The 53,064-nt window shown below is 52.6% G+C and carries 51 protein-coding genes and 1 pseudogene; 32 read left to right on the forward strand and 20 right to left on the reverse strand.

Annotation, left to right across the window (positions count from 1 at the left end):
* On the forward strand, nt 1–331 hold a 331-nt coding region (locus M891_RS0113250; RefSeq protein ID WP_157268806.1), incomplete at its 5' end, for a helix-turn-helix domain-containing protein.
* A 148-nt stretch (nt 332–479) separates the two neighbouring features.
* Nucleotides 480–662, forward strand: coding sequence for an IS3 family transposase (locus tag M891_RS26165; protein WP_083791409.1), 183 nt, complete (start codon nt 480–482; stop codon nt 660–662).
* 35 nt (nt 663–697) lie between these two features.
* Here M891_RS26165 and M891_RS0113255 read toward each other — a convergent pair whose 3' ends face one another.
* Nucleotides 698–1,207, reverse strand: a complete 510-nt coding sequence (locus M891_RS0113255) for a hypothetical protein (protein ID WP_009223641.1) — start codon at nt 1,205–1,207, stop codon at nt 698–700.
* Between the two features lie 209 nt (nt 1,208–1,416).
* On the opposite strand from M891_RS0113255, the gene M891_RS0113260 reads away from it, so the two are divergent.
* Nucleotides 1,417–1,602, forward strand: a complete 186-nt coding sequence (locus tag M891_RS0113260) for a hypothetical protein (RefSeq protein WP_009223642.1) — start codon at nt 1,417–1,419, stop codon at nt 1,600–1,602.
* 83 nt (nt 1,603–1,685) lie between these two features.
* Here M891_RS0113260 and M891_RS24975 read toward each other — a convergent pair whose 3' ends face one another.
* On the reverse strand, nt 1,686–1,814 hold the full coding sequence (locus tag M891_RS24975; protein ID WP_016314269.1) for a DUF4023 family protein: 129 nt from the start codon (nt 1,812–1,814) through the stop codon (nt 1,686–1,688).
* Between the two features lie 173 nt (nt 1,815–1,987).
* Between M891_RS24975 and M891_RS0113270 the strand changes: the two genes are divergently transcribed.
* Entirely contained in the window at nt 1,988–3,001 is a 1,014-nt protein-coding gene (locus M891_RS0113270) for a Gfo/Idh/MocA family protein (protein WP_028539182.1), read from the forward strand.
* A gap of 78 nt (nt 3,002–3,079) precedes the next feature.
* Here M891_RS0113270 and M891_RS0113275 read toward each other — a convergent pair whose 3' ends face one another.
* Nucleotides 3,080–3,913, reverse strand: coding sequence for an aldo/keto reductase (locus M891_RS0113275; protein WP_028539183.1), 834 nt, complete (start codon nt 3,911–3,913; stop codon nt 3,080–3,082).
* A 284-nt stretch (nt 3,914–4,197) separates the two neighbouring features.
* Between M891_RS0113275 and M891_RS0113280 the strand changes: the two genes are divergently transcribed.
* The 11 genes from M891_RS0113280 to M891_RS0113330 all read left to right on the forward strand — a co-directional run bounded on the left by M891_RS0113280 (nt 4,198) and on the right by M891_RS0113330 (nt 17,913).
* Complete coding sequence (locus M891_RS0113280; RefSeq protein WP_028539184.1) at nt 4,198–5,661, forward strand: catalase; 1,464 nt, start codon at nt 4,198–4,200, stop codon at nt 5,659–5,661.
* 134 nt (nt 5,662–5,795) lie between these two features.
* Nucleotides 5,796–6,584 carry an ABC transporter ATP-binding protein gene (locus tag M891_RS0113285; RefSeq protein ID WP_028539185.1) on the forward strand — a complete coding sequence of 263 codons (789 nt, stop codon included), beginning with the start codon at nt 5,796–5,798 and terminating at the stop codon, nt 6,582–6,584.
* A 2-nt stretch (nt 6,585–6,586) separates the two neighbouring features.
* Complete coding sequence (locus M891_RS0113290; protein WP_028539186.1) at nt 6,587–8,242, forward strand: hypothetical protein; 1,656 nt, start codon at nt 6,587–6,589, stop codon at nt 8,240–8,242.
* A 1-nt stretch (nt 8,243) separates the two neighbouring features.
* On the forward strand, nt 8,244–8,624 hold the full coding sequence (locus tag M891_RS0113295; RefSeq protein WP_411835282.1) for a nitrous oxide-stimulated promoter family protein: 381 nt from the start codon (nt 8,244–8,246) through the stop codon (nt 8,622–8,624).
* 183 nt (nt 8,625–8,807) lie between these two features.
* Nucleotides 8,808–10,217, forward strand: a complete 1,410-nt coding sequence (locus M891_RS0113300) for a cytochrome ubiquinol oxidase subunit I (RefSeq protein WP_009223648.1) — start codon at nt 8,808–8,810, stop codon at nt 10,215–10,217.
* Nucleotides 10,204–11,220: a cytochrome d ubiquinol oxidase subunit II gene (gene cydB / locus M891_RS0113305; protein ID WP_028539189.1), complete on the forward strand. Its 1,017-nt coding sequence runs from the start codon at nt 10,204–10,206 to the stop codon at nt 11,218–11,220. The genes M891_RS0113300 and cydB overlap by 14 nt, the downstream gene beginning before the upstream one ends.
* Nucleotides 11,220–12,956, forward strand: coding sequence for a thiol reductant ABC exporter subunit CydD (cydD, locus tag M891_RS0113310; RefSeq protein WP_028539190.1), 1,737 nt, complete (start codon nt 11,220–11,222; stop codon nt 12,954–12,956). Before cydB ends, cydD begins: the two co-directional genes overlap by 1 nt.
* A complete protein-coding gene (gene cydC, locus M891_RS0113315) occupies nt 12,953–14,704 on the forward strand; it encodes a thiol reductant ABC exporter subunit CydC (RefSeq protein WP_028539191.1) in 1,752 nt (583 codons plus the stop codon). Before cydD ends, cydC begins: the two co-directional genes overlap by 4 nt.
* 455 nt (nt 14,705–15,159) lie before the next feature.
* Nucleotides 15,160–16,059, forward strand: a complete 900-nt coding sequence (locus M891_RS0113320; RefSeq protein WP_028539192.1) for a LysR family transcriptional regulator — start codon at nt 15,160–15,162, stop codon at nt 16,057–16,059.
* Between the two features lie 219 nt (nt 16,060–16,278).
* Nucleotides 16,279–16,719 (forward strand): DUF1641 domain-containing protein, encoded by a 441-nt coding sequence (locus M891_RS0113325; RefSeq protein ID WP_016314257.1) that lies wholly within the window; start codon nt 16,279–16,281, stop codon nt 16,717–16,719.
* Nucleotides 16,720–16,734: 15 nt separating this feature from the next.
* On the forward strand, nt 16,735–17,913 hold the full coding sequence (locus M891_RS0113330; RefSeq protein WP_028539193.1) for an NAD(P)/FAD-dependent oxidoreductase: 1,179 nt from the start codon (nt 16,735–16,737) through the stop codon (nt 17,911–17,913).
* Between the two features lie 80 nt (nt 17,914–17,993).
* On the opposite strand, the gene gdhA is transcribed toward M891_RS0113330, so the two are convergent.
* A complete protein-coding gene (gene gdhA / locus M891_RS0113335; RefSeq protein WP_028539194.1) occupies nt 17,994–19,370 on the reverse strand; it encodes an NADP-specific glutamate dehydrogenase in 1,377 nt (458 codons plus the stop codon).
* 272 nt (nt 19,371–19,642) lie between these two features.
* On the reverse strand, nt 19,643–20,293 hold the full coding sequence (locus M891_RS0113340; protein WP_028539195.1) for a nitroreductase family protein: 651 nt from the start codon (nt 20,291–20,293) through the stop codon (nt 19,643–19,645).
* Nucleotides 20,294–20,470: 177 nt separating this feature from the next.
* Between M891_RS0113340 and M891_RS0113345 the strand changes: the two genes are divergently transcribed.
* The 3 genes from M891_RS0113345 (at nt 20,471) to M891_RS23910 (ending at nt 24,643) form a co-directional block, all read left to right on the forward strand.
* The gene (locus M891_RS0113345; protein WP_028539196.1) at nt 20,471–21,448 is read left to right on the forward strand and encodes a Gfo/Idh/MocA family protein; all 978 of its coding nucleotides are present in this window, start codon (nt 20,471–20,473) and stop codon (nt 21,446–21,448) included.
* A gap of 138 nt (nt 21,449–21,586) precedes the next feature.
* Nucleotides 21,587–23,896 carry a nitric-oxide reductase large subunit gene (locus tag M891_RS0113350; RefSeq protein ID WP_028539197.1) on the forward strand — a complete coding sequence of 770 codons (2,310 nt, stop codon included), beginning with the start codon at nt 21,587–21,589 and terminating at the stop codon, nt 23,894–23,896.
* 12 nt (nt 23,897–23,908) lie between these two features.
* The gene (locus tag M891_RS23910; protein ID WP_051416987.1) at nt 23,909–24,643 is read left to right on the forward strand and encodes a Crp/Fnr family transcriptional regulator; all 735 of its coding nucleotides are present in this window, start codon (nt 23,909–23,911) and stop codon (nt 24,641–24,643) included.
* A 200-nt stretch (nt 24,644–24,843) separates the two neighbouring features.
* On the opposite strand, the gene M891_RS0113360 is transcribed toward M891_RS23910, so the two are convergent.
* Nucleotides 24,844–25,527 carry a CidB/LrgB family autolysis modulator gene (locus M891_RS0113360; RefSeq protein WP_036700438.1) on the reverse strand — a complete coding sequence of 228 codons (684 nt, stop codon included), beginning with the start codon at nt 25,525–25,527 and terminating at the stop codon, nt 24,844–24,846.
* A complete protein-coding gene (locus M891_RS0113365) occupies nt 25,524–25,895 on the reverse strand; it encodes a CidA/LrgA family protein (RefSeq protein ID WP_028539199.1) in 372 nt (123 codons plus the stop codon). The genes M891_RS0113360 and M891_RS0113365 overlap by 4 nt, the downstream gene beginning before the upstream one ends.
* Nucleotides 25,896–26,035: 140 nt before the next feature.
* Between M891_RS0113365 and cidR the strand changes: the two genes are divergently transcribed.
* The 5 genes from cidR to M891_RS0113390 all read left to right on the forward strand — a co-directional run bounded on the left by cidR (nt 26,036) and on the right by M891_RS0113390 (nt 32,143).
* The gene (gene cidR / locus M891_RS0113370; RefSeq protein ID WP_028539200.1) at nt 26,036–26,929 is read left to right on the forward strand and encodes a cidABC operon transcriptional activator CidR; all 894 of its coding nucleotides are present in this window, start codon (nt 26,036–26,038) and stop codon (nt 26,927–26,929) included.
* A gap of 75 nt (nt 26,930–27,004) precedes the next feature.
* A complete protein-coding gene (gene pdaA / locus M891_RS0113375; protein WP_374700817.1) occupies nt 27,005–27,835 on the forward strand; it encodes a delta-lactam-biosynthetic de-N-acetylase in 831 nt (276 codons plus the stop codon).
* Between the two features lie 185 nt (nt 27,836–28,020).
* On the forward strand, nt 28,021–28,491 hold the full coding sequence (locus M891_RS0113380) for a MarR family winged helix-turn-helix transcriptional regulator (protein ID WP_028539202.1): 471 nt from the start codon (nt 28,021–28,023) through the stop codon (nt 28,489–28,491).
* A gap of 29 nt (nt 28,492–28,520) precedes the next feature.
* Nucleotides 28,521–30,251 carry an ABC transporter ATP-binding protein gene (locus M891_RS0113385; RefSeq protein WP_028539203.1) on the forward strand — a complete coding sequence of 577 codons (1,731 nt, stop codon included), beginning with the start codon at nt 28,521–28,523 and terminating at the stop codon, nt 30,249–30,251.
* Nucleotides 30,248–32,143 carry an ABC transporter ATP-binding protein gene (locus M891_RS0113390; protein WP_028539204.1) on the forward strand — a complete coding sequence of 632 codons (1,896 nt, stop codon included), beginning with the start codon at nt 30,248–30,250 and terminating at the stop codon, nt 32,141–32,143. Before M891_RS0113385 ends, M891_RS0113390 begins: the two co-directional genes overlap by 4 nt.
* Before the next feature lie 663 nt (nt 32,144–32,806).
* On the opposite strand, the gene M891_RS0113400 is transcribed toward M891_RS0113390, so the two are convergent.
* Nucleotides 32,807–33,517, reverse strand: a complete 711-nt coding sequence (locus M891_RS0113400; RefSeq protein ID WP_028539206.1) for a Crp/Fnr family transcriptional regulator — start codon at nt 33,515–33,517, stop codon at nt 32,807–32,809.
* Between the two features lie 201 nt (nt 33,518–33,718).
* Between M891_RS0113400 and M891_RS0113405 the strand changes: the two genes are divergently transcribed.
* Complete coding sequence (locus M891_RS0113405; RefSeq protein WP_028539207.1) at nt 33,719–34,171, forward strand: V4R domain-containing protein; 453 nt, start codon at nt 33,719–33,721, stop codon at nt 34,169–34,171.
* A gap of 16 nt (nt 34,172–34,187) precedes the next feature.
* Here M891_RS0113405 and M891_RS0113410 read toward each other — a convergent pair whose 3' ends face one another.
* The 7 genes from M891_RS0113410 to M891_RS26080 all read right to left on the reverse strand — a co-directional run bounded on the left by M891_RS0113410 (nt 34,188) and on the right by M891_RS26080 (nt 39,959).
* Nucleotides 34,188–34,535, reverse strand: coding sequence for an EamA family transporter (locus M891_RS0113410; protein ID WP_036700441.1), 348 nt, complete (start codon nt 34,533–34,535; stop codon nt 34,188–34,190).
* A complete protein-coding gene (locus M891_RS0113415) occupies nt 34,519–34,872 on the reverse strand; it encodes a DUF2304 domain-containing protein (RefSeq protein WP_028539209.1) in 354 nt (117 codons plus the stop codon). The genes M891_RS0113410 and M891_RS0113415 overlap by 17 nt, the downstream gene beginning before the upstream one ends.
* Nucleotides 34,873–35,598, reverse strand: a complete 726-nt coding sequence (locus M891_RS0113420; RefSeq protein ID WP_028539210.1) for a glycosyltransferase family 2 protein — start codon at nt 35,596–35,598, stop codon at nt 34,873–34,875. It lies immediately after the preceding gene.
* Nucleotides 35,595–36,893, reverse strand: coding sequence for an ArnT family glycosyltransferase (locus M891_RS0113425; RefSeq protein WP_028539211.1), 1,299 nt, complete (start codon nt 36,891–36,893; stop codon nt 35,595–35,597). The genes M891_RS0113420 and M891_RS0113425 overlap by 4 nt, the downstream gene beginning before the upstream one ends.
* Before the next feature lie 93 nt (nt 36,894–36,986).
* A complete protein-coding gene (locus M891_RS23915; protein ID WP_028539212.1) occupies nt 36,987–37,673 on the reverse strand; it encodes a DNA-3-methyladenine glycosylase family protein in 687 nt (228 codons plus the stop codon).
* Between the two features lie 14 nt (nt 37,674–37,687).
* A complete protein-coding gene (abc-f, locus tag M891_RS0113435; protein ID WP_028539213.1) occupies nt 37,688–39,682 on the reverse strand; it encodes a ribosomal protection-like ABC-F family protein in 1,995 nt (664 codons plus the stop codon).
* Nucleotides 39,683–39,773: 91 nt separating this feature from the next.
* The gene (locus tag M891_RS26080; RefSeq protein ID WP_127576568.1) at nt 39,774–39,959 is read right to left on the reverse strand and encodes an RAxF-45 family protein; all 186 of its coding nucleotides are present in this window, start codon (nt 39,957–39,959) and stop codon (nt 39,774–39,776) included.
* A gap of 173 nt (nt 39,960–40,132) precedes the next feature.
* On the opposite strand from M891_RS26080, the gene M891_RS0113440 reads away from it, so the two are divergent.
* The 3 genes from M891_RS0113440 to M891_RS0113450 all read left to right on the forward strand — a co-directional run bounded on the left by M891_RS0113440 (nt 40,133) and on the right by M891_RS0113450 (nt 42,490).
* Nucleotides 40,133–40,987 carry an amino acid ABC transporter substrate-binding protein gene (locus tag M891_RS0113440; RefSeq protein ID WP_016314235.1) on the forward strand — a complete coding sequence of 285 codons (855 nt, stop codon included), beginning with the start codon at nt 40,133–40,135 and terminating at the stop codon, nt 40,985–40,987.
* A 63-nt stretch (nt 40,988–41,050) separates the two neighbouring features.
* Nucleotides 41,051–41,719 (forward strand): amino acid ABC transporter permease, encoded by a 669-nt coding sequence (locus M891_RS0113445; protein ID WP_016314234.1) that lies wholly within the window; start codon nt 41,051–41,053, stop codon nt 41,717–41,719.
* Nucleotides 41,720–41,734: 15 nt separating this feature from the next.
* The gene (locus tag M891_RS0113450; RefSeq protein WP_016314233.1) at nt 41,735–42,490 is read left to right on the forward strand and encodes an amino acid ABC transporter ATP-binding protein; all 756 of its coding nucleotides are present in this window, start codon (nt 41,735–41,737) and stop codon (nt 42,488–42,490) included.
* A 50-nt stretch (nt 42,491–42,540) separates the two neighbouring features.
* Here the strand turns inward: M891_RS0113450 and M891_RS0113455 are convergent, their stop codons facing one another.
* From M891_RS0113455 to M891_RS0113470, 4 genes are all read right to left on the reverse strand, one after another.
* Nucleotides 42,541–43,491 carry a DUF4097 family beta strand repeat-containing protein gene (locus tag M891_RS0113455; RefSeq protein WP_028539214.1) on the reverse strand — a complete coding sequence of 317 codons (951 nt, stop codon included), beginning with the start codon at nt 43,489–43,491 and terminating at the stop codon, nt 42,541–42,543.
* Nucleotides 43,488–44,117 carry an HAAS signaling domain-containing protein gene (locus M891_RS0113460; protein WP_028539215.1) on the reverse strand — a complete coding sequence of 210 codons (630 nt, stop codon included), beginning with the start codon at nt 44,115–44,117 and terminating at the stop codon, nt 43,488–43,490. Before M891_RS0113460 ends, M891_RS0113455 begins: the two co-directional genes overlap by 4 nt.
* A complete protein-coding gene (locus M891_RS0113465) occupies nt 44,114–44,440 on the reverse strand; it encodes a PadR family transcriptional regulator (RefSeq protein ID WP_016314230.1) in 327 nt (108 codons plus the stop codon). The genes M891_RS0113460 and M891_RS0113465 overlap by 4 nt, the downstream gene beginning before the upstream one ends.
* A gap of 239 nt (nt 44,441–44,679) precedes the next feature.
* Entirely contained in the window at nt 44,680–46,248 is a 1,569-nt protein-coding gene (locus tag M891_RS0113470) for an FAD-dependent oxidoreductase (RefSeq protein ID WP_028539216.1), read from the reverse strand.
* A gap of 187 nt (nt 46,249–46,435) precedes the next feature.
* On the opposite strand from M891_RS0113470, the gene M891_RS0113475 reads away from it, so the two are divergent.
* From M891_RS0113475 to M891_RS0113500, 5 genes are all read left to right on the forward strand, one after another.
* The gene (locus tag M891_RS0113475) at nt 46,436–48,190 is read left to right on the forward strand and encodes a spore germination protein (RefSeq protein ID WP_028539217.1); all 1,755 of its coding nucleotides are present in this window, start codon (nt 46,436–46,438) and stop codon (nt 48,188–48,190) included.
* Nucleotides 48,078–49,388, forward strand: coding sequence for a Ger(x)C family spore germination protein (locus M891_RS0113480; RefSeq protein WP_232228341.1), 1,311 nt, complete (start codon nt 48,078–48,080; stop codon nt 49,386–49,388). Before M891_RS0113475 ends, M891_RS0113480 begins: the two co-directional genes overlap by 113 nt.
* Before the next feature lie 15 nt (nt 49,389–49,403).
* Nucleotides 49,404–50,516 carry a GerAB/ArcD/ProY family transporter gene (locus M891_RS0113485; RefSeq protein ID WP_028539219.1) on the forward strand — a complete coding sequence of 371 codons (1,113 nt, stop codon included), beginning with the start codon at nt 49,404–49,406 and terminating at the stop codon, nt 50,514–50,516.
* A gap of 462 nt (nt 50,517–50,978) precedes the next feature.
* The gene (locus tag M891_RS0113495; RefSeq protein ID WP_016314224.1) at nt 50,979–51,368 is read left to right on the forward strand and encodes a Fur family transcriptional regulator; all 390 of its coding nucleotides are present in this window, start codon (nt 50,979–50,981) and stop codon (nt 51,366–51,368) included.
* The gene (locus M891_RS0113500; RefSeq protein WP_232228342.1) at nt 51,350–52,165 is read left to right on the forward strand and encodes a response regulator transcription factor; all 816 of its coding nucleotides are present in this window, start codon (nt 51,350–51,352) and stop codon (nt 52,163–52,165) included. The genes M891_RS0113495 and M891_RS0113500 overlap by 19 nt, the downstream gene beginning before the upstream one ends.
* A 620-nt stretch (nt 52,166–52,785) precedes the next feature.
* Here M891_RS0113500 and M891_RS25570 read toward each other — a convergent pair.
* Nucleotides 52,786–53,064 (reverse strand): annotated as a pseudogene (locus tag M891_RS25570) (transposase); the annotation flags it as partial.

Raw genomic sequence — 53,064 nt, forward strand, 5'->3', positions numbered from 1 at the left:
TTTTTTTCATTGGGAACAAGAGTTAGTTATCCCCCTAGAAGTTAAAATGAAGGCAATTGAAATGAAAATGTCTGGTACACCGGTGAAGGAAATTATGGAGCAATTAAATATCCGAAATAAGACACAAGCGGAAACTTGGATGAGATGGTATCGCAATGGCGAGCAGAACCGTTTAGAGCAGCCAGTAGGTAAACAATACAGCTATGGCAAAGGACCCGAACATACCTCGGAATTAGGGAAGGTTAAGGCGGAGAACCGGTTTTTGAAACAACAACTAGAGCTGCTAAAAAAGTACAACGAGATGGAGAGGGGGCATCGTCAAAGATTGTAATAGAGTGGATTGAGTCGATTCGAGGAGAAGTGAGTGTGCAACAAGCTTGCGCCTGGATCGGAATCCCTCGCGCCACTTACTATCGCTTGAAGGCAAGNGAGAAAATAAACTCGAGAACCACATGGTAGTGAAAATTCGCGAACTCTGAATCCGGCATAAATATCGCTATGGATACCGAAAAATCGCTGCTTTGCTCCGGATGAAGTGTCCGGTAAACCACAAATGTGTACGGAAACAACCAGTCACCGATTCATTTCCGACAACTGGCTGTTTAATCTTGAGAGGTGCTTTGATCCCTGTCTCACAAACGGGGATAGTCCCCAGTCCCTGAAGATTCACTCTGCTTTTTTTGCATGAAGGGGGGCGTTAAGACCGTCGCTTCGGCGCAATCATCAGCCCTGCACCGATAGCGATCAAGGCAATCGCTAATAACGGTTGGCCGAAGATCAGGCGGTTGTACAACGCGCCCAGCGAGAAGACGGCGAAGAACAATAACGAAAGCACGGTCAAAATGTTGATCGGGATCAGCAGGTATTTATTGCGGTTCCCGAACCAGTAAAACTCGAACAACCCCACGGCCGGAGCCAGAATGAAGCCGGGCCACAGGTACTGCCAGCTGTCAAATAATGTTGAAAGTTGACAGACGAGCCCGACGGTGAAGAGAATTCCCCCGGGGATGAGCAGCCCGGTTGCCTTGCGCCCAACGACCGAGAAATACAACCAGTGGAAGAACAGACCGAGCGGAAGGACAAATAAGGTCGGCCAGAAGGTGCCGAACAGCGTTCCCGCGCTGATCGCTTCCTTGCGGAAGAAGAAGAGATAGAGGCCTAGCAGGATGAGCACGGGCCCAATCCATGATTTTTTATTCCAATTCATACGCAAACTCCTTTGTTTATGTACTTATCTGTGATCAGCATACTACAAAAGCCGAAAGAAGACTTCAGTCTCTGGGGGAGACAAGAGCTGGACTTTAGTCCAGTTCCCCTGCCTTGGAATAAAAACAGCCCGGGGAAGAAACGCTAACCGAAGGAACAGGCAGGGCGGCCTTTCCATCCATCAGATCCTACTGAGGAGGTTAGAACAACATGGGAAATAACAAGCAGCATCGCAAGCCGGGCACCGGAAACGGCAGCAGCAACGGGCAGAATCAAACGACCGGTAACGGCGGAGAAGCGCAGAACGGACGCTTGGCGACGATCAAGAACCATAGCACTGAAGGCGGAGAGACGCTGAACGAATACATTTCCGGCCATGATAAGTACGAGGGATAAGCCGAAAGCCGAAAGCCGCTGCACAGGATTGTGAGCGGCTTTTTTCGGCGATGCCATCTTGAAGTAGCTAAGATACTTTGATGTTATTTTTGCGTGCCGTGCTGCTTGGTTGGAAGCTGGCCGGCCGGGTTGCCGTGCCCGCGCTTTTTGTTTTTGGCTTGCTTCTCCTGTTGATCGTGAACCTTCTCGACAAATTCGTGCAGATTTTCCATGAGGTTGATCGTCTCCTTGCTTGAAATAGGGTAGGTTGCAGATCTACATAGATCCGACTCTTCTGGATTACTATACCCCGTTCATGCCTTTTTCATCAGGTCGGGATGCTCTATACTTGCCTTCTTCGGACATGTACAATGAAGGGGACAACCACGGGAAGAGGGGGTAGACCATGGAAGTAAACAACAAACGTCATTTGCGATGGGGGATCGTCGGCTGCGCCGGTATCGCGATCAACGCGGTTATGCCGGCCATTGGCCAGTCCACAACGGGGAGCCTTGCCGCAGTAGCCAGCCGCAATTTGGAGAAAAGCCGGGAGGTCGCCAGCCGGTTCAACGTTCCGAAAGCGTATGGCAGCTACGAAGAACTGCTGGAGGATAACGAGGTGGATGCGGTGTATATTCCGTTGCCGAACCACTTACATAAGGAATGGGCGATTCGTGCCGCTGAAGCAGGTAAGCATGTGCTATGTGAGAAGCCGCTGGCGTTGACGGCCGCCGAGGCCGAGGAGATGGCAGCGGCCGCAGATAAAGCCGGCGTCCTGCTGGCGGAAGCATTCATGTACCGCCATCATCCGCGCTGGACTCGGATCCGCAACATTTTGGATAATGGTGAGATCGGTGAGCTCCGCGGCATCCGAGGCGCGTTTACGTTCAACAACGCGGAAGATTTGGCCAATATCCGGTTGAAGCCGGAGTGGGGCGGGGGTTCGTTGTACGATGTGGGCTGTTATCCGATCAGCGCAGCACGCTTTCTGCTCGGCCAAGAGCCGGAGGCGGTCACGGTATTAGCCCAGTTCTCTGACCGTCATGGCGGCGTCGATATGATGGCCTCCGGGCTTGTCGAGTTTCCTGGCGGCATCGGACTGACGTTCGACTGCGGGATGTGGACCGAACATCGCCAGTTGCTCGAAATTGTCGGATCGGAAGGGACGATTGAGGTGCCGATGGCGTATACCGCCGGAGGGGAGGACGCTGCGTATATCGTTACCGTTCGCGGAGAGAAACGTACAGAGGTACCGGAATCGGCCAACCCGTATGTGGCCGAGCTGGACGATTTCGCCGCTGCTGCATTTGGTGAACGTCCATTACGTTTTACACCTGCCGATGCGGTCAAAGGCATGGCTGTCCTGGAGGCATGCCTGACTTCAGCAAGAGAGAGACGGCGGGTCGAGTTATCGATTTGAAAAATTAAACGCGGGTTGGCTTCAGAGTTCTCCGTAGAGCGCTCAGGCAACCCGCGTTTTTTATTCTAACGTTAACCTTTATTCCGGCTTACCTACGTACATCTCGTTCGGATGAGAGCCTTTGCGGCGATTGAGATTCAGGCCGCTGATCTGCTCCATTTCAGCATCCGACAGCTGGAAGTCGAACACGTTAAAGTTCTCCTCAATCCGGGATGGAGTCACCGATTTCGGAATCGCAATCGTGTTGTTCTGCAGATGCCAGCGGAGAACGACCTGGGCCGGTGTCTTGCCATGGGCTTCGGCAATCGATTTCACCACCGCATCGGTCAGCACTTCACCGCCTTGCTCCAACGGGCTCCAGGCTTCGACGTAAATATCATGTTTGGCGCAGAACGCCTTCAATTCGGTCTGCGTCAGGTGCGGATGGCATTCCACCTGGTTCAACACCGGCTTAATCTCCGTTTCATTTAGCAGACGCTCCAAATGTTCGATTTCGAAATTGCACACGCCAATCGCTTTTACGCGGCCATCGCGGTACAGCTTCTCCATTGCCTTGTAGGTTTCCACGTACCGATCGACCTTCGGCATCGGCCAATGAATCAAGTACAAATCGACATAATCGAGCCCAAGTCTATCCAGGCTTTCGTCATAGGCTCGCAGCGTGCTGTCGTAACCCTGGTCGCTGTTCCATACTTTTGTGGTAATAAACAGCTTCTCACGGGGAATACCAGATTGCTTGATTGCCTTGCCGACCCCTACTTCGTTGCGGTAGATCATCGCCGTGTCGATGGAGGTATAACCTACCTCAAGCGCCTTAGCCACTGCGGCCGTAGCCCCCTCATCCGGTACCTGCCAAACTCCGAAGCCTAGCTTTGGCATCTGTAGCCCATTATTTAAAGTGACGAATTCCATGACGTGTCGCTCCTTCTTATAGTGAATGGTCCTAATTTTTCAGGGTGAGTATAGCATCCTTTGGTACATTTTTCAAATTACCTGAGACGACAAATGTCACAGAATTGACATACTCATGATGGTTCTCCCATATTCTCATTAATGGAGGTATTTCAGAAGGCAACTGAACAATCTTCATCAACCCCTCATGGAACCTTCATGCGTTTTAGAGGGGGAAGTGGTACTATTTATTATAGTTTTTAGAATAAGTCTTAGTGTAATAATAAATCGAAAGGAATGATATTATGGATAACCGGCTGACAACAAATACGGGAGCACCGGTAGGCGATAATCAAAATTCTAGAACAGCAGGGCAGCGCGGCCCTACACTGCTGGAAGATTACCATCTGCTGGAGAAGCTGGGCCATTTCGATCGCGAACGGATTCCGGAACGCGTCGTGCATGCTCGTGGGGCAGGGGCCCATGGGGTATTTGTCACTGAGCGCAGCATGAAGGAGTTCACAAAAGCCCATTTCCTGCAGGAGGTAGGCCGGGAAACTCCGGTGTTTGTCCGTTTCTCTACGGTGATTCACGGGCAAGGTTCTCCGGAAACAGCGCGGGACCCGCGGGGATTTGCGGTGAAGTTTTATACGGAGGAAGGCAACTACGATTTGGTCGGGAACCATCTTCCGGTCTTCTTTATCCGCGACGCGATTAAATTTCCGGATATGGTGCACTCGCTGAAGCCGGCTCCGGACACGAACATCCAAGACCCGGCGCGGTATTGGGATTTCATGACCCTGTCCACCGAATCGACGCATATGATGACCTGGGTGTTCTCGGACTTCGGGACCCCGGCGAATTATCGCCAGATGGACGGTTTTAGCGTCCACGCCTTTAAGTGGATTAATGCCGAGGGCAAGACCACATACGTCAAATACACCTGGAAAACAAAGCAGGGGGTAAAAAACCTCTCGGCGGCAGAAGCTCAAGAAGTGCAGGGTCGAGATTTTAACCATGCGACCCGCGACCTGTATGACCATATTGCTCGCGGCGAGTTCCCGCAGTGGGAGTTGAACGTACAGCTCATGCCAGTGGAAGATCTGGATCGTTGGAGCTTCGACCCGCTGGATCCTACGAAGGTATGGCCGGAGGACAGTTATCCCTTGATCAAAATCGGCACAATGACGCTAAACCGCAATCCGCAAAACTTCTTCGCGGAAGTCGAGCAGTCAGCGTTCTCGCCAAGCGTGCTCGTGCCTGGGATTGAACCTTCAGAGGATAAGCTGCTGCAAGGCCGGTTGTTCTCTTACCCGGATACCCAACGGTACCGGCTGGGTGCGAACTATTTACAAATCCCGGTGAACTGCCCGTATGCTCCGGTCCGCAACCATCAGCGGGACGGCTTCATGAACGTGAAGCAGGATCCATCGCCAATCAATTATGAGCCGAACAGCTTCGACGCCACTCCGAAGGAAGATCCGGCTTACCGCGACAGTGTAGTGCCGGTCAGCGGACACATCGGCCGGGAGAAAATCACCAAAACCGACGATTTCACCCAAGCGGGCGAGCTGTATCGAAGCTTTACGGCTGAGGAGAAAGATCATCTAATCTCTAACCTGGTGAACGATTTGAAACAGACCCCGGAGCAAGTTCAACTGCGCGCGGTGTGCAACTTCTTCCGCGCTGACAAAGAATACGGTATGCGCCTGGCACAAGGGCTTGGCGTAGATATCAACGGCTTTATTCCATCCAATGTCCAGGGATAATCGATATCCCTTTTATATAAAGAAGGCATCTTCCGAACCGTTAGGATCGGGAGGTGCCTTTTTGTGTGAAGATTTCAGCTCCGGGCGTAAGGAGATGTATGGTAAACTGAGGGCAGTAGAAAGGGGCTGAATCGATGAGGACGACAATGAATCCTGTGATTAAGCTGGCGGATTTACGCATGAGCTATGGGGGACATCACGTTCTGAACGGGGTGGATTTGGAGGTGTATCCGGGCCAGATTATCGGCTACATCGGACCCAACGGGGCAGGGAAGAGCACGACCGTCAAGATTATGCTAGGCCTGGTTGAAGGGTATCAAGGTGAGGTCCGGGTCTTTGGGCAAAATCCCGGCGACGGCGATGTCAGCTACAAGAAAAGAATCGGATACGTTCCGGAGATCGCCGAGCTGTACGATACGTTGACCGCTTCTGAATACTTGACCTTCATTGGTGAACTGTACGGCTTATCCGCCGATGACGCCGAGATGAAAGCTCGGCGAATGATGACGGAATTTGGTCTTGGGGACGCCTTTAACTCCCGAATTTCGACTTTCTCGAAGGGCATGAAGCAGAAGGTGCTGCTGGTTTCCAGCCTGCTGCATAATCCGGACGTGCTGTTCCTGGACGAGCCGCTGAGCGGACTGGACGCCAACAGTGTCATGGTCGTGAAAGAAATGCTTGCTCTCTTGGCGGCGCAAGGCAAGGCGATTTTTTACTCTTCTCATATTATGGACGTGGTTGAGAAGATCAGCAGCCGAATCGTTCTGTTGGACGGCGGCCGCATTGTGGCCGACGGCAGCTTTGACGAGCTAAAGGCTCAGAACCATGAAGGATCGCTGGAACAGATCTTCAACCAGCTGACCGGGTTTAACGAGCATCAGGATATTGCCAGCCGGCTTGTCTCGATCGTGCAAGGGGTGTAGCGATGAAAGAGATGAAGAGTTTGCAGGTGTTGGACCGGTTTCGCGGATTATTCGAGAAGATAGGCGTGGAATATCCGGTGATGCGCCGAATCGTTCAGGTGAAGCTGGCGATGGATGCGAGAAGGATGCCTACGCTGGCCAAAAACTCAAATAAGAGGCGAAAGCAGGAACCAGAGGACAGCAACCAGTTTCTCCGCTCTCTGTGGATGTATGTCCTGTTTGGCGGACTGAGCTCGATGTTCGTGCTGATGGGGGATAATCTGCTGTTTCAGATGAGCATCTTGTTTGGCATTATGATGTTTATGGTGATGACCTCGATGATCTCCGATTTCTCCTCGGTGCTGCTAGATATTCGGGATCGAAGCATTTTGGCGACGAAGCCGATTAACCGCCGTACGCTCACGATGGCGAAGACGGTGCATATCTTTATTTACCTGTTCTTTTTGACCGGAGCCATCGCGGTGATTCCGCTGGCGGTTGGATTAATTCGGCAGGGGATCGGGTTCTTTGCCCTGATGCTGCTGCAGCTCATCCTGATGGACTTGTTGATCGTGGTGCTGACCGCGCTGTTGTATTTGGTCGTGTTGCGGTTTTTTGATGGTGAGAAGCTGAAGGATATGATCAATTACGTGCAAATCGGGATGACGATCACAATTGCGGTAGGTTATCAGGTGTTGGTCCGGCTGTTCGACTTCACGGAGATGGACATCGTCTTCAAGCCGGCGTGGTGGCAGTACTTGGTGCCGCCGGTATGGGTTGGCGCTGCATTTCAATCGCTGCTTCATCCGGGCGAAGGGATGACGTATGCCGGGCTGGCAGCTCTGTCCGTAGTTGTTCCGCTGGCCGCCTTCCTGCTGTATCTGAAGCTAATGCCGGCTTTGGAACGGAACCTGCAGAAGCTGGCGGAACCCAGCGCGAAGAGCGGGCAGCAGTCGGGGAAGATGCTGCGCCGAATCTCCGATTGGCTTTGCTCCTCGCCGCAGGAGAGCGCTTTCTTTCGCTTCACCTGGTCAATGTTGGGAACGGAGCGCGAGTTTAAGCTGAAGGTGTACCCTTCTTTGGGCTTCTCGATCGTGTTTCCTTTCATCTTCCTATTCTCGAATGGACTTGATCAGGGCTTGGAGGGGATCTCCGGTTCTCGGTCGTATTTGTTTATTTACTTTAGCGGGATTATGCTACCATCACTCATCATGATGCTGCGTTACTCCAGCCGATATAAAGCGGCCTGGATCTACCGGACTGCTCCGATCTCCGGCGAAGCGTCCATTTACAAAGGAGCTTTGCTGGCGAGCTTGGTTCGGCTCATGTTGCCGTTATATGTGATTGAGGCGGTGATATTTGCCGTGCTGTTCGGAGCGTCCATTATTCCGGACTTGATCGTGGTGGGATTGGCAATGTTTGCTTTCGCGATTCTTTGTTTCCTATTCATTCGCAAGGGACTGCCCTTCTCCGAACCCTTCGAAGCGGCGGGGCAGCAGAACCAAAGCTTTGTTGTCATGGGATTGATGCTGCTGCTCGGCGCATTTGGCGTGCTGCATTGGCTGGCAACGACGCTTCCGTTTGGGGTTGTGGCTTACGGACTGCTCATGATCGCGGTAACGTGGCTGGGATGGAGACTGGCCTTCCAGACGCGGGGAACGCAGAAGGTGACGAGATAAGATGGCGATGCTTAAGAACGACGGGCCGCGAATTCGCCGGGAAAAGATCACCGTGACTCGGATGATCGCGCTATATTGCCGTAAGGAACATGGGGACAGGGAACGAACTCCTAAGCGTGCTGCGGTTCATCATCCCGCGTCCGTGTGGTTATGCGACGAGTGCGCTGAACTTCACCACTATGCCGAGCAGCGGCTGGACCGCTGCCGGTTCGGTGAAGGGAAGACCACATGCCTGACGTGCCCGGTGCATTGTTATGCGCCGATCCAGCGGGAGCGGATTCGCCGGGTGATGGCTTTTGCCGGTCCGCGGATGCTTTGGCGGCACCCAGTGTTAACGCTGAGGCACCTCCTTGATGGCGTGAAGAAAGGCCATTCACAGTAATTTCATAAATTGGACGACCCTCAAAAAATGTTGATCTGATGCGGGTTTCAGGTCAATATTCGGAATTGTGACATATCTCATGTGATTTCTGTCACAAAATTATTACTTTTTCCCCGTTCGTTTTCATGGATCAGTGATAGAATTCACATTAGATAATAATTATTTGAAAGTAGGGGAAAAGAAATGCTGGATCCGATTGTGCTTGCTCGCCTGCAGTTTGCGGTGACAACGATTTTCCATTTCTTCTTCGTACCTTTGTCCATCGGCCTTGTGCTGCTGATTGCCATCATGGAGACGATGTACGTTGTGAAGGGCAAAGAAGAATACAAACGGATGGCCAAGTTTTGGGGAAAACTGTTCCTTATCAACTTTGCGGTAGGGGTCGTGACGGGGATTCTTCAAGAATTCCAATTTGGGATGAACTGGTCGGATTATTCACGCTTTGTGGGTGACGTCTTCGGGGCACCGCTGGCGGTAGAAGCGTTGTTTGCTTTCTTTATGGAATCGACGTTTATCGGATTGTGGATTTTCGGATGGGATCGTCTGTCCAAGAAAGTGCACCTGTTGTGCATTTGGCTGGTTGCTTTAGGGACGACCGTCTCGGCGTTCTGGATTCTGGCCGCAAACTCGTTTATGCAACGTCCAGTTGGTTTCGAGATCAACAACGGCCGCGCGGAGATGAACGACTTCTTCGCTCTGATCGGCAACGGGCAGCTGTGGGTGGAATTCCCGCACACGGTGTTGGGTGCTTTTGCCACAGGCGCTTTCTTGATCGCTGGGGTCAGCGCATATAAGCTGATGAAACGTCAAGATGTGGCGTTCTTCAAAAAATCGTTCACGATCGGCATTATCGTAGCCTTGATCGCTTCGTTCGCTACGGCGATGTTTGGTCACCAACAAGCGCAGTACCTGGTGAAGACGCAGCCGATGAAAATGGCGGCTTCCGAAGGGCTATGGGGCAAGTCGGGCGACCCTGCTCCTTGGACGCTGTATGCTCATATTGATTCAAATGATCAGAAGAACAATTTTGAGATTAAAATTCCTTACCTGCTGAGCTTCCTGTCTTACAGTAAGTTCTCCGGTGAGGTTAAAGGCATGCACGAGCTGCAGGCCGAATATGAACAAACTTATGGTCCTGGCGACTACATTCCTCCGGTACGGACGACCTTCTGGAGCTTCCGGATCATGATTCTCGCCGGCTGTTTGATGATCGTGCTTGGGATGTACGGAACGTATTTGGCATGGCGCAAAAAGCTTGAGAACCCCAAAAACAACTGGTTCTACCGTGTCATGTTGTGGTCGATTTCGCTGCCGTTTATTGCGAACACCTCCGGCTGGATTATGACGGAGATCGGGCGTCAGCCATGGACGGTATTTGGCTTGATGCAGACCGCGGATAGCGTATCGCCAAGCGTCACCGGCGGACAAATTCTGTTCTCCCTGATTGCCTTCACGCTCATTTATGGGGCGCTTGGCGCGGTGATGGCTTACTTGTTCGTGAAAGTGATCAAGAAAGGACCCAATGAGATCGCCATCACCAGCCGTGATCAGGTCGGGGATCCATTTGGTAAGGAGGGATATCATGTCTCTTAATGAGCTTTGGTTTGTCCTTGTCGCGGTGTTGTTTGTGGGGTTCTTCTTCTTGGAAGGCTTCGACTTCGGGGTGGGAATGAGCACCAAGTTTTTGGCCAAGAATGATATGGAACGCCGGGTTCTGATCAACTCGATTGGCCCGTTCTGGGATGCGAACGAAGTTTGGCTGCTGACCGCCGGGGGCGCGATGTTCGCCGCTTTTCCGAACTGGTACGCCACGTTGTTCAGCGGCTACTATACACCGCTTGTCGTTTTGCTTCTCGCCTTGATTGCGCGGGGCGTTGCCTTTGAGTTTCGCGGCAAGGTGGACAGCGGCAAATGGAAAGGCACCTGGGACTGGGCGATCTTCCTCGGCAGCCTGTTGCCTCCGTTCCTGCTGGGCGTTGTGTTCTCCGGCCTGCTGAAGGGCTTGCCGATTGGCGAAGACATGGAAATGAAGGCCGGACTGTTTGATATGGTGAACCTGTACACGTTGATCGGCGGGATCACGGTTGTGATGCTGTGCCTCGTTCACGGGCTGCTGTTTGCCTCCTTGCGGACGACCGGCAGCTTGCAAGAACGTGCCCGTAAGCTGGCTCACAAGCTGCTTATTCCGCTGGCCGCCCTGTTCGTGATCTTTGGCGTGCTGACGTACTTCGAAACCGACGTATTTGAAGTGCGCGGCTTGCTGATCAGCCTGGTGGCTGTACTGGGCGTCGTTGCTTTTGTCCTGGCAGGCTGGTTTATTCGTAAGCAAAAAGACGGCTGGGCGTTTGGCATGACCGGTGCGATGATCGCTTTGTCGATTGCTGCGGTATTTGTGGGGCTATTCCCACGGGTGATGGTCAGCTCGATTAGCGATGCGTTCTCCTTAACGATCGATACCGCTTCTTCCGGCCACTACTCGCTGAAAGTCATGACGATCGTCGCATGCAGCTTATTGCCATTCGTGTTAGGCTATCAAATATGGAGCTATTTCGTATTCCATAAACGCGTACACGAGAAGGAGCATTTAGAATATTAATGGGACGCGGATTAATGAAAATCGCGGGGATCAAGCAGGTCATGATGATCATGGCCTTGCTGACCCTCGTTCAGAGCTTTGCAATCATCTGGCAGGCCAAATGGTTGGCGGAGGTGATCTCCGCCCTGTTTGCCGGGGCCAAGCTGCAGGAACAAGCCGGCGGGGCCGGCTTGTTCCTGCTTGCTTTTATCGTCCGTCAGGGCTGCGGCATGATGCAGCAGAAAATAGCGTATGCTTTTGCCGAAGAGACGGGACGAAGCTTGCGGGAGCGGGTGCTGGAGAAGTTGTTTCAGCTGGGGCCGCGTTTTGCCGGGACCGCGGGAACCGGGAATTTGGTGACGTTGGTGCTTGAAGGGGTGACCAAGTATCGCAATTACCTGGAATTGTTCCTGCCGCGCATGCTGGCCACGGGAATCACCCCGATCTTGATTTTGGCTTATGTGTATAAGCTCGATCTGGCTTCCGGGATCATCCTGACGATTACGATGCCGATTCTGATCGCCTTTATGATCCTGATCGGGCTGGCGGCGCGCAAGCAGACTGAGCGGCAGTTGAAATCGTACCGGACGTTGTCGAACCATTTCGTGGATTCGCTGCGCGGGCTGGAGACGCTGAAGTTCTTGGGGCGCAGCAAATCGCACATCACATCCATCGACCGGGTTAGCGATGCGTACCGGTCGGCGACGATGAAGACGTTGCGGGTTGCCTTTCTGTCTTCGTTTGCCTTGGACTTCTTTACGATGTTATCCGTCGCTTCGGTGGCGGTCAGCCTGGGCCTTCGATTGGTGAATGGGGAGATGGTATTGCTGCCGGCCTTAACCGTACTAATTCTGGCGCCGGAGTATTTCCTGCCCGTTCGGATGGTAGGTGCAGACTTCCATGCTACCCAAGACGGGAAGGCCGCAGGCGAAGCCATGAACGAGATCATTGCTGCCGCGGATGAGGAGGCAGCGAAGGCGGCACCGGTTCCTGCAGGAATGAACTGGACGTGGGGGCCGGAAAGCACGCTGAGCCTGCGCGGGATTGGAGTCGTTCACGAGGAGGAAGCGAAGCCTTCCTTAGCCGAGGTGAACCTGACGTTGGGCGGCATGGGCAAAATCGGCATCATCGGCGAAAGCGGGGCCGGCAAATCGACATTGATCGATGTGCTTGGCGGTTTTCTGCGGCCAACTTCGGGCCGGTTGGTGCTGAACGGCACCGAACTGGGGGATTTGAGTGCGCAGGGCTGGCGGGAGCAAATCACCTATATCCCGCAGAAGCCGTATATTTTCAGTGGGACGTTGGAAGAGAATATCCGCTTTAATGCGCCGGAAGCGACGCGAGAAGAGGTGGAACGCGCGGCGGCAGCTGCTGGTCTGGATGGGCTCGTGCTCAGCTTGCCGGGCGGATTGAACGAGCAGATTGGCGGCGGCGGCCGGCCTCTGAGCGGCGGTCAGGAGCAACGTGTGGCGTTAGCCCGGGCTTTGCTTAGCAAGCGGCCAGTCATTTTGCTTGATGAACCTACGGCGCATTTGGACATCGAGACGGAATATGAGCTGAAGCACACGATGCTGCCTCTGTTTGAAGGGAAGCTGGTAATTTTGGCGACCCATCGAATGCATTGGATGCGCGAAATGGATCGGATCATGGTTATGGAGCAAGGCCGCGTCGTCGAGGCAGGGACGCATGCCGAGCTGATGGCCAAGCGCGGAGCATATTATCGGTTGGCGGCGGCGCAGCGGGAGGAGATCAAATGAAGCAGGAGTCCTGGGTTTGGCCTTATTTTCGGTTATATAGCGGCCGGTTTGCGTTATATCTGATTCTGGGCGTGTTAACGCTGGTTTCCGCCGGGATGTTGATGTTCACTTCCGGGTTCTTGATCTCGAAATCGGCGTTGCAGCCCTATAATATCTTGCTTGTGTATGTACCGATCGTTGGCGTTCGCACGTTTGGGATCGGGCGGGCGGTGATTCATTATGTCGAACGGTTGGTTGGACATGACACAGTGCTGCGGATTTTGGCGAAAATGCGCGTGCGGCTCTATCGCGTGCTGGAACCGCAGGCTTTGTTCATCCGCTCCCGATTCCGGACGGGCGATATTCTTGGCGCCCTTGCCGATGATATTGAGCAGCTGCAGAACGTGTATATCCGCACCGTCTTTCCGAGCGTAGTGGCGTTGATCCTCTATGCGGCCGTGATCGTGGCCATGGGCGTGTTCGACGTGACGTTTTCACTGCTGTTAGCTGCGTATATCCTTGTGCTCGTCGTCGTGCTTCCGTACATTTCGCTGCGGTTGACGAAGCGGACGAACGAGGAGGTCAAGCAAGAACGGAACGGGCTGTACCAGAAGCTGACCGATGCCGTCATGGGGATCGGCGATTGGGTGATCAGCGGCCGTTCGGCGGAGTTCCTTCAATCGTATGAGCAAGACGAGGCTGCCGTTGCGCGGAAGGACCGCAAGCTGCGGGCTTGGGCACGCTGGCGCAGCTTTATCGGTCACTTGGTTGTAGGCCTCGTCGTCGTATCGATGGTGTATTGGGCCGGCGGCGAAGCTGCGGCTGGCCGGATCGACGCTACGCTGATTGCGGCGTTTGTGCTGATCGTGTTCCCGCTGTCGGACGCGTTCCTGCCGGTGTCCGAAGCAGTGGAGCGCACGCCGCAATACCGCGTGTCCCTGGACCGGCTTGCGCGGATCTCGGGCGGCGACAGCGCTAGTGCCAGCCGAGCGGCGGCAGGCGGCTCGCAGCCGGGCGCAGCGGGCGAGCCGATCCGCCCCGCCGAGGTGCGGCTGCGCGGCGTGCGCTTCGCCTACGCCGCGGAGGACGCCGACTCCGTGGACGGCGTCTCGCTGGACATCCCGCAGGGCAAGCGGGTGATGGTGATCGGCCGCAGCGGCGCCGGCAAGTCGACGCTGCTGAAGCTGATCCAGGGGGCGCTTGCCCCAAGCGCAGGCACGGTTGAAATTAACGGCATCCCTGCCGCCGCCTACGGCGAGCGGATGCCGGAAGTCATCTCCGTGCTGAATCAAAGCCCCCACCTGTTCGACACCACGGTGGCGAACAACATCCGGCTCGGCCGGCCTTCGGCTACGGACGAGGAGATTGCGCGGGCCGCGCAGGCGGCGCAGCTCGGCTCGTTGATCGCGGCGCTGCCACAGGGACTGAACACGCCGATGCGGGAGACCGGCCAGCGGTTCTCCGGCGGCGAACGGCAGCGCGTCGCTCTGGCGCGGATCCTCCTGCAGGACACGCCGGTGCTCATCCTCGATGAGCCAACCGTCGGCCTCGATCCGCGCACGGAACGCGAGCTGCTGGCGACGATCTTCCGCACGACGCAGGGCAAGTCGCTCATCTGGGTGACGCACCACCTCGTGGGTGCCGAGAAGATGGATGAGATCGTGTTCATGGAGCACGGACGGATCGTGATGCGCGGCACCCACGCGGAGCTGCTGGCCCGCGAACCGCGGTACCGCAATTTATACCGGCTGGATTGTCCGGAGGAGTAAGACGCATACTAGAATAAGGCGGCGATGCATGGGGAACCGGCATCGCCGTTTTTTATAGGCGGAAGAAAGGTACAGTAAGGCAGGCGAACTGCAAAAGTACAGTTGAGTTCGGGAAACATACGCCTAATATGCCTCTTAACTGCAAAAGTGCAGTTGATTTCGCCCAAATTCGCCTTGGAATCACGATTTTGCTGAACTGAATGGCACTTTTACATTCCGTTGCCCTTTTTCGGCGCAAAACGGGTGGGATGAACTGCATTTTTACACTTGGCAGAGCGTTGGTGGCGCTTAGGGCGACTTATGATTTATTAAATCGCCTTTTCTGCTTCCGTTTTCATATAGGAGCCGATATAATGGTTCTTAATATATTTACATGAGGTGTAAGCTATAAGGGTTTGGGTTTGGTCAATCCCAATCGGATATAGCGTGAAAAATGCAGCGAACGGGGTGAGGGGATGGAGCTCAGACAAATCCAATACTTTATTGAGGCGGCTAAGCTCGAGCATGTGACGGAAGCGTCGTATGCGCTGCATGTGTCGCAGTCGGCGGTCAGTCGGCAAATCTTTAAGCTGGAGGCGGAGCTGGGCGTCGATCTGTTTGTCCATGAAGGCCGGAAGGTGAAGCTGACGCCGATCGGTCGGCAGTTCCTGCAGCATATGGAGCAAATGATGAAGGTTCTTGAGCAGGCGCGCCAGGAAATCAACGAGTATCTGGATCCGGAGCGCGGGACCGTCCGCATCGGGTTCCCGAGCAGTCTGGCGGCCAACCTGGTGCCCACGGTGGTCTCGGCGTTTCGGCGCCGGTATCCGGAGGTGCATTTTCAACTGCAGCATGGATCCTACCGGGAGTTGCTGGACTGGGTCGGCGGCGGCGTGATGAATCTGGCCATGATTGGTCCGGTGCCCCAAGGGGAACCGCAAGTCACCGGCGAGGTGTTGTTCCGCGAAAGGTTCAAGGTGCTGTTGCCTGCCGGACATCGTTTGGCTGACCGCGAATCCGTCGGGCTGGACGAACTGCGGGAGGATGTGTTCGTATTATTCCCAAAAGGCTTTGTCCTGCGGGAAATCGTGGTTGACGCCTGCGATCAAATTGGATTCCAGCCGAAGGTATCATTTGAAGGAGATGATCTGGATGCGATCAAGGGGTTGGTGTCCGCCGGATTGGGGCTGACGCTGCTTCCCGAGATTGCGCTTGGTGAGCATATTCCTTCCACAATCGTATCGCTGCCAATGAGCGAGCCGCAGGTCACTCGGGACGTTGGGGTGATCATTCCAGCGAATCGCGAACTCGCGCCAACGGAAAAACTGTTTTATGATTTTTTGAAGGAAAATTTGCCGTCGTCATGCGGAATTTAGGATTCATCGAAAAATGATATCGATAAGGGCCGTGAATTTTGTCACTTGCACGGTCCTTTTTTCTTGAAAATGTGTTACAATTTACTCGGATTGTTCAGGTTTAAGATGTGCAAATTTTCACTAACTCAAAATGGGTTAGAGGCATCCAAAGGAGGAACACTATGCTTGAACAGCAGTTCGGCAAGCGAATCCTCAGATTATCGCAAAGGAGAATCGAATATGTCAGAGACAGTTACTGAAACAAAAACGGAGCAATCCGTAGCTGGTACCGCAAGTGGGCAGCAGGAGCTCCTGGAGCAGCTCTTAAAGCCGGAGGTGCAGCAATCGCTGACCGCTCTGGTAGAGCAGCTTCCAAAATTAAATGAGCTCGTTGGGGTTTTGACGAAAACGTATGATTTTGCCAAAGCGGTGGCAACGGATGAAATCCTGAAGAATGATACGGTTGGCGCCATTTCGGAAATTGCCGGCCCAGTGGTAGGCAAGGTGAAGCATTTGGCTGCTAACGTGATCGAAGCGAAGGATCGCGCAGAGGAAAGCCAAGAAGTGATTGGCGTGTTTGGGTTGATGAAGATGTTGAAGGACCCGCAAACGCAAAAGCTGCTCCGATTCGTTAACGCCTACCTTCAAGTGTCCGGTGAACGGGACCGCCAACAAAACTAACGGAGGAATACGATTATGTCAAAACATATTTTAATTTTGGGCGCCGGCTATGGCGGCGTACTCAGCGCATTGTCGGCCCGTAAGTTTATGGATAAATCGCAGGCGCGGATCACGGTGGTTAACCAATATCCGACGCATCAAATCATTACAGAGCTGCATCGCCTTGCTGCGGGCAGCATTTCCGAACGCGCGGTTTCCTTGCCGCTTAATAAGCTGTTTAAAGGCAAAGATATCGATTTGCGGATCGCGAAAGTAGAGAGTTTTTCGGTGGATAAAAAAGAAGTGAAGCTCTCCGACGGCACCGTGTTGTCCTATGACGCACTGGTTGTTGGTCTGGGCAGCATTACGGCGTACTTTGGCATCCCAGGCTTGGAGAAGCACAGCATGGTGCTGAAATCGGCGGACGATGCCAAACGGATCTATGCGCATATCGAATCGCGGATTCGCGAATATGCGGCAAGCGGCAACGAAGCCGATGCTACGATCGTGATCGGCGGCGGCGGATTGACCGGCGTCGAGCTGGTTGGGGAAATCGCCGATAAGCTGCCAGAGTTGACGAAGAAATACGGCGTACCGCAAAGCGACATCAAGCTCCTGCTCGTAGAAGCTGGACCAAAGATCTTGCCAGTGTTGCCGGATGCGCTGATCGAACGCGCGACTGCCAGCCTTGAGAAACGCGGCGTGAAGTTCCTAACTGGCTTGCCGGTAACCAATGTGGAGGGCAACACCATCGATCTCAAGGATGGTCAAAAGATCGTCGCCAACACCTTTGTTTGGACCGGCGGCGTGCAAGGCAATCCGCTGGTTGGCGAATCGGGACTGGAAGTCAACCGCGGCCGTGCTTCGGTGAATGAATTCTTGCAGTCCGTCTCTCATCCAGACGTATTCGTTGCAGGTGACAGTGCCGTATTTATGGGCCCGGACGGTCGTCCTTATCCGCCAACGGCGCAAATCGCTTGGCAAATGGGTGAGCTGATCGGTTACAACCTGTTCGCTTACCTTAACGGCAAGACGATGAACGCATTCAGCCCGATTAACTCCGGTACGCTGGCCTCGCTTGGCCGCAAAGACGCTGTAGCGACAATCGGGGCAAGCAATACCCAGTTGCGCGGCTTGCCAGCTACGTTGATGAAGGAAGCAAGTAACATCCGGTATTTGTCCCACATCAAAGCGCTGGATGCTTTAGCTTACTAAACGCCTTAAATATAAAGAGTCGCCCAGGAGGTTATATCCTCGGGGCGACTCTTTTTTTTCGTTATTCCACACTGCTTGGTTTATACTACTCCGTGAGCGATCATGGCGTCAGCAACCTTCAGGAAGCCGGCAATGTTGGAGCCGACAACTAGGTTGTCGTCATACCCGTATTCTCTAGCTGCGTTTACGCTGCTGCGATAGATGTTGCGCATAATGTCCTTCAGCTTAGCATCCACTTCCTCAAACGACCAGGCGAGTCTTGCGCTGTTTTGCGCCATTTCCAGAGCGGAAACAGCAACCCCGCCGGCATTGGCAGCTTTCGCTGGTCCGAAGTATACGCCATTGTTCAAATAAACTTCGATGGCTTCCAGCGTAGACGGCATGTTGGCCCCTTCAGCGACATATTTGACGCCGTTGGCCACCAATAGTTTCGCGGAGGCTTCATTGATTTCGTTCTGTGTTGCACAAGGCAAAGCGATGTCGCAAGGGATGCTCCAGATATTTTGGCAACCTTCTACATATTCCGCAGTTGGATGCTCGTTCACATATTCCTTGATCCGTTTGCGCTCGACTTCTTTCAAACGCTTCACGGTTGCCAGATTAATGCCGTTCTTGTCGTACACATATCCGTTCGAATCACTGCAAGCTACAACTTTCGCGCCAAGCTGCTGCGCTTTCTCAATCGCGTAGATCGATACGTTCCCGGAACCGGAGACAACAACGGTTTTTCCGACGAAGCTGTCGCCCCGGCTTGCCAGCATTTCGTTGGTGAAGTAAACCAGCCCGTAGCCGGTAGCTTCGGTCCGCGTCAAGCTGCCGCCATAGTTCAGGCCCTTCCCGGTCAGAACGCCGGTTTCATTGCCATACAGCCGTTTGTATTGGCCGAACATGTAGCCGATCTCGCGAGCACCTACGCCGATATCGCCTGCAGGCACGTCGGTATCTGGACCGATGTATTTGGACAACTCGGTCATGAAGCTTTGCGTAAAGCGCATCACTTCAAGATCGGATTTGCCTTTCGGGTCGAAGTCCGATCCGCCTTTGCCGCCGCCGATCGGTTGACCGGTCAATGAGTTCTTGAAAATTTGTTCAAACCCTAGAAATTTGATGATGCTGGCATTTACAGATGGATGAAAACGAAGTCCGCCTTTATAAGGACCAATCGCGCTGTTGAATTGAACCCGGAAGCCTCGGTTCACTTGGACTTTGCCTTGGTCATCGACCCAAGGAACGCGGAAGGTGATCATTCGTTCCGGCTCGACGATGCGTTCAAGAATCCCATGCTCTTGATATTTTGAATGTTTGGCGAAGACAGGAACCAGCGAGTCAAGGATTTCCTTGACGGCTTGATGGAATTCCGATTCCCCCGGATTCCGTTGTTGTACGGTCTCATATACCTGATCTACATATTTGCGAGCTGCCTCCAGGCCTGCTTCGCGTTGCTGTGTTAAAGCCATGATCCACTCCACCTTTCTGATGTGCGTAATCGGATGAGTACGTTCACCATTTCACGATAATTATGACCTCTATTGTAATATTGATGTCAGCTATGAACAAAGCTAATTTGAGATCAACTTGATGATCGAATGAGATGAACTGGAGCGGAAGAACGGCTTTGTGGCAAGGCGGAATAGGAGTATTATGTCCGGAAGCCGCGGTTTCAGACACAAAAAGACCGGCTCCACAGGTTCCTTCCGTGCGGTTCCGGTCTCTCAAAATTTAAAGAAAATTATTTCTGGAAAGCGTTCCAGGAAGTGACTTGATCTACCGACAGGCGCGCCGTTGCGTGGGCTGGTTTTGCAGCTTTCCCGATTGCGATCAGCAGGATTGGTTTCAGCGTTTCAGGCACTTCAAATGCTTCGGCAAATTGCTCGGCATTGTATCCGGCCATCGGTACGGTGTCGTAGCCTTTGGCTTTGGCGATCAGCATCAGTTGCATCGATACCAATCCAGCGTCGAACAGGTTGACTTGATGCAAACGTTCCGGTCCCATGCCGCCATAGCCTTTATGCAGACGCTCGACAAAATTATTTTTGACCTCTTCCGTCATTGTCCCAAGACGCACCGACTCGGAGTAGATCTCTTCGGCCCGTTCATACGAACGAAGGTCTCCCAGTACTGCAATCACAGCGGACGAATCCACAACCTGCTGCTGATTGTTGGCGATCGGGAGCAGCTTCTGCTTCAGCTCAGGCTCGTCGATGACCAGGAAACGCCACGGTTGCAGATTAGATGAGGACGGAGCGGACAATGAAAGCTCGATGATCTCTTTCAATTCCTCGCGGGGAATTTTCACAGACGGGTCATAGGCTCGAACAGAATGTCTCTCTTTAAGTACGGTATAAAAATCTTTGACGTCCACTTGATTTAACGTGCTCATGTTCTCTCCACCCTTTCATTTTTTTCCTGTGACTAGTATAAAATGTAACTGTAATAATTTCAAGTACAGTTAATGAGAAAGGTGGCAGAGCACCAAAACTTGTGGTTCTTAAGGATAAACAGTATCTTAAAGAGGTAGTTGGTCGATTACAGTTTGATCATACAGGGAGGGGTACACATGACATTACAGATCGGAATCGTTGGAACAGGTTGGTTTAGCAAGGTGCATGGGGATATTTTGGCAAGTTTGGACGGCGTTCGCGTGACAGGGGTTACCGGAACGACAGCCGCTAAAGCACAGGCCTTGGCAGACCGCTACCCAGGAGCGATTGGCTTCGGGAACCTCACGGATATGCTGGATTCACTGAAGCTGGATGCTGTTTATCTCTGTATCCCGCCAATGGCGCACGGGGAGATCGAAACCGAGTTGATTGAGCGCGGTATCCCTTTTTTTGTGGAGAAGCCGCTGGCAGCCGACTTGGAGACGCCGCAACGCATCCTCTCGCGGTTGGAGCAAAAGCCGTTGGTTCATGCGGTAGGCTATCATTTTCGTTATAAAGAATCGATCCGTCAGTTGAAGGAATCGCTCGAAGGACAGAAGATTGGGATGGCTCTAGGCACCTGGATGGGCGATATGCCGCAAGTGGCTTGGTGGCGTAACCAAGAGGGGTCTGGCGGACAGTTCGTGGAGCAGACGACCCATATTGTAGACCTGCTTCGCTACACCGCAGGCGAAGTCCGCGAGGTGTATGCTGCCTACGGGAATCGCGTGGTGCAGGAACGCTTCGAGAACGTCACCGTCCCGGATGTGGGCACCGTCACGATGAAGCTGCAAAGCGGGGCCGTTGCCACCATCTCCAATACCTGTATTTTGCCCGGCGGCGTGTCCGAAGTAGGTCTGAAATTGTATACGGATTCAGGTATTTTGACTTGGAGTCCCGAGCGGCTGGAGATCGATCTTCCGGGGACGAAGACGGCCTACACGGGGAAAGACAACCCTTATTTGGCTGAAACGGAGGCATTTATTCATGCTCTGCGTACCGGCGATACGTCGCGGATTTTATCCGATTATGCGGATGCTGTAAAAACGCAACAGATTACCTGCGCCGCCCTGGAGTCGGCCCGGACGGGGAATCCGGTTCGCATTGGAGAGTAAACTTAAGGGAAATTTGAAATAAATGTGATCTTTTTCGTTGTGGAAAGATAAAGAAATCCAGATTTGTAATCCGAATCACAATTCTCTTCGTTCCGTCATCTTATCCTGATTCTGTCTAGAGGAAAGGAGAGACGAGGAATGAAGGGAAATCAAGCCCAGAACTCATTTTTGAAGGGAATTTTGATCTGTGTCCTTTTGCTAAGCTTCACGGTGCTTATTGCTGGAGGATATTGGATTTTTAAATCGCAGGCACCTACGCCGCTTAAAGTTGTCAATAGTGCGGGTAAAGTTCTGACGACTCAGGAGCAGATTACCGGAGGTCAGGCGGTATTTCAGAAGTATGGTCTGATGGATTATGCCACCGTGCTGGGTCATGGCTCTTATCTTGGGCCGGATTACACCGCACAGGCGCTAAAAATCATTACGGATGCCATGCATGACCATCATGCGCAAGCCGAGTACGGAATGGATTATGCCGATCTGGCCCCGGAGCAGCAAACGTTGATTTTTGAGAAGGTCAAGGCGGAAATGAAGCAGAACCGCTACGACAAAAATGCAAAGACCTTGGTGCTGACAGACGGTCAGGCAGAAGGTCTGAAGCGGGTTCGCGCTTATTATGATCACGTCTTTACGGAGGGCGACGGGCGCGGTATCCAGCCAAATTTATTCGAGAACGATACGATGCCGGAAGAAGGCCGCGCTTATGTGGCGCCAGGGGATATGCGCAAGCAAATTGCAGACTTCTTCTTCTGGACCGCATGGCTGTCCGGTACGCAGCGACCGGGCGACACGATTACGTATACGAACAACTGGCCGTATTTCGAGGATGCGGGCAATACGATGGGTTATTCCGCCGTACTTTGGAGCGGCATCAGCATGACGATTTTGATTTTAGTGCTGGGAATAATCCTGTATTTCTACAACCGCTACCGGCTGTATATGCAGGAGGCTTATGAGCCGGGCAATTTCCCGGTGCTGGATCTGAACCGTATGCCGGTGACGTCTAGTCAGGTGAAAACGGCGAAATATTTTCTCGTCGTTGTGCTGCTCTTTCTGATCCAGGTAGGGTTTGGCGCTTTGTTGGCGCATTATTACGTTGAACCCAACACCTTCTTTGGGTTAGATTGGATCGTCAAGCTGTTCCCGTTCAATATCGCGAAATCGTATCATTTGCAGCTCGTGATCCTATGGGTAGCGACGGCATGGCTGGGAATGGGGATTTATGTGGCCCCGCTTGTTGGCGGGAAGGAGCCGAAACGCCAAGGACTGCTGGTAGACATCTTGTTCTGGGCGCTGGTCGTGCTTACGGCGGGAAGTACAGTCGGGGAATGGCTTGGAGCCAAAGGTTACCTCGGCAACCTGTGGTTCTGGCTGGGCCATCAAGGCTGGGAGTACCTGGAGCTGGGCCGTTTCTGGCAAATCCTGTTGGTCATCGGTATGGCGATCTGGCTGTACATCGTGTACCGCGCAATCCGCAGCGCGCTGCGGATGGAAACCGATAAGGGCGGGTTAACGCATTTGCTGTTCTATTCGGCGATCGCGGTGCCGTTCTTCTATATCTTTGCCTTTTTCTTTAATCCAACAACTTCATTCACTTACGCCGACTATTGGCGGTGGTGGATTATCCATTTGTGGGTCGAAGGGATCTTTGAGGTGTTTGCCGTCGTCGTCATCGGCTTCCTGATGGTACGAATGAAGTTGGTTACCAAGGAATCGACGATTCGCTCTCTGTTGTTTCAGTTGATCCTGCTGCTGGGCAGCGGGGTGATCGGGATTGGCCACCACTATTACTATAACGGGTCGGCCGAGATCTGGATTGCCCTGGGCGCGGTCTTCTCGGCGCTGGAAGTCATTCCGCTGACGCTGTTGATTCTGGAAGCGTACGATCAATACAAAATGATGAAGGATGGCGGTCAGACGTTCCCTTACACCTCCGCCTTCCGTTTTCTGGTGTCAACCGCGATATGGAACTTGGTTGGCGCCGGGGTGCTCGGTTACTTGATCAACCTGCCTGCGGTGAACTATTTCATGCACGGCTCCACGCTGACGACGGCGCATGCCCACGGTTCAATGATGGGCGTGTACGGGATGTTCGCCATCGCCGTATTGTTGTACACGATGCGCAACATCGTGAAGCCGGAGCAGTGGAACGACAAGCTGCTGCGCATCTCTTGCTGGGGTTTAAACATCGGATTAACCGGGATGATCGTCATCACCCTGCTGCCGGTTGGTTTTATCCAATTGAAGCATTCGTTTGACTTTGGGTTCTGGTCGGCGCGCGACTTTTCGTTCTATCAACAAGATACGGTAAACCTGCTGCTGTGGCTGCGAATGATTCCGGACACGATCTTTATCGTCGCGGGGATTGTACCGCTGGTATACGTGATCGTTCGTTCGATGTTCCACCTGCGCAAGCCTAATGTCACCGAAGAAGAAAACTTCGAGTAGGGGGCGGGGAAGATGAGCCATTCCAGTCATCTCCTGCGCTCCTTCCCCTTATTCCAAGGGCTGACGGCTGATGAAGCAGCTCAAATCGCTCGGCTTACCGTTCCCCGTCTGTTGCCAAGGCGGGCGGCGGTGTTCCGGGAAGGGGATGAGGTGGAGTCAATCTATTTTGTGGCGAACGGGTTAATCAAAACAAGCCGAACGGACGAGAAAGGCAATGAACAGATCTACTCGTTCCTGAAGCAAGGCGATATGTTCCCGCTGACGGGCCGTTTTGATGCGGAGGTCTCGCCAGTGACCGCCACAACTGTCGTTGAGACCAGCTTGCTGGCCCTCCCGCTTCGCACGTTTGAGCAGCTTCTGGCGGGATCGCCGGATCTGGCGTTCAAGATGATGGGGCTGATGAGCAGCAAAATCCGCGAGCTTCAAGACAAACTGTTGAATTTCAATCAACGGGGTGTGGAAGACCGTGGAATCTCGTTTTTGATTTATCTGGCGGAGCATTTCGGCGTGAAGCGGGGGGAGGAAGTGGTGGTTCCGATCCCGATTACACACCAGGAGCTCGCCAGTACCATCGGATTTGCCCGGGAATCGGTGAGCCGCCTTCTGACCAGCCTCCGCAAGGAAGGCATCGTTCAGGTCAGCCGCAAAGGCTTCGTCGTTTCCAATCTACAGGCCTTGAAGGAAAAGGTATGTGTTAAAGAAAATTGCCCGCATTGCCGCAGCCTGCAGGGCGTAAGGCAAGGTTAATTTCTTGCAGACGAGTTACCCCAGCGTACGAATCTTTATCCATCACTGACACCCCCCTCGCCTCGCGTAAGAAGGCAAGGGGGGTGTTTGGTTTGAACCGACAAAAAAAGAGCCCCGCTTCAGCGAGGCTTCAAGCATCAATATATAAAATTTGGAGGAACCTAAACGAAGTACCCTGATTGGCCGAACGTGCCGTAGGGTTAGAAGTGAAATACAGCCATCAGCATCGGGGCGACCCCTAAAGTAAACAGGGCAGCCAGGATCATGGAGATGCTGGAAATTGTCCCGGTCAACGTGCTGAGCTCAAACGCCTTGGATGTCCCGGTGCCATGGGCACTGGTCCCAAACAATACACCTCGGGCAACCTCGCCTTCAATGCGGAACAGTTTCATGACGAGCGGTCCCAGCATGGCGCCCAGCAACCCGGTCAAAATTACAAAGACCGCGGTAATATTCGGCACGCCGCCGATCACCTGCGATACATTCATCGCGATGGGTGTCGTAATCGAACGTGGAATCAAGCTGTTAATCAATTGGGTGTCCAGATGTAACCATTCCGCGAGCACGGCGGAGGAGAACATCGCGACCACCGAGCCGCAAAGTACGCTAATGAGAATTTCTACAGCGTGTTTTTTCAGGACGTTGTAGTATTTGTACAGCGGAACAGCAAACGCAATCGTTGCCGGTTGCAGCAGGTTGCTAAGCCATTTTCCGCCGGAATGATAAGTTTCATAAGGGATTTGCGCCCAGAGTAAGCCGATCACCAGAATCAACGGAGTAATCAGCAACGGGGACAGATACACTCTTGGCCGTATCCGGTACAGCCGTTTAGATAAAGCATAGATCATGAGGGTAGAAGCTAAACATAGTATGCCAAGGATCATGAAGTTCGGCCCTCCTTTCGTTTTTCGATGCGAGAGGCGACAAGCCCGGAGCAAACCATCACGATGACGGTGCTCAAGATGACTACGATCAAGATCCGTACGCCTTCGCTTTCGAGCAGAGGAATGTATTGCATGACGCCGACGGCAGCAGGAACGAAGAACAGCAGCAGCTCGGCCAGCAGCCAATTGGCGCCCCGCTCAATCCATTTCAGCTTGACGACGCCTGTTTTTAACAAGATAAACAACAAGGCAATGCCAATAATGGAACCTGGTATCGGTAAATGGAGCAGCTCCGCGACTTTATTCAAGGCCATCGCGGCGAAGAACAGGATGGCGACTTGAACAATCCCGATGCCGATCTCTTTCATCTTGTTCATTTCAGCAGCTCCCTTCTTTTTTTGGTTAGTAATGAAATTTTACATCGATTATTTTCATGAGTAAAATGAATATAAAGAATAAATATCATTCCACTTCGTTATAGAAAATTGAGCTAAAGGGGTTCAGACGGTTGGATATCCGACAAATGCAGGTTTTAATCGAAGTCGCACGGCTGCGAAGCTTCACGAAGGCGGCTGAAGCGCTGTACATCACGCAGCCAACCATCAGCAAAACGATTAAGGCGATGGAGGAGGAGCTGGGGGTAGTGCTGTTTGACCGCGTGGGCAAAAAGATCGAGCTGACCGACGCGGGACAAATTATCGCAACGCAAGCCCAGCAGATCGTGACCTCGTTTCAGAATCTGATGGCAGAGCTTGACGACTTGCGTAATTTAAAGAAAGGACATCTTCGTATTGGGCTTCCGCCGATGGTGGGGGCGAGTTTTTTTCCGAGGGTGATTGGGGAGTTTCATCAACGTTATCCCGACATTACGATTCAATTATTTGAGGACGGTGCCAAAAAAGTAGAGCAAGACGTCGCCAAGGGATTACTGGATGTGGGCGTGGCCGTATTGCCGACCGTGGAGGCGGAGCTGAGCTATTTTCCGTTCGTGGAAGAGAAGCTGAATCTAGTCGTCCATCCCTCGCACCGGCTGGCAGAACGGGAATGTGTCGAATTGGCTGAGCTAGCCCCGGATGGGTTCGTGTTGTTCCGTGAGGACTTTACACTGCATGACCGTATCATCGGGGCGTGCGCGAAGGTCGGGTTCCATCCGCATATCATTTACGAGAGCTCCCAATGGGATCTAATCAGTGAAATGGTGGCGGTCGGTCTCGGCATCACTTTGCTGCCGGAAACGATTTGCCGCGAAATCGACGACGAAGGCGTGCGGATTATCCCGCTCGTCAACCCGGTGATTCCGTGGAAGCTTGGCATTATTTGGCGTGACGATCGGTATTTGTCTTTCGCTACTCGGGAATGGATCCGGTTTGCACAGGAGGTCTTGACGCCACATTCGGAATAAATCGAGAGTGCATGCAGTGAACGGTTGCTTGAAAAGGTGCATATTTCCCGGGAATTTGACAGATAGTAAGGGCGCATGTCGAATTTCGAATACCTTGAAAAGCATGAAGGAGAGACAGCTGTGAAGTTTGCTTTAATCTGTTCATTGCTGGTCAGTTTGCTGTTCGGAACAGGGGTCCCTGTGGCGGATGCCCAAGCGGACGTTGCTCATCATTTCGGATTTAAAAAGAGCGTTGGCGGTCAGCTCCCCTCTATTAATGAGGAAGGGTTCAAAGATATTATCGACAAGCACGGCGCGATTTTCTTCGGTGATCCTGCGAGCAAAGCGTTGTTTCTGACGTTTGACAACGGATACGAGAACGGGTATACCGCCCCGATTCTGGATACGTTGAAGGCGAAGAAGGTACCTGCGATATTTTTTGTCACTGGCCACTACATCAAAGATCAGCCGGAGCTGCTAAAGCGCATGGTTGCTGAGGGCCATTTGATCGGCAACCACTCCTGGAGCCACCCGGACATGACGACGATCTCCGATGCCCAGATTCGGGAGGAGCTGGAGAAGGTCAAAAGCGCCACGGCAAAGGTCACCGGGCAAGCCAAGATGGACTTCTTGCGCCCGCCTCGCGGGATATTCAGCGATCGAACGCTGCGTGTGACGAAGGAGCTGGGGTATACGAATGTGTTCTGGTCCGTGGCTTATAAGGACTGGGATGTGAACGACCAACGCGGAGCGGATTATGCTTATCAGAAGGTGGTATCGCAGCTGCATCCCGGCGCCGTGATCCTCCTGCACTCCGTCTCCAAGGACAATGCGGCGGCACTGGGAGCGATCATCGATGAGGCTCGCCGGCAAGGCTACGAGTTCAAGAGTCTGTATGAGTTGAAACCAGGGCAGTCGCGTCCATAACTCTGTTTCCCACTTCGACCGTAACAATCGGGCATTTCGACCGGTTGGGCGGTCTTTTTTTTGGTTCTATGTCCGAAATTTGAGGGTGCTTGACTTCGCTTAGGCGGGTTATTATAATTAGGTTTACAAATAAATAGGATACCTAAATATTAAATAATGAAAACAAATGAAAAGGAGGGGTTGATTTGTTCACCGGTGACAACTCACAGGCGCAGCGGCTGCTGAAGACGTTTCACCGCTTTCGGAGAATGGATCTGAGCAAACTTACGCCATCGGAGTTTAAACCCAGCGAAGTCCGATTGATGTTTTATATTTTGCATGGCATGGAGAAGGATGAGCGTGGCGTAACGGTTTCAGAGCTGAGCGCGATGCTGGAGGTGGCTTCTCCGACAGTCACGCCACTTGTTCGCAGCTTGGAAGAGCGCGGGATGGTGCTGAGGTATAACGACAAGGAGGACCGCCGGGCGGTTCGCGTTAAGCTGACGGAGCAAGGAATCGCACATATTAAGGAGCTTGCCAAGAAAAGATCGGCCCAAATCCAAGGGTTGGTTGAATTTTTGGGTGAGGAGAAAAGCCAGCAGTTAATTGAACTGTTGGAGCAGGTGTACATGTATATCGAAATGAACGCCAACCCTAATAAGAGTCAAGAGCAATGATATGAATAGACATGTGGAGATGATGGAAATTGATCAAACTTTTCCGCAATTTGAAACCCTACCGCTGGCTTGTGGTAGCGGTGCTCGTACTCGTCTTCTTCCAGACGTTATCCGAGCTGTATTTGCCAACGCTGATGTCCGACATCGTAGATCATGGGGTCGTAAATGGTGATACCCCGTATATTTGGAAAATCGGCGGTCTGATGCTGCTGGTTGCACTTGGAGGCATGGCCTGCTCCATCGCCGCCAGCTACTATTCTGCCAGAGCGGCGACTGGGTTCGGGAAGCTGCTCCGGGGCAAGGTGTTCAAGCATGTATCAAACTTTTCGCTAGAGGAGTTTGATCGCATCGGCACTGCCTCGCTGATTACCCGTACGACCAACGATATTACCCAAGTCCAGCAAGTGCTGATTATGATGCTGCGGATGATGGTTATGGCGCCGATGATGTGTCTGGGCGGCATTATTATGGCCGTCTCGAAGGACGCCACGCTGTCGCTGGTACTGGTAGTGGTTCTGCCGGTCTTGGCCGGAGCGATCTTCCTCATCGCACGGAAAGGACTGCCTTTATTTAAAGCGATCCAGAAAAAAATCGATAAACTGAACCTCGTTATGCGCGAAAGCCTGACCGGGATTCGCGTCATCCGTTCGTTTAATCGGACGGACTACGAGAGCAAACGGTTCGACGCGGCCAACCTCGACTTGACCGATACGTCGATCAAGGTCAACAAAATTATGGCGTTTATGATGCCGGTCATGATGCTGGTGATGAACCTGTCCTCCGTAGCAATCATCTGGTTTGGCGGGCTGCGGATCGACTCTGGACATATGCAAGTTGGGGATCTGATGGCATTTCTCCAGTACGCCATGCAAATCATGTTCTCGCTGGTGATGGTCTCGATGATGTTCGTGATGATTCCACGGGCGTCAGCTTCAGCCAGCCGGATCAACGAAGTGCTGGATATGGTTCCGGTGATCAAAGATTCGGCGAAGGGCAAATCTTCATCGACTGAGGTCAAAGGGCTGGTCGAGTTCCAGAATGTGACCTTCAGCTATCCGGGTGCGGAGCAACCGGCGGTGCAGGATCTTACGTTTACCGCCAAGCCGGGACAGGTTACGGCGATCATCGGCGGGACGGGCTCCGGGAAATCCACGTTGATCAGCTTGATTCCGCGGTTTTATGATGTGCAGGAGGGAAGTGTCCGGATAGACGGTGTGGATGTCCGTGATATGACCCAAGAGGAGCTGCGCAGCAAAATTGGGTTTGTCCCGCAAAAAGCGGTGTTGTTCACTGGAACGATCAGCGAGAACATCCGTTATGGCAAAGAGGATGCGACTGACGAAGAAGTGCGGCGCGCCGCGGATATTGCCCAGGCGACCGACTTTATTTCCAAGATGGAGCAAGGTTTTGAATCGCCGATCGCTCAGGGCGGCACCAACGTGTCGGGCGGTCAAAAGCAACGGCTGTCGATTGCGCGGGCTTTGGTTCGTCCGGCGGAAATTTATATTTTTGATGACAGCTTCTCGGCTCTGGACTTCAAGACCGATGCGAAGCTGCGGGCAGCTTTGAAGGAAGAGACGAAGGAGGCTACGGTGATCATTGTGGCGCAGCGGGTAAGCACTGTGCTTGACGCGGACCAAATCATCGTTATGAACGAAAGTCAAATCGCCGGCATCGGCACACACCAGGAATTGATGGAAACTTGCGATGTCTATAAAGAAATTGTGTATTCGCAGCTTTCGGAGGAGGAGATCGCATGAGTCAGGAGCAATCATCGAATAAGCGCAGATTCGGCGGTCCTCGTCCAGGGCATGGTCCGGGTCATGGCGGCCCCCGCATGGGGATGCCGGTGGAGAAAGCAAAGGATTTCAAAGGAACCCTAAAACGGTTGATCCGATACTTAAGACCACATAAATATCAATTAATGGCTGTATTTGTGATGGCCATTCTGAGTACGCTGTTCAGCATTTTTAGCCCCAAGGTGATGGGGAAAGCGACAACCAAGCTGTTTGAAGGAATCGTTGCGAAGGTTCAAGGGGTTCCCGGCGCGGAGATCGACTTTCATTATGTATGGCAGATCATCATGATCCTGATCGGATTGTATGTGCTGAGTGCGTTGTTTGGGTATGTCCAACAGTATTTGATGGCCGGCGTGGCTCAGAAGACGGTGTATGACCTGCGGAAGGATGTAAACGCCAAGCTGAACAAGCTGCCGCTCAAATACTTTGACGCTCGAACACACGGGGAAATTCTCAGCCGGGTCACCAATGACGTCGACAACATTGCCGGAACGTTGCAGCAAAGCTTGACGCAGCTGATCACCTCGGTCCTGACGATCATCGGGGTGATCGTGATGATGCTGTCGATCAGCCCGCTGATGACCTTGATTGCGGTGCTGACGCTGCCGCTGAGCATTGTGGCCATCACCTCAATCGCCAAACGTTCGCAGAAACAGTTTGTCAGACAGCAAAAAGAACTTGGCCAACTGAACGGCCATGTTGAAGAAATGTATACCGGCCACAAGGTAATTAAGGCGTTTGGCCGCGAACCGAGATCGCTGGAGCAGTTCGACACCATTAACGAACGGCTGTATGAAGCCGGTTGGAAAGCGCAGTTTATCTCCGGCGTAATCATGCCGATCATGAGCTTTATCGGCAACATTGGATATGTGCTGGTGTCGGTGGTTGGCGGGATCCTGGTGACCAAGAAATCGATAGAAATCGGGGACGTACAGGCGTTTATCCAGTACGCCCGTCAGTTCACGATGCCGATTACGCAAACAGCGAACATCGCTAACATCATCCAGTCGACCGTGGCTTCGGCGGAACGGGTGTTTGAAATCCTGGATGAAGAAGAGCAGGTGCCGGAAGTGGCGAACCCCGTGGTTCTGGAAAAACCTCGCGGCGACGTGGCGTTCAATCACGTTCAGTTCGGCTACGATCCGGAGCATTTGCTCATCGAAGATATGAACATCAACGTGAAACAGGGACAAACGATCGCCATCGTCGGGCCAACCGGCGCCGGCAAAACAACGTTGATCAACCTGTTGATGCGCTTCTATGAAGTGAATGGCGGTTCGATCACCGTGGACGGAGTGAACATCGCCGAGATGAGACGCGGTGACCTGCGCAGTCTGTTCGGCATGGTCCTGCAGGATACGTGGCTGTTTAATGGCACGATCCGTGACAACATCGCTTATGGTCGGGAAGGAGCCACCGATGAGGAAGTGGTGAAGGCCGCCAAAACGGCGTACGCCGACCACTTTATCCGTACGCTGCCGGGCGGTTATAACACCGTGCTGAATGAGGAAGCATCGAACATTTCACAAGGGCAGAAGCAGCTCTTGACGATCGCCCGGGCCATCCTGGCTGATCCGGCGATCCTCATTCTCGACGAAGCCACAAGCAGCGTCGACACCCGGACTGAGGTGCAAATCCAAAAAGCGATGAAAGAGTTGATGAAAGGCAGAACCAGCTTCGTTATCGCCCACCGCCTTTCCACGATCCGCGACGCCGATCTCATCCTCGTGATGAACCACGGCACCGTCATCGAAAAAGGCACGCACGACGAATTGCTGGCCCTTGGCGGCTTCTACGCCGACCTGTACAACAGCCAATTCACCCAAGGTAGCTTCGAGCCCGAAGCCGTATAAGCGTTGGCGGTCAAAATCGCCCTGCGTTCAAATGGATTTAACAATGATGATGGTACGCCCCTGTTTGGAAGGGGCGTATTTCTTTTTACTAGGGGGCGGGGGTATCTCTGCTGGGGTCCTTTACACGATTATCCCTTTCGCTCAGATGGCGGGGAGGGGTATGTTTGGGAGGGTCCTTTCCATGATTATCCCTTTTGTTCAGATGCTGAAAAGTGATATGTTGTGTGTTGTCTGTAGCCACGTTTCCTTAGTTCTGTAATTTGAGTCAATGTGCTAGATGGCTTCCTCGCGCTTTTGTATCTGAGCAAAAGGGATAGCTGGTGTAGCATTCCTCAAGCTTAGTAATCTGAGTTAAAGGGATATTGGTGTAATGAACCTGAACCAATGGGATCATCGTGCAAAGAGATCACCGCGCAAAGGGACGTTCATACAAAGCATCCGCATCTGATCAGCTGGATTAACGAGTATCCAGTAGATGAACTGATGAATCGGGATAATGGTGTAATAGAGCCGGTAGTGAGAGCTCGTGTCCATGAACTGATCGAAAGGGATAATGGTGAAAATGAACTGATCAAGGGAGATTCTTAGTCAAAGCCCGGCTTGGCAGTCAAGTCAGGACCAAGCCGGGCCGGCTACCCAAGTCGAGGCGGCTTTTGCAGCTGCCTAGTCCTCGCCGGCGAGGTGGTATAGTGCGGCTTCATCGTGGATCAAAAGTTGCCGACGCGTTACGGTTAGCACGCCCTCGTCGTTAAGCTGGCGCAGTTTGCGGCTGAGCGTCTCCGGTGTGGCGCCGATGAGGGAGGCGAGGTCTTTTTTGGAGATAGGTAAGGTGAACTCTCGGGAGTTTGGAGCTGCTTTGCGACGAAAATATAATAACATCTTGGCAAGACGCCGATCGGCTTCAAGTAAGGTTAGAACGGCTGCCCAGGCGTCGGCTTCCTCCAGTTGGGTGCTAAGCGCGGTCATAAAGCGGGCCGCTGTATCGGGATCACGCCGCAGAATATCTAGAAAATCACTGCGGTGAATCCGGCAGATGCCGGTCGTGTCCGCCGCGATGGCGCTAGCGTAATGGGGTTTTTCCTGTAACAGAGAAAATTGGCCGAAGAAGTCCCCGGGAAACAGAAGCCGAATGAGATGTTCCTTGCCGTTATCCTCCAGCTTCGTTAGCTTAATGATTCCACGGTTCACCACAAACAGCGAATCCGAACGATCTCCTTCACGGAAAATGATCTCCCCTTTATGGAATTGTGAGGTACGCATGACGGAATGGAGCAACTCAACCTCCGTTTGGCGCAGCTGCGCAAAGACCGGAACGCGCGCGAGGCAGGAGGGGGCTGAGGCTGTATCTTGAATGTGGCAAGCACAGGATTTCATCTGGGATCTCTCCTTTCTTGGAAAAACGTATTCGTATTCATCTACCTCTAACTTAATCGTTGGCGAGCGACGGACTAGTGATTATTATCACAATATATCTGTCGAATTCTTGATGAAGATCAAGGTTTTTCGGATGTGGATATGGGAAATTAAACCTATCAACGGATCGAGTTCAGTTCCATGGATAGGAGAGGAAGACAGATGAAAGAATTTACATTTGATGAATTGCGACAAATCGACCGTACCCAGCTTGGGGATCAGGTGCCGCTGGAGTTGTTCCGGGCGATTCGCCTGATTGGGATGCGCCAGGGGTTGCCTCTCGAGGGGAAAGGCACCACCGCCTCCATCGGTCGCAAGATTGGCGAAAGCTTACCCGTCACCACGTTGGACGAGCTGCTCCATTTATTCGCCGAGCTGCGGATCGGATTGCCGCAGATCGTGGAGCAAAGTGAGCGATGGATGCGGATTGCGATAGAGGATTGTTTTTGCAAGGGATTGCCGGTGATGGAGGAGAAGAAGGTGTGCGATCTGGAAGGTGCCATTTTGGAAGGGGCACTCGGTAAGCTGCTAGGCCGCAAAGTGAGCGTACGGGAAACGAAATGTAATGTATGCGGCGACGAACACTGTGAGTATGATGTGCGAATCTATGAGTAGAGCACACAAGTCTGTGTTATGATCTCGCCAGTAAAACTACGCCGAGTAAGATGACGAATACACCCAGCAGCTTGGTCCAAGTGATCGCTTCGTGGAACAGGAAATAGGCCGGAAGAAGCGCCAGGACGTACGCCAGCGCTTGAAGCGGATAAGCAACGCTCAGCGGGAGGCGGGACAGCACCGCGAACCATAGCAACGTAGCTACCCCATACAAAGCGATGCCGCCGATCACTGCAGGTGAGGTCGCCAGCTTGTTCCAGTGAAGCCCGCCGGTACGGGCCAGGCCGATTTTAAACAGAACTTGTCCTGTCACGAGAAGCAGAATATTACCGAATAGCATGAGGTAACTAATGGTTTTGTCCATTTTCACGGACCGCCTCCCGTTCTTTTAGAATGACGATTTCTTGGGTTAAGCGCAGCACCTGGGCGGTTAGGCGTGTAATGACGATCGTTAGGTGAAGAATGAATGCAAAACAGAAGAGCAAGCCAAACAGGAACAACACGGCAGGTGCATATTTAACTCCTAGCTGATCCGCGATCCATTCGATAAGCCCAATATTGGTGGAGCAGATCAGCAGGATGACACTAAACAAAATCCAGAGTAGGGAATATTGCTCCCTCAGTTTTTGACGACGGACCAATTCCAGGACAAACAAGAGAAACAACGCGGCGACCAACACGGATAGAATGTAAATCGACATTTATTCTATCACCGCCGTCTGATGAAGTGGGCGCCGTAACGCGCTCATGAGTACGGATAATGTCACTTTCACCATGTAGTAAATCGACCGCCAAGGGGTAATCGATGATTTACCAGCGGTGCGGGCTCGCATTTGCACGGGGATCTCCGCGATTCTGCAGCCGTGGCGTTTCAGATACACAATCGATTCCACCTCGGGATAATCGCTTGGATAGTACCGGGCGTACAGTTCAATGACCTTACGGCTGGCAGCGCGAAAGCCGCTGGTCGTGTCGGTGAAGCGTTCGCCGGTAACCCAGGAGACCAGCTTGGAGAAGAAGACGATCCCCGCTCGTCTCGCTATGGACGAACGGAAGGAAGCGGTCCCTAGGAACCGGGAGCCGATGACAAGATCCTGCTCGCCGATTCCGGCGAGCAGCTTATGTAATTCTTCGGCTGGATGCTGGCCGTCGGCGTCCATTTGGATGGCGATGTCATAGCCTTTTTGCTTCGCGTAGAGATAACCGGTCTGCATCCCTCCGCCAATCCCCACATTGTAAGGCAGCGTCAGCACCTTGGCTCCGGCTTCCCGTGCACAGCTCTCCGTTCGGTCGGAAGAACCGTCGTTAATGACGAGGATATCGGCCTCCGGCGCGTGCTTACGGATATCGCGAATGACCGAGCTGATGCTGGCTTCCTCGTTATAAGCCGGTATGATGATCAGTATACGAGGCGGTTTTGGTATCATGAGGCACAGGCCCCCTTTCGTTCGGATCGAAGATGGGAACGGCGCAGAACTCGGGAGATCATGTCGCCAATCAGATAAGACCCGAACAGGATCAACAGCGTCATATTGGGATAACCGTAGCGGTTAAACGCCACGAACGGAATATAAATCAAGGTGAAATAAGCCAGCGCCAACAAAAGCGGGAGTAAGCGATCCAGCTTGAGACGGTTTTTCGTTACGGCCCATAAAATGCCGGCCATATTAACGTACATCATCACAACTTGGATATGGTCCATGACCGGTCGGCTGATCGGCCAAAACGGGCGCGAATAAAACGGATGGAAATACAGCTCCACCCATCTTCCTAACGTATACCAATACAAATACTTCATCGGCTCATGCGTGAATCCGTATCGGAGGATATCCAGCCCTTTGCGAATTGCCGTGGAATCAGCGCCCTGGAATATCGTTTCCGGATCATATTGAGGGTAAGCCTCAAAGAAACCAGCCGGCGGCAGTTGCCAACGGATACGTGTGCCGAGCAAGAACGGACTTCCGCCGGAATTGGTGAACAGGATAAATTCATGGAATGTGACCCAGTTGCGGATCCACCACGGGGTTAACAACAGAACATAAGTCCCTCCGATGAAAAGGGTATATTTCAACATCGTCCGCCAAGGCAGCTTCATGCGCAGCCAAATGATCAGCAAAACGGCGGGGTACAAGGAAGCATGCGGCTTGAAGTAAGCCGCCGCAGCCGTCAGGACGCCGATAAGGACGTATAAAGCAGGTCCGTCTCGGTCCATGGCGAGGATGGTGCAACAGACGAGAAGCAGCAGCAACGTGCGAAAAGTTGTTTCTGAGAGAATAACCCCGGAGGAAAAGTAGTCGGGTGGATAGAAGGCAGACACGGTGCAGGCGATCAGCGCCGCCCGGGTGTTAAAGGTGCGATAACCGATCCAAAAGATCAGATAAATACAAAACGCTTGCAGAAGGCACTGGAAAAGGCGGAATGCCACGACACCGCCTTGTTCTTGGCCGAAAACCGCCATAAACCCGGACAGCATCAGCGGCAGCCCGGGCATGATGAAGGCAGAAGGCGCCTCTTTGGTATTATAAGCAAGTACGCCTTCATTCAGGAGAAGGCGCGCGGATTGAATATACTTCACGTCATCATTGTTCGGGTGAACCGGGTCGCCTAAGAGGAAGTGGTCGTTATAGATCAGGACGATAAGACTCGATACAATGCCCACAAATGCGATCAGACCGAACAGATACCACTTGACCGGCCGACGGACTTCCGATAATGAAAACACAGCGATTCGACCCCACTTTTTATAATTTATCTCTAAAAATAGAAAATATCACCTTCTATATTATAATATATCCAAATTCTTCCTGTGACAAGCTTAATCTGTCTGAATTCCGAAACTGGCCAGCCGCTCGTTGAAGGTTTCTCCCGAATCTACATGGCCCCGGTTGATGGACTCCCATAAGTAAAGCGAGGCGATGGAGCCATAAGATGGCCATTGCGCAGCGGCTTGCTGTAAATATTTGCGGTCCGGGCGCTCCTCCATGTCATACGCCCATTTTGCCGCACGCTGCAGACCGGCATCCCCATAGGAAACGACATGCTCGCGGCCCAGGGCGAAGATGAGGAACATTTCGGCTGACCAACGGCCGATGCCCTTTACGGAAACCAGGAGCTTGATGACTTCTTCATCATCAAGTTCCTGCAGCCGGTCTAGGTCGAGCTGACCGGATTGGACTTTGTCGCTTAAGTCTTTGAGGTAAGCGACTTTGGAGGCGGACAGCCCAGCGGCGCGCAGGTCAGCGTCGCTTTGGGCCAAGAGGGCGGCCGGGGACAGTTCCCCGGCCAACTCGATGACACGGCCGCGAATGGTGGAGGCGGCCTTCACCGAGATTTGCTGGCTGATGATCGAGCGAGCCAGCTCGGTAAACCAAGGGCCTTGCGGTTTCGTCGCAAGGCTTCCTATCAGGGCGATCAGCCGGCCCATCCGAGGATCGGCGCTGGCCAGCGCCTTGACCCGGGGGTCATCCGGGTGGAGCTCAAAGACCGGTTTCCCATGGTTCATAGGGGCAACCTCCTTCAGTTGGGATGCTCCTCCAGCAGGGTGACATACTGCTGGAGGAGCTCGTCGGCGCGGAGCTGCAGGGCGTCACGCTGCTCTTGCAGCTCCGCGAGCCGCGCGGCGTCGCAGGCCACCTCCGGTGCCTGCATCGCCGCGTCCAGCGCCGCCAGCTCCGCTTCGGCGGCGGCGTAGTCGGCCTCCAGCTTGCGCAAGGAGGCCGGGTTGGCCCGGGGCTTGCGCGCCGCTTCGGCGGCCGCATCGCCCCTAGCGCGGGCGGCGCTGGGCGCGTCGCCCGGGGTGCTCGCGCCAGCGCCGGTGCCCCCGGCGCCAGCGCTCCCCGCGCGGCCGGCGCTGCTGTGCGCAGCGCCCGCGGCCTCGGCGGCGGCGGTCTTCCGGGCAAGCTCTGCCCGGTAGTCCTCGTATCCGCCGAGGGTGACGCTCATGCGCCCGCCGGCCAGCGCCCACACCTGCCCCGCTACTTTATTGATGAAGTAGCGGTCATGGGATACCGCGAGCAGCGTGCCCGGGTACTCCTCGAGCGCCTCCTCCAGCGCTTCGCGCGAATCGATGTCGAGGTGGTTGGTCGGCTCGTCAAGCACGAGCAGGTTCGGCTTCCGGTGCATCAGCACCGCGAGCCGAAGCCGCGTCCACTCGCCGCCCGACAGGCTGCTCACCTTCTTGAACACGTCGGCGCCGTAGAAGAGGAAGCGGGCCAGCTGCCCGCGGGCTTCTCCCGCTTCGAGCCCCAGCTCTTCGCGGAAAAATTCCAGCACCGTCTCGTGATGGTCCGCAGGGGCGGCTTGCTGGGCCAAGTACCCTGCTTCAATCCGCGAGCCGAGCCGGACCTCCCCCTCCTGGGGCGGTTCATGCCCCAGGATGTTCTTGAGCAGGGTGCTCTTGCCGGCACCATTGTCGCCGATGAGAACGGCCGCCTCGCCATAGCGCAGCGTATGGGTGATGCCGCGGTACAAGACGCGTCCGCCGCGGGCGTCGCCGACCTCGTTCAACACGATCGCATCCTTACCTGAGCGGTCTTTATGATCTAACTCCAGGCCGATGCGTTTACGTTCCAGTATGGGCCGTTTGAGCTTGACCATACGGTCCAACGCTTTTTGCATCGAAGCAGCACGCCGATGAAACCCGGGATTCGGCGGGTTGGAGCGGTTGCCCCATTCGATCAGCTGCTTGATCGTTTCCTGCATTTTCTTGATCTTCTTCTGCTGTTCCTCGTAATCGGCGAACTGCTGCAGCAGTCGGCGTTCCTTTTCTTCCTTGTAATAGCTGTAGTTCCCGTGGTACGTGAACGCCTCCCCGTCCTCCAGCTCGATGATCTTGCTTACAACCGCATCAAGGAAATAACGGTCATGGGAGATGATGACGCACGTTCCCGGAAAGGCGCGGACATACCCCTCCAGCCATTCCGTCGCCGCCATGTCCAAATGGTTGGTGGGCTCGTCGAGCAGCAGCAAATCCGGCTCCCGCATTAAAATCACCGCTAACCCGACCTTTGTCTTCTCGCCGCCAGACAGCGACGCAAACGGCCGCGCGAATTGCTCCTCCGGGATACCGAGACCGCCGGTAACTCGGGCGATGGACGCCTCCACTTCGTAGCCGCCGCCTCGCTCGAACGCTTCCTGCAGCCGGCCGTATTGCCGAAGCAGCGAATCCAACGCGTCCGAATCCGCTTCTGACATTTCCGCTTCCAACTGTCGCATCTGTGTTTCCAGGCTCCGTACATCGGCGAAGGCGCCCAGCAGGACATCATATACCGTCTCTTCTCGGGTATAATCCGGAATTTGTGCTAAACTGCCGATTCGGGCGTTTTTCGGAACCGACAGCAATCCTTGATCCGGGCGTTCGATGCCGGCCCACAGCTTCATGAGGGTGGTCTTGCCCGCGCCGTTGCGACCGATCAGCCCAACGGTCTCGCCCGACTTGATTTCAAAGGTAACATCGCTGAGCACCAGCTCAGCGCCGTAATACTTCTGGATATTTTGACCTTGGATCATCATGGTTTCGTTCTCCTTTATTCCCATGCCGATCCTACAAAAAAAGAAGGCAGCAGGAAATCCTGCTGCCTTCAAAGCTCACGCGTAAGTGAGGTTAGGGTAGGAGCGGCATTTCGCAATTTGGTTTGGATATCGAGTTTCCAAAAATGGACAGACTTCTCCCGTTGTTGGCTGTTGCATGAATAATGCCAAACATTGCCACCGGCAGTTGGCCTACTCGATTCCACGCAAATTTGCGATCCACTCTACCCACCTCCTTCACCAAAATAGTTACCCACATTATATTCGTTCATTTATGGGAAATCAAGGTGATATTAGTTGGACATACTAAGGGCACCGCAGGCTAAAAAAGTAGGATGAAAAAACATTTGACGATCTATGGCGAAGTGTGTAATATTCAATTAAACCTAGTGAATTATAGGGAATTAAAAAGATAGACGGGGGATGAATTCAATGAAGAAATGGAGTTTACTGCTGTTAACACTGGTGCTGACGGTGCTGGTTGCAGCTTGCGGTAATAACAATACAAACAATCAAGCGGCAGACAACGCCGGTGCGAACCAAGGCAGCGCAGGAAATGCAGCCAACGAGCAGCCAGCGGGGCAAAATTTGCCGGAAGCTGTCAAAGCCAGCGGCAAGCTGCGGATCGGCACGGAAGGAACTTATGCACCGTTCACGTTCCATGATAAGGATGGCAAGCTGACGGGCTTTGACGTCGAAATCGCAGAAGAAGTTGCAAAACGTCTGGGGGTGGAAGCTGAGTTTATTGAGACGCCGTGGGACGGCCTTTTAGCCGGACTGGATGCGAAACGGTTTGATGCGGTATTTAACGAAGTAACGATTCGCGATGACCGCAAGGAAAAGTACGACTTTTCTGATCCTTACATCGTTTCCCGTGCTGTGCTGATCGTACATGAAGATAACGAGGACATCAAAACCTTCGCCGATCTGAAAGGGAAGAAGGCGGGTCAATCGCTGACAAGTAACCTGACGGATATCGCCAGAGAGAACGGCGCGGAGATCGTTGCAACGGAAGGATTTAACCAAGCCATCGATCTGCTGCTTTCTAAACGGATCGACGCGACGGTTAATGACGGTCTATCCTTCTTGGATCTCAAGAAGCAAAGACCCGACGTGAAGTTGAAAGTGGTTGACGAAATGCCGGAAGCGGCAGAGAGTGCGGCCTTGTTTAACAAAGGCAACGAGGAGCTGGTGCAGGCAGTGAATGAGGCACTGGCTGCGATGAAAGCGGACGGAACTTACTTGAAAATCTCGGAGAAATACTTCGGCGAAGATGTTTCGAAATAAGTTGTATAAATCATTGGAGACGGCCCGTGAGGGCCGTTTCCTTCCGAAAAGGATGCTTGAGCGATGGATGAACGTATTTGGAATATTATCGTAGATTCGTTTGTTCCCCTGCTGAAAGCGGGGGTGGCTTTTACGGTTCCGCTGACGTTAATTACGTTTGCATTAGGATTGGTTGTAGCTGTCCTGACCGCGCTTGCGCGGTTGTCCAGCTTTGGGCCGCTGCGGCAGCTAGCTAGATTTTATGTATGGATCATCCGCGGGACGCCGCTATTGGTGCAGTTATTCATCATCTTTTACGGTCTTCCGTCCATAGGAATTGTTCTCGATCCGTTTCCGGCAGCGGTGATCGGATTTACGCTTAGCGTTGGTGCGTACGGGTCGGAAATTGTGCGGGCTGCGATCTTGTCGATCCATGCAGGTCAATGGGAAGCGGCGTATTCGCTGGGAATGACACGGCTGCAGGCGCTGCGGCGGATCATCCTGCCGCAAGCAGCACGGGTATCGGTGCCGCCGCTGGCCAACTCATTTATCAGCCTGGTTAAAGATACGTCGTTAGCCGCTACCGTGACGTACACCGAGATGTTCCGTACCGCCCAACAAATCACGTCAACGACCTATGAACCGCTGATTGTTTATTCGGAAGCGGGCGTCATCTATTTGATCTTCAGCACCATCCTATCGGCGCTGCAAAATCGACTGGAGAAGCGGCTGGACCGCTTCACCGCCCGGTAAGGAGGCCCAACCATCATGATCGAAATTCGCGAGTTACACAAGTCATTTGGTACCCAGGAGGTTCTCAAGGGGGTCAATCTCGAGGTCGAGCAGGGCAAGGTTCTGGTCATCATTGGGCCTTCCGGGTCGGGGAAGACGACCTTGCTGCGTTGCTTGAACCTGCTGGAAGTCCCAACCCGAGGAACAATTCGTATCAGCGACGTTCAGCTGGAATTTGGCGATGGTCGGAAGCCGAAGACTAGCGAAGTGCTGGCGCTGCGCAAGAAGACGGGCATGGTGTTCCAGGCGTATTATTTGTTCCCGCATATGACGGCGCTCCAGAACGTGATGGAAGCCCAGGTTCAAGTGTTGAAGAAGAGTAAAGAGGAAGCCCGCCGGGTTGCTTTGGAGCTGCTAAATAAGGTGGGTCTCGGTGACCGAGCGGATTTCTATCCGCATCAGCTGTCAGGCGGGCAACAGCAGCGAGTCGGGATTGCCCGGGCGATGGCCATGAGCCCGGACGTGCTGCTCTTTGACGAGCCGACCTCCGCGCTGGACCCCGAGCTGGTCGGTGAGGTGCTGAAGGTGATGAAGGAGCTGGCCCAGGAGGGCCGGACGATGGTGGTCGTGACCCATGAAATGAAGTTCGCCGCTGAGGTTGCCGACCGGGTCGTGCTCATGGACGAGGGGAACATCATCGAATCGGGAACGCCGGACCAGGTGCTGAATCATCCGTCCAGTGATCGGGCCCGTTCTTTCCTAAACCGAATTACCCAACGGGAAATCGAATAAACAGAAGAGCGGCCGGAGTTGCTATGAACTCTGACCGCTCTTCTGTATTTCTAGCGAATGCGAATATTCCCGGATTCCGCCCGGATCTTGATCAAGTCTTGCGTCTGCCGCGGTGAATCCGGCGCGCTAGTATTGCCGGAGCGTGATTGCAGGTCATAAAATCCTTTAAATTCCGCATCGACGGACAGTGTTGCATTCCCTGAGTCTACAGAGATGTCCAAATTGTCTGAGCGTTGCTCCGACAAGGTGATGTTCCCCGAACTTGCCTTGAAGCTGCCATCACCTGTAAAACGATGAAACCGGATATCTCCAGAGCTGGACGATACTTTGACGGTCCCCTTAACCTGGTTGGCGGTGATGTTGCCGGAGCTCGACTTCGCGGTCAAATTCCCCTCCAATTGTTCTACACGAATATTCCCGGAGTCTAATTGAATTTCCGTATTCCCTTGGATGTTTTCGGCCGTAACGTTCCCCGAGGAGGATTCGAGATGAATCTCATTCCCCTTGAGGTTCTCCACACGGAGATTCCCTGAGTCAATCGACAAATCGATTTCACCAGCGCGAAGACCGCGGAACGTCCCATTGCTTGAGTCTGACTCGAAGTCGATCCGATCCAATTCATCTTTGTCGTTCAGTGCAACGGTAATTCGTTGTTTGGTGGACTGGAAATTGATTGAGAAGAAGGTCCATTCGAACTTATCTTCTAGATCCAGCTTCAGTGTCCCTGCTGAGATTTGAGCCGCTTTCACCGCATCGATCGTCTTCTGATTCATTTTGCCGTTGATTTCCACGTAGTTCGTCCCGTCAGGACTATCGATAAACTCCAATTCCACGTCATAATCACTGTCGATGAGCAGATTCTGTAACCCGCCCTGTTCAAACGTCCACTTCTGCTGATAGGACGGCAGTTCATCGCCGAAATCGAAATGCTGGTAAGCCATGCCGGCCAAGCCGATCAAAATCAGCAACACTCCTAGGAGTGACCATTTCTTTGTATTCATGCTTGTTGATCCCCTTTCGCGATCCGAACATTCCAACGCAAGTAAGCGATGCTGAGCCAGAGCATGCCCTTATAAGCATATCGAGTGACAACGATAAGCAGGATGCCTAACCCGACGTAAGCGATGGATGCAAATATTTTGGCTTTAAAAATGTCCCCATGCCATAAATACTCCAGCCCAAGGAGCAAGGGGCTTAAAATTCCGGCGGCCGCACTCACAGCGAAGCTGACGACGACAGCCCAGAAGGAGAGCAGCAGCGGAACAGCGATGAGATTGATAAAGAATAGTCCGATGTAAACCATCACACTGGCAAAAGCGCTGCGGTGCTGAACACCGGCCTTGTTAGGATAACCGTCGGTTGGTGGTATCGCTGCGCCTGGTGCGGCAGCGGGTTCTGCTCCGCCAAACCAATACACATGCTCCTGGGGCACGAAGCGGTTGTCAATAGCCTCTTTGGCTAGCTCCGCCGGGTCCCCCAGCTCCAGCACGATCTCTTGCTCCGTCCGTCCGCTTTGCAAACCAAAAGCGAAGTGGGCCTCATAATCCTCCAGCAATTCGTTTTGTTCCTCCGGCGGGAGAACCGATAAATGCGCCCGGAGATTCGCCAAAAATTCGCTTTTATTCATAAACGGCTTCCTTTCTCAATTAAGGTTGAAACATTGTGTACGAACTGTCTCCACTCAACGACCAGCTTCTGGGTGTATGCTTCGCCTTCAGGAGTTAGTTTGTAGTATTTGCGCGGGGGGCCGCCTGTGGATTCTTTAAGGTATGTGGTGCAATAACCTTCATTGACCAGTCTACGCAGCAGGGGGTACAAGGCCCCTTCGGCTACCTCAATATGCTTGGATACCGATTGGGCGAGCTCGTAACCGTACCGGTCGCGGCCTTGGATTAATACCAGCACGCATAACTCCAAGGCGCCTTTCTTGAATTGGACGCTGATATCCAAACCTGCTTCGCCTCGTTTCCTCTGAATTGGATTACGTTATGTGTTGAAATTTCATTAGTACTGAACATTGATTAGTATTAACGAAAAGTATAATATCACACAGTACTGATTAAAGCAAGGTAGTGGATGAAAAAAGGCATCTGTTCCTTTTGCCCTTGGTTTTCAAGGGAATAGGACGAACAGATGCGCTTTGATTTGTGCGATTTCCCCAAAGTCAGATTGCAGAGTGTCAGAAGCAGTCAGCTCTTGGCTTGTTCGGGTTGGCGGTGAAGCCGAGGGAGCGCCTCGGTTGCCGGCCCTTCGATTACTTCACCTTTGTAATCGAACCTGGAGCCGTGGCAAGGGCAGTCCCAGGAACGTTCCGCCTCGTTCCATTTAACCTCGCAGCCCATATGGGTGCAGGTCGTATCCACCAGATAGAGCAAGCCGTCCTGGTCGCGGTAGGCTCCGGCACGTTTGCCATGGTGCTTCACGACGCCGCCTTGCCCCGGAACGAGATCCTCTGGCTTCAGGTGGACGAGTTCGATTTTACCTGTGACGAACTCTTTAGCTACGTCCGCATTTTGGGTGATGAAATGCTTAATTGAAGGATCGGCCTTGAACCGGGATGGCGTAAACAACTCGGCATAACGGTTCTCTTTCTCCAGAATAAGGTCGCGGATCAGCATCGCAGACAGCGTGCTGGTGGTCATTCCCCATTTATAGAAGCCGGTAGCGACGTATATATTCGGATGATTCGATGTGATCCGCCCGATATAAGGGACGCCATCGAGAGTTACTAGATCCTGCGCCGACCAGCGGAAAGGGATCGATTTGATTCCGAGCGTTTGCTGCCCGAATTTCTCCAGGGCTTCGTAGGACTGAATCGTACAGTCGTTTTTGCCCGTCTTATGTGATTCACCGCCGACGAGAACCACCGGTTTTCCGTTTAGCTCTGCGGACCGGAGCGAGCGCGTAGGGGAGCCGCAATTAATGTACATGCCGCCAGGATAGGCTTTCTCCGGTTCAATGGCCACAACATAGGAGCGTTCGGCATGCAGCCGGGTGAAGTACCATCCTTTTCCGTCAAAAAACGGATAATGAGAGGCTGATACCGCGTGGCGGCAAACGATGTGACGGCCGTTTTCCGTGGTCAGGCGAAGCCGACCATCTGGCTGCGGTTCAGCAACGTCTTCTAGCGTTGTATTCTCATATACTACGCCTCCATGGGAAGTGACGTACGCCAGCAATTCCTTCAAGTATTGAAGCGGATGGAACTGGGCCTGATTTTTCATCACGACGGCCCCTCTGGCTTGCAGCGGCAATTCTATCGTATCCCGCCATTCTCCCGGCAGACCTAAGCGTTCATAAGCCCGCCACTCCGCTTCCAGCTGGTGGAGCTGCTCGTCCGAATCCGCATACAGATAAGCATCCTCTTGACGAAGTTGACACTCGATCTTCCGCTCCTTGACGGTCTCGCCGATCCAACGCAGCGCCTCTTCATTCGCCTCAAAATACAGCCGTGCTCCCTCCTCACCAAAATGTTGGATCAGCTTGTCATAAATCAGGCCGTGCTGTGCCGTGATCTTTGCAGTAGTGTACCCGGTGGTGCCATCCAGTACCTTGCCGGCTTCCAGAATCGCGACCTTTACACCGGCTTGCACCAACAAATAGGCGGTGGTGATTCCGGTGATCCCGGCGCCAACCACGGCAACGTCGGTTTCGATGTCTTCGGTTAGCTTGTTAAAGTCCGGCAGCGGCGTTGTTTTGCGCCACAGCGATTCGGGGAATCGCGGAAGTCCGCCGGACATAAATGGGATATCCTCCATTGAGGCTTCCTCCTGTCTTCTGATTTTCCTGTAAATTGGGAGCCGTTTCGGATACATTATTTCCCGCTTGGATGCAGAAAAACCGCCGGGGATTCTCCGAAGTTCCTGTCGATCGATGTCGCATGAAAAAGGAATGAAAAGCAAATAATGGAGAGGAGAGATGCAGACAGAATAGGAGTTGCTGATCATGCTGCGCCATTTATCCCGCGGCCGCTCCGGCCAGCAGACCAAAAGCAACAGACAACTACGAATTACTGGGGATTTGCAGCAAATGCTGGACCGCATTATGGAGGAATCCGGAAACAGCCCGGATATTGTCATCCGTCAGCTTAAGCTTGGCGGCCCTGTTCCGGCACCGGTGAAGGCGGCCATCGTATATTTGAATGCCCTCAGCGACCAACAAGCGATTAATAATTTCGTGATCAAGCCTTTAATGGAGATGGATCCTGAGAAGGTTAACGTTTATCCTCCCGACCGACTGATCCAATATATCCTCGAAGATGCTTTGTCCTTAGGCGAGACTCAGGTCGTGAAAGAATGGAACGACATCATGCTGGCTGCTCTATCGGGAGACACCGTGCTGCTGGTGGATGGCAGTGACCAGGCGATCATTTCCGGCACAGCGGGTGGGGAATGGAGAGCGGTTAACGAGCCAACCTCGCAATTAGTTGTGCGCGGGCCGAAAGACAGCTTCGTGGAATCGATTGCGACTAATATCTCCTTGATCCGGCGGCGCATTAAATCACCAGATCTTTGGCTGGAGTCGATGAAAATCGGTTCCGTTACCCATACCCACGTAGCCATGATGTACATGAAAAACAGTGCCGACCCCAATTTAGTCGCTGAAGTTCGCCGGCGGCTCCAACAGATTCAAATCGATGGTATCCTGGAATCCGCATATATCGAGGAGTTTATTCAGGATAAGACCATTACTCCATTTCCGACGGTTTTTAATACGGAACGTCCGGATGTTGCCGCAGGCAATTTGCTTGAAGGACGAGTGGTTATTATCGTCGATGGTACGCCGTATACCCTGATCCTGCCTACCGTGTTTGCCCAGTTCATGCAATCACCGGAGGATTACGCACAGCGTTTTGACATCAGCATCCTGATGCGTGTCATTCGCTATATCTGCTTCGTGATTTTGCTGCTGGGTCCGGCGGTTTATATTGCCTTAACAACCTTCCATTATGAGATGATCCCTACGCTGCTGCTGGTCAGCTTAATGGCTCAGCGTGAGGGAGTGCCGTTTCCTGCTTTCGTAGAGGCGATCTTTATGGAGGTTGTATTTGAGATTTTACGTGAGGCAGGGGTACGGATGCCGCGGGCGATCGGGCAAACGGTGTCGATCGTAGGTGCACTGATCCTCGGGCAGGCTGTCGTTGAGGCAGGGATCATCACACCGATCATGGTTATTGTCGTCGCATTGACAGGGATCGCAAGCTTCGCCTTGCCCTCCTATAACTTGTCCATTGCGGGGCGGCTGTTTCGGTTTTCTTTTCTCGTGCTGGCTGGCTTATTTGGATTTTACGGGATCACGCTGGGGCTGATTATGCTTATCGCTCATATGAACAGCATCCGGTCGTTTGGTGTACCTTATTTGTCGCCGTTCAGCCCGTTTGTGCCACAGGCTCAGAAGGATGCCATCCTGCGGCTGCCGATCTGGATGCACGGCTGGAAACCGTTAATGTCTTCAAGCCAGCAAGATGTGAAGAAGACCGGGGAAATCAAACCGATGTCTTCAGGCGACTCCAGCGGGTCGTCGAATACTGGACAGGAGAGTCAAGGCGACTCCCCACTAAATAGAAGTCATTCACAGAAAGAGAAAGATGAAAACCATCCGCAGCAAGATGGAGGCCGTGCTCAGCAAGATGAAGGGAACTCACAGCATAATGGACACAAAACGGAATCAAGGAAGCAGGAAGACCAATATGAGAATTAGAGGGATAGGGTTGCTTGTTATCCTGTGTGTCATGTTGCCCCTGTCCGGGTGCTGGGATGCGGAAGAGTTAAACCAACGTGCGGTGGTGTCCGGGATTGGCATCGATCGCGGCCCCGGAAATAACAATTATGTGGTGTCCCTTCAAGTGATTATTGCCGATGAGATTTCCGGAAAAATCGGCAGAGGTGGTACTCCAACGACAGTTTACTCCGCCGAAGGACGATCCATTATAGAGGCGATTCGCAAGGCTTCCATTCAGGTGCCGCGGCTGATGTCGACCGCACATGTTCGCATTGTGGTGATCTCGGAGGAACTGGCACGCGAGGGAATATCGGATATCCTTGATTTTCTTGACCGGGATTCAGATATTCGCCTCACTGCCAAAGTTTTTGTGGCAAAAGAAGGAATCCGAGCGCTCGACGTGATTGCTGGGCTGTCCCCCATGGGGAAAATCACGGCGTATACGCTTGCTCAAAAAGCAGAAATATCCTCCCGAGAGTTCGGTGCTAATTATCCTGTTGAGGTGGATGATTTGATACGTGATGTTCTCGTGCCCAACTCAGGGCCGGTCATTAACGGCGTAGATATCGAAGGAAGTGTCGAAGAAGTACGGAAAAAAAGCAACCTAGAAGCAACAGATAACCTTGGTCTTCTGGTCATGTCCAATTTGGCAGTGTTTAAAGGGGATCAGATGAAGGGATGGCTCAATGAGCAGGAAAGCAAGGGGTTTGTCTGGCTCAGAAATTTGCTTCAGAACACTTCGATTGTGATCACGCCGGGCGATCAGGGCGTGATTACGCTGGATGTTCACAGAGGTAAAACTTCGATTCAGGCGATCCTGAAGGACCGGGAAGATCCTGTCTTTATTGTGAAGGTGATGAGCCAGCTCTCGGTTCGGGAGATGGATGGCACCGTCGATTTGCGCGACCCGGCAGCTTTGAATGAGATGGAAAAGGATGTAAACGAAGAAATCGTGAAGAACATTAAGGCTGCCGTTCAAAAGGCTCAGTCTCTGAACAGTGACATTATATGTTTCGGACGGACGCTCGAACTCCAGCACCCAAAAGTATGGAAGCAATTGAAGAGTCAATGGTCCGAAATCTTTCCAAAGGTCGCTGTCGAATATCAGGTTGATTCGATCATTCGCAATTCCCAGATGAGAGATCGTTCCTTCAAATATAATTTGAAGAAAGAATAGGAGGCAGGATTCGCTTTGGAAAATACGAAGCTAAGTCCTCTACAACTTTTCGCCCTGCTTGTTTTGTTTCAACTCGGGACGGCCCTGGTTGTGAATTTGGGCATGGAAGCCCGCGAGGATGCCTGGATTGCCGTGTTATGCGGCATGTTGATCGGGTGTCTGCTCTATATGGGGTATGCGTATCTCTACATCACATTTCCGGATAAGCTGCCTACCCAATACATGCGTTTGCTGCTCGGAAAATACTTGGGCGGGATCATCGGCCTGGCCTATATCTTGTTTTACATGAACAAATCTAGCCGCGATTTGTTGGATGGCGGGCTCTTGGTTTTTGTCTCTACGTTGAAAGAGACTCCGCTGTTCATCATTAATACAGTGATGATGCTGGCAGTCGTTTATGTGCTGCACAAGGGCATTGAGGTGTTAGCTCGCACGGCGTTTATTTTGCTTTGGATTGTGTTTGTGATAGGGATCGTCATCTTGTTTATGCTGTTGTTCTCGGGAATCATCGATTTCACTCGGATTCTCCCAGTGCTTAGCGATGGGTTTAAACCCGTACTCAAATCCGTTTATCGACAAAACTACCAATTCCCGTTTGCGGAGATTATTTGCATCACTATGGTGATGCCGTATTTGAATAATAAAAAAGCGGGAGTTCGGGCAGGATTGATGTCTGTGTTGCTATCGGGGATGATTTTGTCGGGAACGGCAGTGATTACGATCTCTATCCTTGGCGTAGACATTGCCGAGAGATCCATCTTTCCGCTCCTAACGTTGGTTGGTAAAGCCTCCATTGCTGACTTTATTCAACGACTGGATATTTTAGTGGTCATGGTGCTGATTATCGGCGATTTTTTCAAAATCGCGATCTATTTCTATGCTGCAGTGATCGGAGCTTCCGATCTGTTCAAGATTCCTTATCGGAAGATCCTTTATCCACTAGCCCTGATCGTGTTGTTTACTTCGATAACGATCTCTCGAACGTACAGTGAACATGTCAAAAAAGGTGGCGATGTCCTCTATATCATGGACCCATTATTTTATGTTATTTTGCCCGCCGGTCTGGTTATAGCCGCCTTGATTTACCGATTCCGTACCCGTCGCAAATCCGGAACCCGAATCTCCTGATGTTTTCGAAGAGTCTTTGTCCGCTGAGGTGGACGAAGACTCTTCGTTTTGCTGCGAGCTAAGCACATGGCCAGCGTTTTGCTCGTTTCCTTTTCGTTTGCTGGCTACGAAATGAAGGATGTCCGGAACAATCAGGAACAGAACCAGTATATAAGCACAAATCCGTTCAGCAGGATCGGGTAGGGTGTAGCCCCAGTTAATTAAAAAGTTATTCCATGGCAGTCCAACAAGGATATCCGTACATATGATATAACCCATTGAAAAAGCCGCAACGACAACGACAGTCAGATATTTTCGTATCAGCATAAGATGCAGCTCCTCCCGGTAAAATGATGAGTGTAACCTATCCTTTAGTATTGGGTAAAAGCGTGTTGGAACATGCAGGAAGTGGGGAAAGGAATTGACGTTTCATAAAACAAGACTTATACTAATTCTAAAAATAACTGCAGGGATTGATGATAAATGAAAGCCTTAAACTTAACGACCCAACGCCAAGCGGTATATGATGTGGTTCGTAATGCCAAGGACCATCCGACAGCAGCGGAAGTCATGAACCGTCTGGTTGAGCAAGGGTATAATTTTGCATATGGTACGGTGTATAACTCACTTCGGTATTTAACCGAGAAGGAATTGATTCGCGAACTGAAACTAGGCGAAGCAGCCAGCAGGTATGATGCGAAGCTGGACGATCATCAGCATATCTTGTGCGAGGTTTGCGGGCGCGTGGATGAAGTGATGTCGAATGTGCCGGAGGAATGGTACCGTACGGTGGCTAAGGAAACAGGATATGATGTCCATCATGCACATGTCGTATTTGGGGGGGTGTGTCCACAGTGTCAGCAGAAGAAGTGATGCAAAACGGAATTTCAGGTCATACCGTCCCCTTTCGCAGCCCATCCAGTGTTGAAATGGCCGAGCCGGAGGGTTTGGAATTAGGCAAAGTAGCTTGCCCGGTTACACAGCGGGTCATTCTAATTAGCCCATTTCCGAGCGATGTTCATGAACTAGTGCGTGAGTTGTCGGAGAGCTGCTTTGATGTCCTTGTATTTCATCATTTGGAGCAGGGCATTCGTAACGCTTTGGCGGCAGATCTGCTGATCTTTGATCTGACCTCCTATCAGGAGGATAAAGACGCGGCGGTAATCCGTTCATTGGTCGGACAGGAAACCGGGGGCACCCCATCCTTGTTGCTCGTGAGAGAATCAATGCTCGAATACCTCGATCCGGCCTTAAGAAACCAAGAGCTTCTGGTTTGGCCAGCCCGCCCGGTCGAAATCGTGTACCATGCCCAGCGAATTATTCGCAATAGCGGCCCTCGTCCGTTGTCATCTCGGCTGCTTACTGGCACGTCACCGGCGATCTTCAAGGATTTGTGGATCGATCGCAAGAAAATGACAGTGTACCGGGGCGGCATCAAAATTGAGTTGACTAAGACGGAGTTCGAGCTGTTAATCAAGCTCCTGGAACATGAAGGTACCGTGCTGTCCCGCGAAGAGTTGCTGTCCGAAGTATGGGGAACAACATTTCTTGGCGGCAGCAACGTCGTTGACGTGCATATCAAGAGTCTACGCAAGAAGCTCGGCGACAACGCCTCGCGTCCGACCTATATCACCACCGTCCGCGGCGTTGGTTACCGTCTAGCGGATTAATCACACTCAATTTATAAAAAACCGTTTGTCCGACGACAAACGGTTTTTTAGTCCCCAGTGTTCTAGTTGAAAGGGAATAGGGGAGCGGACTATCTTCCCGCCTCTTCTTTTGATGATTATCCCGTTGGATCACTATGAGTTGAGAACGTTTCGACAGGGGTCCTGGCCTCTTCTCTCTTCGCCCCCCTCTTTTGATGATTATCCCGTTGAGTCAGCTAGTGGTGTGGAAGAAAGAGAAGAGAGGGCAATAAACATGTCAGGACTTCTATAAATACCATTAGCAACCCACTCGTATCTAATGAGTATTGAATATGTATCATATAGAACAAGTATAAGTATTTAAGTATCAGAATAGAAGAACAAGCATCGAACAAGCATCGAATAAACATCGAATAAGCATCGAATAAACATCGAACAAGCACTAGTAAGTACTAGCAAACACTAGTAATGTCTAATAAACTTCAAAATAATTTCTATTAAGTATCCCATTAGCCCCTACGATCACAATCGTATAACCGTCCACGAGCATTACAGCACCACACTAGCACCTGAGCCAGCATCTCACTAGTGTCTCATTGCCACTTCATTATCCTCACTCGTATCTCGATAGCATATTAATTTTACGCCGCTGCGGCAAAGTATGGCTTCTGATGATGTGCGTTCAGATGGCGTTTGATTAACTGGCGGTAAGGGATCGCTGGAATGGATACGCACATCTGCAGCAAGTTTTGGCGCATTTCTTCCTCGGAAAAGGACATGCGTAGGTAACGGCGGACGGTGTATTCATTCAAATAGGCTTGCAGATGGGTTAGCCCCAAGGCAACATAGGTACGTTTCAGCGAATTCCACGCCGCTCTAACTTCTTTGCGCAAAGGCAAATACAGTCGAAATGCCAAAGG

Source organism: Paenibacillus sp. J14, assembly GCF_000518465.1.
GTDB classification, from domain to species: domain Bacteria; phylum Bacillota; class Bacilli; order Paenibacillales; family Paenibacillaceae; genus Fontibacillus; species Fontibacillus barengoltzii.

What these genes read in the sequence shown, in the direction of transcription:
- M891_RS0113270 (WP_028539182.1), top strand. Translation starts at nt 1,988, where the DNA reads ATGGAAGTAAACAACAAACGTCATTTGCGATGGGGGATCGTCGGCTGC.
- M891_RS0113420 (WP_028539210.1), bottom strand. Translation starts at nt 35,598, where the DNA reads ATGATACCAAAACCGCCTCGTATACTGATCATCATACCGGCTTATAAC.
- M891_RS0113440 (WP_016314235.1), top strand. Translation starts at nt 40,133, where the DNA reads ATGAAGAAATGGAGTTTACTGCTGTTAACACTGGTGCTGACGGTGCTG.
- M891_RS23910 (WP_051416987.1), top strand. Translation starts at nt 23,909, where the DNA reads ATGAGCCATTCCAGTCATCTCCTGCGCTCCTTCCCCTTATTCCAAGGG.
- M891_RS0113290 (WP_028539186.1), top strand. Translation starts at nt 6,587, where the DNA reads ATGAAAGAGATGAAGAGTTTGCAGGTGTTGGACCGGTTTCGCGGATTA.
- M891_RS0113300 (WP_009223648.1), top strand. Translation starts at nt 8,808, where the DNA reads ATGCTGGATCCGATTGTGCTTGCTCGCCTGCAGTTTGCGGTGACAACG.
- M891_RS0113295 (WP_411835282.1), top strand. Translation starts at nt 8,244, where the DNA reads ATGGCGATGCTTAAGAACGACGGGCCGCGAATTCGCCGGGAAAAGATC.
- M891_RS0113280 (WP_028539184.1), top strand. Translation starts at nt 4,198, where the DNA reads ATGGATAACCGGCTGACAACAAATACGGGAGCACCGGTAGGCGATAAT.
- M891_RS0113330 (WP_028539193.1), top strand. Translation starts at nt 16,735, where the DNA reads ATGTCAAAACATATTTTAATTTTGGGCGCCGGCTATGGCGGCGTACTC.
- cydD (WP_028539190.1), top strand. Translation starts at nt 11,220, where the DNA reads ATGGGACGCGGATTAATGAAAATCGCGGGGATCAAGCAGGTCATGATG.
- M891_RS0113405 (WP_028539207.1), top strand. Translation starts at nt 33,719, where the DNA reads ATGAAAGAATTTACATTTGATGAATTGCGACAAATCGACCGTACCCAG.
- M891_RS0113415 (WP_028539209.1), bottom strand. Translation starts at nt 34,872, where the DNA reads ATGTCGATTTACATTCTATCCGTGTTGGTCGCCGCGTTGTTTCTCTTG.
- abc-f (WP_028539213.1), bottom strand. Translation starts at nt 39,682, where the DNA reads ATGATGATCCAAGGTCAAAATATCCAGAAGTATTACGGCGCTGAGCTG.
- M891_RS0113275 (WP_028539183.1), bottom strand. Translation starts at nt 3,913, where the DNA reads ATGGAATTCGTCACTTTAAATAATGGGCTACAGATGCCAAAGCTAGGC.
- M891_RS0113455 (WP_028539214.1), bottom strand. Translation starts at nt 43,491, where the DNA reads ATGAATACAAAGAAATGGTCACTCCTAGGAGTGTTGCTGATTTTGATC.
- M891_RS0113390 (WP_028539204.1), top strand. Translation starts at nt 30,248, where the DNA reads ATGAGTCAGGAGCAATCATCGAATAAGCGCAGATTCGGCGGTCCTCGT.
- M891_RS23915 (WP_028539212.1), bottom strand. Translation starts at nt 37,673, where the DNA reads ATGAACCATGGGAAACCGGTCTTTGAGCTCCACCCGGATGACCCCCGG.
- M891_RS0113350 (WP_028539197.1), top strand. Translation starts at nt 21,587, where the DNA reads ATGAAGGGAAATCAAGCCCAGAACTCATTTTTGAAGGGAATTTTGATC.
- pdaA (WP_374700817.1), top strand. Translation starts at nt 27,005, where the DNA reads ATGTCGAATTTCGAATACCTTGAAAAGCATGAAGGAGAGACAGCTGTG.
- M891_RS0113470 (WP_028539216.1), bottom strand. Translation starts at nt 46,248, where the DNA reads ATGGAGGATATCCCATTTATGTCCGGCGGACTTCCGCGATTCCCCGAA.
- M891_RS0113345 (WP_028539196.1), top strand. Translation starts at nt 20,471, where the DNA reads ATGACATTACAGATCGGAATCGTTGGAACAGGTTGGTTTAGCAAGGTG.
- M891_RS26080 (WP_127576568.1), bottom strand. Translation starts at nt 39,959, where the DNA reads ATGTGGGTAACTATTTTGGTGAAGGAGGTGGGTAGAGTGGATCGCAAA.
- cydC (WP_028539191.1), top strand. Translation starts at nt 12,953, where the DNA reads ATGAAGCAGGAGTCCTGGGTTTGGCCTTATTTTCGGTTATATAGCGGC.
- M891_RS0113460 (WP_028539215.1), bottom strand. Translation starts at nt 44,117, where the DNA reads ATGAATAAAAGCGAATTTTTGGCGAATCTCCGGGCGCATTTATCGGTT.
- M891_RS0113340 (WP_028539195.1), bottom strand. Translation starts at nt 20,293, where the DNA reads ATGAGCACGTTAAATCAAGTGGACGTCAAAGATTTTTATACCGTACTT.
- M891_RS0113410 (WP_036700441.1), bottom strand. Translation starts at nt 34,535, where the DNA reads ATGGACAAAACCATTAGTTACCTCATGCTATTCGGTAATATTCTGCTT.
- M891_RS0113285 (WP_028539185.1), top strand. Translation starts at nt 5,796, where the DNA reads ATGAGGACGACAATGAATCCTGTGATTAAGCTGGCGGATTTACGCATG.
- M891_RS0113400 (WP_028539206.1), bottom strand. Translation starts at nt 33,517, where the DNA reads ATGAAATCCTGTGCTTGCCACATTCAAGATACAGCCTCAGCCCCCTCC.
- M891_RS0113450 (WP_016314233.1), top strand. Translation starts at nt 41,735, where the DNA reads ATGATCGAAATTCGCGAGTTACACAAGTCATTTGGTACCCAGGAGGTT.
- M891_RS0113480 (WP_232228341.1), top strand. Translation starts at nt 48,078, where the DNA reads ATGAAAACCATCCGCAGCAAGATGGAGGCCGTGCTCAGCAAGATGAAG.
- gdhA (WP_028539194.1), bottom strand. Translation starts at nt 19,370, where the DNA reads ATGGCTTTAACACAGCAACGCGAAGCAGGCCTGGAGGCAGCTCGCAAA.
- M891_RS0113360 (WP_036700438.1), bottom strand. Translation starts at nt 25,527, where the DNA reads ATGATCCTTGGCATACTATGTTTAGCTTCTACCCTCATGATCTATGCT.
- M891_RS0113255 (WP_009223641.1), bottom strand. Translation starts at nt 1,207, where the DNA reads ATGAATTGGAATAAAAAATCATGGATTGGGCCCGTGCTCATCCTGCTA.
- M891_RS0113495 (WP_016314224.1), top strand. Translation starts at nt 50,979, where the DNA reads ATGAAAGCCTTAAACTTAACGACCCAACGCCAAGCGGTATATGATGTG.
- M891_RS24975 (WP_016314269.1), bottom strand. Translation starts at nt 1,814, where the DNA reads ATGGAAAATCTGCACGAATTTGTCGAGAAGGTTCACGATCAACAGGAG.
- M891_RS0113445 (WP_016314234.1), top strand. Translation starts at nt 41,051, where the DNA reads ATGGATGAACGTATTTGGAATATTATCGTAGATTCGTTTGTTCCCCTG.
- M891_RS0113320 (WP_028539192.1), top strand. Translation starts at nt 15,160, where the DNA reads ATGGAGCTCAGACAAATCCAATACTTTATTGAGGCGGCTAAGCTCGAG.
- M891_RS0113475 (WP_028539217.1), top strand. Translation starts at nt 46,436, where the DNA reads ATGCTGCGCCATTTATCCCGCGGCCGCTCCGGCCAGCAGACCAAAAGC.
- M891_RS0113260 (WP_009223642.1), top strand. Translation starts at nt 1,417, where the DNA reads ATGGGAAATAACAAGCAGCATCGCAAGCCGGGCACCGGAAACGGCAGC.
- M891_RS0113365 (WP_028539199.1), bottom strand. Translation starts at nt 25,895, where the DNA reads ATGAAAGAGATCGGCATCGGGATTGTTCAAGTCGCCATCCTGTTCTTC.
- M891_RS0113325 (WP_016314257.1), top strand. Translation starts at nt 16,279, where the DNA reads ATGTCAGAGACAGTTACTGAAACAAAAACGGAGCAATCCGTAGCTGGT.